The organism is Corynebacterium sp. LaCa_282 (genome assembly GCF_057198125.1).
Map to the genome: position 1 here is coordinate 1,378,723 of NZ_CP191095.1, position 56,387 is coordinate 1,435,109.

General features: G+C 59.9%; 56 protein-coding genes (2 of these 56 only partly in view). 18 read left to right on the forward strand and 38 right to left on the reverse strand.

Annotated features, from left to right (window positions below; translation table 11 throughout):
* Together ACP8KU_RS06440 and gatB are read right to left on the reverse strand one after the other, a co-directional pair.
* Positions 1 to 572 carry the 5' portion of an NAD(P)-dependent alcohol dehydrogenase gene (locus ACP8KU_RS06440; RefSeq protein WP_484483477.1) on the reverse strand. The gene continues 481 nt to the left of window position 1, outside the view, so 572 of the gene's 1,053 nt are visible here — the first part of the coding sequence; the start codon lies at positions 570 to 572; its stop codon lies off the left edge, out of view.
* 127 nt (positions 573 to 699) lie between these two features.
* Positions 700 to 2,205, reverse strand: coding sequence for an Asp-tRNA(Asn)/Glu-tRNA(Gln) amidotransferase subunit GatB (gatB, locus tag ACP8KU_RS06445; RefSeq protein WP_484483478.1), 1,506 nt, complete (start codon positions 2,203 to 2,205; stop codon positions 700 to 702).
* Between the two features lie 57 nt (positions 2,206 to 2,262).
* On the opposite strand from gatB, the gene ACP8KU_RS06450 reads away from it, so the two are divergent.
* Positions 2,263 to 3,048 carry a DUF4261 domain-containing protein gene (locus ACP8KU_RS06450; protein WP_023028695.1) on the forward strand — a complete coding sequence of 262 codons (786 nt, stop codon included), beginning with the start codon at positions 2,263 to 2,265 and terminating at the stop codon, positions 3,046 to 3,048.
* Here the strand turns inward: ACP8KU_RS06450 and ACP8KU_RS06455 are convergent.
* From ACP8KU_RS06455 to ACP8KU_RS06465, 3 genes are all read right to left on the reverse strand, one after another.
* Positions 3,045 to 4,010, reverse strand: coding sequence for a bile acid:sodium symporter family protein (locus tag ACP8KU_RS06455; RefSeq protein ID WP_284631831.1), 966 nt, complete (start codon positions 4,008 to 4,010; stop codon positions 3,045 to 3,047). The two genes, ACP8KU_RS06450 and ACP8KU_RS06455, sit on opposite strands and share 4 nt — an antisense overlap.
* A 72-nt stretch (positions 4,011 to 4,082) precedes the next feature.
* Entirely contained in the window at positions 4,083 to 5,114 is a 1,032-nt protein-coding gene (locus ACP8KU_RS06460; RefSeq protein ID WP_005280236.1) for an ATP-dependent 6-phosphofructokinase, read from the reverse strand.
* 24 nt (positions 5,115 to 5,138) lie between these two features.
* Positions 5,139 to 6,515: a DHA2 family efflux MFS transporter permease subunit gene (locus ACP8KU_RS06465; RefSeq protein ID WP_484483479.1), complete on the reverse strand. Its 1,377-nt coding sequence runs from the start codon at positions 6,513 to 6,515 to the stop codon at positions 5,139 to 5,141.
* Positions 6,516 to 6,562: 47 nt separating this feature from the next.
* Between ACP8KU_RS06465 and ACP8KU_RS06470 the strand changes: the two genes are divergently transcribed.
* Positions 6,563 to 6,886 carry a membrane protein gene (locus ACP8KU_RS06470; protein ID WP_005282483.1) on the forward strand — a complete coding sequence of 108 codons (324 nt, stop codon included), beginning with the start codon at positions 6,563 to 6,565 and terminating at the stop codon, positions 6,884 to 6,886.
* 77 nt (positions 6,887 to 6,963) lie between these two features.
* Here ACP8KU_RS06470 and ACP8KU_RS06475 read toward each other — a convergent pair whose 3' ends face one another.
* The 3 genes from ACP8KU_RS06475 to gatC all read right to left on the reverse strand — a co-directional run bounded on the left by ACP8KU_RS06475 (position 6,964) and on the right by gatC (position 9,386).
* Entirely contained in the window at positions 6,964 to 7,497 is a 534-nt protein-coding gene (locus tag ACP8KU_RS06475; protein WP_284610384.1) for an META domain-containing protein, read from the reverse strand.
* Positions 7,498 to 7,601: 104 nt separating this feature from the next.
* Entirely contained in the window at positions 7,602 to 9,089 is a 1,488-nt protein-coding gene (gene gatA, locus ACP8KU_RS06480) for an Asp-tRNA(Asn)/Glu-tRNA(Gln) amidotransferase subunit GatA (RefSeq protein ID WP_005280232.1), read from the reverse strand.
* A complete protein-coding gene (gatC, locus tag ACP8KU_RS06485) occupies positions 9,090 to 9,386 on the reverse strand; it encodes an Asp-tRNA(Asn)/Glu-tRNA(Gln) amidotransferase subunit GatC (RefSeq protein ID WP_005280231.1) in 297 nt (98 codons plus the stop codon).
* 199 nt (positions 9,387 to 9,585) lie between these two features.
* On the opposite strand from gatC, the gene ACP8KU_RS06490 reads away from it, so the two are divergent.
* On the forward strand, positions 9,586 to 10,248 hold the full coding sequence (locus ACP8KU_RS06490; protein WP_005280230.1) for an ACT domain-containing protein: 663 nt from the start codon (positions 9,586 to 9,588) through the stop codon (positions 10,246 to 10,248).
* Between the two features lie 16 nt (positions 10,249 to 10,264).
* Here the strand turns inward: ACP8KU_RS06490 and ligA are convergent, their stop codons facing one another.
* Positions 10,265 to 12,334 (reverse strand): NAD-dependent DNA ligase LigA, encoded by a 2,070-nt coding sequence (ligA, locus tag ACP8KU_RS06495; protein ID WP_431604380.1) that lies wholly within the window; start codon positions 12,332 to 12,334, stop codon positions 10,265 to 10,267.
* A 45-nt stretch (positions 12,335 to 12,379) separates the two neighbouring features.
* Between ligA and ACP8KU_RS06500 the strand changes: the two genes are divergently transcribed.
* From ACP8KU_RS06500 to ACP8KU_RS06520, 5 genes are all read left to right on the forward strand, one after another.
* The gene (locus ACP8KU_RS06500) at positions 12,380 to 13,051 is read left to right on the forward strand and encodes a 3'-5' exonuclease (RefSeq protein WP_284610386.1); all 672 of its coding nucleotides are present in this window, start codon (positions 12,380 to 12,382) and stop codon (positions 13,049 to 13,051) included.
* A gap of 40 nt (positions 13,052 to 13,091) precedes the next feature.
* Complete coding sequence (locus ACP8KU_RS06505) at positions 13,092 to 13,589, forward strand: ArsR/SmtB family transcription factor (protein ID WP_005280226.1); 498 nt, start codon at positions 13,092 to 13,094, stop codon at positions 13,587 to 13,589.
* On the forward strand, positions 13,589 to 14,578 hold the full coding sequence (locus ACP8KU_RS06510; protein WP_484483480.1) for a serine hydrolase domain-containing protein: 990 nt from the start codon (positions 13,589 to 13,591) through the stop codon (positions 14,576 to 14,578). The genes ACP8KU_RS06505 and ACP8KU_RS06510 overlap by 1 nt, the downstream gene beginning before the upstream one ends.
* 9 nt (positions 14,579 to 14,587) lie before the next feature.
* A complete protein-coding gene (locus ACP8KU_RS06515; RefSeq protein ID WP_484483481.1) occupies positions 14,588 to 14,848 on the forward strand; it encodes a hypothetical protein in 261 nt (86 codons plus the stop codon).
* A 104-nt stretch (positions 14,849 to 14,952) separates the two neighbouring features.
* Complete coding sequence (locus ACP8KU_RS06520; protein ID WP_348650155.1) at positions 14,953 to 16,083, forward strand: AAA family ATPase; 1,131 nt, start codon at positions 14,953 to 14,955, stop codon at positions 16,081 to 16,083.
* On the opposite strand, the gene ACP8KU_RS06525 is transcribed toward ACP8KU_RS06520, so the two are convergent.
* Both ACP8KU_RS06525 and mnmA read right to left on the reverse strand, forming a co-directional pair.
* Positions 16,080 to 17,000, reverse strand: a complete 921-nt coding sequence (locus ACP8KU_RS06525; protein ID WP_284623101.1) for a uroporphyrinogen decarboxylase/cobalamine-independent methonine synthase family protein — start codon at positions 16,998 to 17,000, stop codon at positions 16,080 to 16,082. The two genes, ACP8KU_RS06520 and ACP8KU_RS06525, sit on opposite strands and share 4 nt — an antisense overlap.
* The gene (gene mnmA, locus ACP8KU_RS06530) at positions 17,001 to 18,086 is read right to left on the reverse strand and encodes a tRNA 2-thiouridine(34) synthase MnmA (RefSeq protein ID WP_484483482.1); all 1,086 of its coding nucleotides are present in this window, start codon (positions 18,084 to 18,086) and stop codon (positions 17,001 to 17,003) included. It abuts the gene before it with no gap.
* A gap of 96 nt (positions 18,087 to 18,182) precedes the next feature.
* On the opposite strand from mnmA, the gene ACP8KU_RS06535 reads away from it, so the two are divergent.
* Positions 18,183 to 19,019, forward strand: coding sequence for a spermidine synthase (locus ACP8KU_RS06535; protein ID WP_484483483.1), 837 nt, complete (start codon positions 18,183 to 18,185; stop codon positions 19,017 to 19,019).
* Here the strand turns inward: ACP8KU_RS06535 and ACP8KU_RS06540 are convergent.
* The gene (locus tag ACP8KU_RS06540; RefSeq protein ID WP_237791998.1) at positions 19,000 to 20,163 is read right to left on the reverse strand and encodes a glycoside hydrolase family 25 protein; all 1,164 of its coding nucleotides are present in this window, start codon (positions 20,161 to 20,163) and stop codon (positions 19,000 to 19,002) included. The two genes, ACP8KU_RS06535 and ACP8KU_RS06540, sit on opposite strands and share 20 nt — an antisense overlap.
* A 206-nt stretch (positions 20,164 to 20,369) precedes the next feature.
* Between ACP8KU_RS06540 and ACP8KU_RS06545 the strand changes: the two genes are divergently transcribed.
* Positions 20,370 to 21,548: an HNH endonuclease signature motif containing protein gene (locus tag ACP8KU_RS06545; RefSeq protein ID WP_484483484.1), complete on the forward strand. Its 1,179-nt coding sequence runs from the start codon at positions 20,370 to 20,372 to the stop codon at positions 21,546 to 21,548.
* On the opposite strand, the gene ACP8KU_RS06550 is transcribed toward ACP8KU_RS06545, so the two are convergent.
* From ACP8KU_RS06550 to rho, 25 genes are all read right to left on the reverse strand, one after another.
* Positions 21,545 to 22,660 carry a cysteine desulfurase family protein gene (locus ACP8KU_RS06550; RefSeq protein ID WP_126318834.1) on the reverse strand — a complete coding sequence of 372 codons (1,116 nt, stop codon included), beginning with the start codon at positions 22,658 to 22,660 and terminating at the stop codon, positions 21,545 to 21,547. The two genes, ACP8KU_RS06545 and ACP8KU_RS06550, sit on opposite strands and share 4 nt — an antisense overlap.
* Positions 22,660 to 23,601, reverse strand: a complete 942-nt coding sequence (locus ACP8KU_RS06555; RefSeq protein WP_126318832.1) for an electron transfer flavoprotein subunit alpha/FixB family protein — start codon at positions 23,599 to 23,601, stop codon at positions 22,660 to 22,662. Before ACP8KU_RS06555 ends, ACP8KU_RS06550 begins: the two co-directional genes overlap by 1 nt.
* Positions 23,602 to 23,609: 8 nt before the next feature.
* A complete protein-coding gene (locus ACP8KU_RS06560) occupies positions 23,610 to 24,392 on the reverse strand; it encodes an electron transfer flavoprotein subunit beta/FixA family protein (protein ID WP_126318830.1) in 783 nt (260 codons plus the stop codon).
* Between the two features lie 26 nt (positions 24,393 to 24,418).
* Positions 24,419 to 25,552 carry a THUMP-like domain-containing protein gene (locus ACP8KU_RS06565; RefSeq protein WP_474901654.1) on the reverse strand — a complete coding sequence of 378 codons (1,134 nt, stop codon included), beginning with the start codon at positions 25,550 to 25,552 and terminating at the stop codon, positions 24,419 to 24,421.
* Entirely contained in the window at positions 25,549 to 26,376 is an 828-nt protein-coding gene (locus tag ACP8KU_RS06570; protein WP_005280210.1) for an NUDIX hydrolase, read from the reverse strand. Before ACP8KU_RS06570 ends, ACP8KU_RS06565 begins: the two co-directional genes overlap by 4 nt.
* Complete coding sequence (locus ACP8KU_RS06575; RefSeq protein WP_284638293.1) at positions 26,376 to 27,194, reverse strand: ABC transporter ATP-binding protein; 819 nt, start codon at positions 27,192 to 27,194, stop codon at positions 26,376 to 26,378. The genes ACP8KU_RS06570 and ACP8KU_RS06575 overlap by 1 nt, the downstream gene beginning before the upstream one ends.
* Before the next feature lie 50 nt (positions 27,195 to 27,244).
* A complete protein-coding gene (locus tag ACP8KU_RS06580) occupies positions 27,245 to 28,162 on the reverse strand; it encodes a tetratricopeptide repeat protein (RefSeq protein WP_126318826.1) in 918 nt (305 codons plus the stop codon).
* Positions 28,162 to 28,470: a thiamine-binding protein gene (locus ACP8KU_RS06585; RefSeq protein WP_034653892.1), complete on the reverse strand. Its 309-nt coding sequence runs from the start codon at positions 28,468 to 28,470 to the stop codon at positions 28,162 to 28,164. The genes ACP8KU_RS06580 and ACP8KU_RS06585 overlap by 1 nt, the downstream gene beginning before the upstream one ends.
* Positions 28,471 to 28,480: 10 nt before the next feature.
* The gene (locus tag ACP8KU_RS06590; RefSeq protein WP_081445490.1) at positions 28,481 to 28,765 is read right to left on the reverse strand and encodes a hypothetical protein; all 285 of its coding nucleotides are present in this window, start codon (positions 28,763 to 28,765) and stop codon (positions 28,481 to 28,483) included.
* Positions 28,765 to 29,457: an endonuclease NucS gene (gene nucS / locus ACP8KU_RS06595; protein WP_005280206.1), complete on the reverse strand. Its 693-nt coding sequence runs from the start codon at positions 29,455 to 29,457 to the stop codon at positions 28,765 to 28,767. Before nucS ends, ACP8KU_RS06590 begins: the two co-directional genes overlap by 1 nt.
* Before the next feature lie 21 nt (positions 29,458 to 29,478).
* On the reverse strand, positions 29,479 to 29,958 hold the full coding sequence (locus tag ACP8KU_RS06600; RefSeq protein WP_005280203.1) for a DUF2550 domain-containing protein: 480 nt from the start codon (positions 29,956 to 29,958) through the stop codon (positions 29,479 to 29,481).
* Between the two features lie 183 nt (positions 29,959 to 30,141).
* Positions 30,142 to 30,516 carry a F0F1 ATP synthase subunit epsilon gene (locus tag ACP8KU_RS06605; protein ID WP_005280202.1) on the reverse strand — a complete coding sequence of 125 codons (375 nt, stop codon included), beginning with the start codon at positions 30,514 to 30,516 and terminating at the stop codon, positions 30,142 to 30,144.
* Between the two features lie 10 nt (positions 30,517 to 30,526).
* Positions 30,527 to 31,972, reverse strand: a complete 1,446-nt coding sequence (atpD, locus tag ACP8KU_RS06610; protein WP_005280201.1) for a F0F1 ATP synthase subunit beta — start codon at positions 31,970 to 31,972, stop codon at positions 30,527 to 30,529.
* 3 nt (positions 31,973 to 31,975) lie between these two features.
* Complete coding sequence (locus ACP8KU_RS06615) at positions 31,976 to 32,965, reverse strand: F0F1 ATP synthase subunit gamma (RefSeq protein ID WP_005280200.1); 990 nt, start codon at positions 32,963 to 32,965, stop codon at positions 31,976 to 31,978.
* A 50-nt stretch (positions 32,966 to 33,015) separates the two neighbouring features.
* Positions 33,016 to 34,656 (reverse strand): F0F1 ATP synthase subunit alpha, encoded by a 1,641-nt coding sequence (gene atpA / locus ACP8KU_RS06620; protein ID WP_484484159.1) that lies wholly within the window; start codon positions 34,654 to 34,656, stop codon positions 33,016 to 33,018.
* A 60-nt stretch (positions 34,657 to 34,716) separates the two neighbouring features.
* A complete protein-coding gene (locus ACP8KU_RS06625; RefSeq protein ID WP_484483485.1) occupies positions 34,717 to 35,532 on the reverse strand; it encodes a F0F1 ATP synthase subunit delta in 816 nt (271 codons plus the stop codon).
* 6 nt (positions 35,533 to 35,538) lie between these two features.
* Complete coding sequence (locus ACP8KU_RS06630) at positions 35,539 to 36,108, reverse strand: F0F1 ATP synthase subunit B (protein ID WP_005280197.1); 570 nt, start codon at positions 36,106 to 36,108, stop codon at positions 35,539 to 35,541.
* A gap of 43 nt (positions 36,109 to 36,151) precedes the next feature.
* Complete coding sequence (locus ACP8KU_RS06635) at positions 36,152 to 36,391, reverse strand: ATP synthase F0 subunit C (RefSeq protein WP_005280196.1); 240 nt, start codon at positions 36,389 to 36,391, stop codon at positions 36,152 to 36,154.
* Between the two features lie 104 nt (positions 36,392 to 36,495).
* Positions 36,496 to 37,296, reverse strand: coding sequence for a F0F1 ATP synthase subunit A (gene atpB / locus ACP8KU_RS06640; RefSeq protein WP_005280195.1), 801 nt, complete (start codon positions 37,294 to 37,296; stop codon positions 36,496 to 36,498).
* Positions 37,297 to 37,741: 445 nt separating this feature from the next.
* Entirely contained in the window at positions 37,742 to 38,173 is a 432-nt protein-coding gene (locus ACP8KU_RS06645; protein WP_005280194.1) for a Cg1360 family ATP-synthase-associated protein, read from the reverse strand.
* A gap of 10 nt (positions 38,174 to 38,183) precedes the next feature.
* Positions 38,184 to 39,359: an MraY family glycosyltransferase gene (locus tag ACP8KU_RS06650; RefSeq protein WP_005280193.1), complete on the reverse strand. Its 1,176-nt coding sequence runs from the start codon at positions 39,357 to 39,359 to the stop codon at positions 38,184 to 38,186.
* 14 nt (positions 39,360 to 39,373) lie between these two features.
* Complete coding sequence (locus ACP8KU_RS06655) at positions 39,374 to 40,042, reverse strand: L-threonylcarbamoyladenylate synthase (protein WP_005282416.1); 669 nt, start codon at positions 40,040 to 40,042, stop codon at positions 39,374 to 39,376.
* A gap of 32 nt (positions 40,043 to 40,074) precedes the next feature.
* Positions 40,075 to 40,908 (reverse strand): peptide chain release factor N(5)-glutamine methyltransferase, encoded by an 834-nt coding sequence (gene prmC, locus ACP8KU_RS06660; protein WP_237801052.1) that lies wholly within the window; start codon positions 40,906 to 40,908, stop codon positions 40,075 to 40,077.
* A gap of 9 nt (positions 40,909 to 40,917) precedes the next feature.
* Positions 40,918 to 41,994: a peptide chain release factor 1 gene (prfA, locus tag ACP8KU_RS06665; RefSeq protein WP_005282411.1), complete on the reverse strand. Its 1,077-nt coding sequence runs from the start codon at positions 41,992 to 41,994 to the stop codon at positions 40,918 to 40,920.
* Entirely contained in the window at positions 41,987 to 43,870 is a 1,884-nt protein-coding gene (gene rho, locus ACP8KU_RS06670) for a transcription termination factor Rho (RefSeq protein ID WP_284632019.1), read from the reverse strand. The genes prfA and rho overlap by 8 nt, the downstream gene beginning before the upstream one ends.
* A gap of 374 nt (positions 43,871 to 44,244) precedes the next feature.
* On the opposite strand from rho, the gene ACP8KU_RS06675 reads away from it, so the two are divergent.
* From ACP8KU_RS06675 to mobA, 5 genes are all read left to right on the forward strand, one after another.
* A complete protein-coding gene (locus tag ACP8KU_RS06675; RefSeq protein WP_005282405.1) occupies positions 44,245 to 46,032 on the forward strand; it encodes a long-chain fatty-acid--CoA ligase in 1,788 nt (595 codons plus the stop codon).
* A 61-nt stretch (positions 46,033 to 46,093) separates the two neighbouring features.
* On the forward strand, positions 46,094 to 47,209 hold the full coding sequence (gene moaA / locus ACP8KU_RS06680; RefSeq protein ID WP_284809391.1) for a GTP 3',8-cyclase MoaA: 1,116 nt from the start codon (positions 46,094 to 46,096) through the stop codon (positions 47,207 to 47,209).
* A gap of 11 nt (positions 47,210 to 47,220) precedes the next feature.
* A complete protein-coding gene (locus ACP8KU_RS06685) occupies positions 47,221 to 48,420 on the forward strand; it encodes a molybdopterin molybdotransferase MoeA (protein ID WP_484483486.1) in 1,200 nt (399 codons plus the stop codon).
* Between the two features lie 15 nt (positions 48,421 to 48,435).
* Entirely contained in the window at positions 48,436 to 48,915 is a 480-nt protein-coding gene (gene moaC / locus ACP8KU_RS06690) for a cyclic pyranopterin monophosphate synthase MoaC (protein WP_005280185.1), read from the forward strand.
* Positions 48,915 to 49,490 carry a molybdenum cofactor guanylyltransferase gene (gene mobA, locus ACP8KU_RS06695; protein ID WP_284899742.1) on the forward strand — a complete coding sequence of 192 codons (576 nt, stop codon included), beginning with the start codon at positions 48,915 to 48,917 and terminating at the stop codon, positions 49,488 to 49,490. The genes moaC and mobA overlap by 1 nt, the downstream gene beginning before the upstream one ends.
* Before the next feature lie 66 nt (positions 49,491 to 49,556).
* Here the strand turns inward: mobA and ACP8KU_RS06700 are convergent, their stop codons facing one another.
* Positions 49,557 to 50,036: a molybdopterin-binding protein gene (locus ACP8KU_RS06700; protein ID WP_237801044.1), complete on the reverse strand. Its 480-nt coding sequence runs from the start codon at positions 50,034 to 50,036 to the stop codon at positions 49,557 to 49,559.
* Positions 50,037 to 50,264: 228 nt separating this feature from the next.
* Between ACP8KU_RS06700 and ACP8KU_RS06705 the strand changes: the two genes are divergently transcribed.
* The 3 genes in view from ACP8KU_RS06705 to narH are tightly spaced (at most 19 nt apart) and all read left to right on the forward strand, a layout consistent with a single transcriptional unit that may run on beyond the window.
* Positions 50,265 to 51,590 (forward strand): nitrate/nitrite transporter, encoded by a 1,326-nt coding sequence (locus ACP8KU_RS06705; protein WP_023017778.1) that lies wholly within the window; start codon positions 50,265 to 50,267, stop codon positions 51,588 to 51,590.
* Positions 51,591 to 51,609: 19 nt separating this feature from the next.
* Positions 51,610 to 55,347, forward strand: a complete 3,738-nt coding sequence (locus ACP8KU_RS06710) for a nitrate reductase subunit alpha (RefSeq protein WP_484483487.1) — start codon at positions 51,610 to 51,612, stop codon at positions 55,345 to 55,347.
* Positions 55,347 to 56,387, forward strand: the 5' portion of a protein-coding gene (gene narH / locus ACP8KU_RS06715; protein ID WP_126318814.1) for a nitrate reductase subunit beta. 552 nt of this gene lie beyond the right edge of the window; the window shows 1,041 of its 1,593 coding nt (coding positions 1-1,041); it begins with the start codon at positions 55,347 to 55,349; the stop codon falls past the right edge of the window. The genes ACP8KU_RS06710 and narH overlap by 1 nt, the downstream gene beginning before the upstream one ends.

The window sequence follows — 56,387 nt, forward strand, 5'->3', positions numbered from 1 at the left end:
CCCATGTGGCCCAATCCGCCAAGGCCAACGATGGCTACCTTATCGCCCTCCTTGACCTGCCACCGGGCCAAGGGCGAGTAGGTGGTAATACCAGCGCACAAGAGCGGGGCGGCGACATCAAAGTCGAGGCCTTCTGGAATCGTCAACACGAAATTCTCATTGACCACGACCTTTTGCGCATAGCCACCCTGGGTAATGGTTCCATCAACGTCTTCAGAGTTATAGGTTCCCACCGAGCCGTTCAGGCAGTTTTGCTCTTGCCCATTGCGGCACTGCTCGCAGACCCCGCAGGAATTGACCAAGCAGCCCACACCCACGCGGTCGCCCGCCTTAAACTTGGTGACCTTGTCCCCCACTGCTTCCACCACGCCGGCGATCTCGTGACCCACCGTCAGCGGGAAGTGGGCCTCGCCCCACTCATTGCGAATGGTGTGAATATCCGAGTGGCAAATTCCGGCCGCCTTGATATCGATGACGACGTCATCCTCGCGCGGATCGCGCCGTTCGATTTCTACGGTGCGAAAGGGTGCATCTGGGCTCGTTTTTTGCAGAACTTTAGATTTAATTGGCATGTCACATAGTCTACGCTTTACCGCCCTGACCTGCCCAAATGAAAACTATGGTCAATTTAAAACCACGAAAGCCAGCCTCCGACCCCCTGTGGAAGCAGGGACGAAGACTGGCTCGGTCAGTGGCGTATTAGCTCAGCTTCTCCGCGATCAGCTTATTAACCTGGCCCGGATCCGCCTTGCCCTGCGTCGCCTTCATCACGGCACCGACAATCGCGCCGGTCACCTTCTTATTGCCGGCGCGGTACTTCTCCACGATGTCTGGGTTAGCGTCAAGGGCATCATCTACTGCCTTTTCAATGGCACCGTCATCGCGCACGACCTCGAGGCCGCGCTTGGCGACGACCTCGTCAACGTCGCCCTCGCCCGCCAGCACGCCATCGACGGCTTGGCGCGCCAACTTGGTGGTCAGTTTGCCTTCCTTGACCAAGGCGATGACGCGGGCAATGTGGGCTGGGGTGATATCCAGTTCGGCCAGGGTCTTGTCCTGCTCATTGGCCTTACCTGCAAGATAAGACACCCACCAGGAACGAGCCTCGTCCGGCTTCGCGCCGGCTTCGACCGTCTCCACGATGAGGTCCAGTGCGCCCGCGTTGACTAGGTCGCGCATCTCCTCGTCCTTAATGCCCCACTCCTTTTGGATGCGGGCGCGGCGGACCCACGGCAGCTCCGGAAGGGTTGCGCGCAGCTCTTCTACCCACTCGCGCGGGGCGATGACCGGCGGCAAATCCGGGTCATTGAAGTAGCGGTAGTCTTCCGCAGTCTCCTTCGGGCGGCCTTTAGAGGTAGAGCCATCGGTTTCTTGGTAGTGACGGGTCTCTTGGTCGATGCTGCCGCCATCTTCTAGTACCTGGGCCTGGCGCTGCATCTCAAAGCGCACCGCCTGTTCCACCGAGCGCATGGAATTGATGTTCTTCGTCTCGGTGCGGGTACCGAATTCTTCTTGGCCGATAGGGCGCAAGGAAAGGTTGGAGTCCACGCGCATGGAACCTTGGTCCATGCGGGCATCGGACACGCCCAATGCCGCGACGAGCTCGCGCAGCGCCGATACATAGGCCTTCGCCACCTCGGGGGCGCGCTCGCCGGCACCGATGATGGGCTTGGTAACGATCTCAATGAGCGGGATGCCCGCGCGGTTGCAGTCCACCAGGGATGCGGTAGCGCCGTGGATGCGGCCATCGGCGCCGCCCAGGTGGGTCAGCTTACCGGTGTCTTCTTCCATGTGGGCGCGCTCGATTTCCACGCGCCATTCCGTGCCGTCTTCCAGCACGACGTCGAGGTAGCCGTCATAAGCAATCGGCTCATCGTACTGGGAGATCTGGTAGTTCTTTGGCTGGTCCGGGTAGAAGTAATTCTTGCGGGCAAAGCGCGAGGATTCCGCGATGGAGCAATTGAGCGCCAGGCCGATTTTGATTGCGCCCTCCACGCCCTTGGAATTAACCACGGGAAGAGCCCCGGGAAGGCCCAGCGATACCGGATCGGTATTGGAGTTAGGGGCTGCGCTGAAGTTCGTGGCAGAAGTGGAAAACATCTTGGTTTCCGTATCCAGCTCCACGTGGACTTCCATGCCCATTACCGGTTCATACTTGTCGAGGACCTCGTCGAAGTCCATCAGGTCATACATCGCAGCAGTCATGCGTGCCATCTTAATACGTCCGTGCACTCTCGTGCGCTAGCCCCTAGGGTGACTGTCATGACGACTCCACATACAGTAGACACTTCGCTTGTCGATGCCCCACTCATCAACATCGCCGTCTTTTCCACCGCCCCCTCTACCGAAGAGATCAAAGAGGCCATTACCGGCACGTTTTCGGGGCGTGCCGGCGAGATTACTCCCGGCAAGAACCCGGGCAGCCTCGTCGTTCCTATCGATGGCGCGTTTGTCCTGCACTACCAGACCATCGATTCCGCACCCACCCCAGATAGTTACGGCCTCCACCCCATCTTGAGCGCCGATGCCGGCGACCTCAACACCGCGGGAACCCAGGTGCTGGTCTCGGTCCTTCCGGATAATCAGGAACACGACCTCTCTCACCAATTCCGCGAGCCGCGCCGCGAGCACCTAGAGCTGCTGTCCCAGGCGACGACCGCGGTAGCCCAGCACCCCAACTGCCTTATCATCCACAACCCACGCGGCAACGTCTCCATCTCCCCCGCGATGTTTAATGATGCCGTGCGCAATAACCTCGCCCCCATGCACATCGCGCCGGTGTGGATTACGCAATCGGGTGGCGAGCTCCGCGGCTACTCCATGGGCCTAGTCCAAGCGGGTCACCCGGAAATTCAGGCGCGCACCAGCTCGATGGATCCCACGGACCTCTATTACAAGCTGGCAAATATCGCCGACCACATCCTGCAAGGCGCCACCGTCAAAGGCGGCGATACCTTAGCCTTCGAGGAAGGCCAAGCCCCACTCACCATCACGGAGGAGCCCTGGTTCGTAGACCAGAACTTCCCCGCTGTCACCATTCATTTTTAGCTGGCTTTGGCCTTGCGGGCATCGCTAAAGCGGCACAGGGCAGCCAAGATCGCGCCGGACAAGTTGTGCCACACAGAAAAGACGGCGCCGGGCAAGGCGGCCAGTGGGCTCATATAGGAAGAGGCAAGGCTGGTGGCTAACCCGGAATTCTGCATTCCTACCTCCACAGCCATGGTGCGGCGGACCGGAACCGGCTGGCGGGTAAAAAGGCCTGCGAGGTAGCCCAAGCCATAGCCGCACGCATTGTGAATGACCACAGCGGCAAAGACCAGCGCACCGGCGGTGGCTATATTGTCATGTGCGCCACCAACAACAATGCACACGATCAAGGCAATCGCGGTAACGGAGATCCACGGCAATGCCGCCTGAATCTTTGCCACGAGCCGTGGAAGCAGCATGCCGATGACGATGCCCGCGATGACCGGAACGAGCACCACCTTGACGATGGACCACGCCATCGACGCCGCGGAGACCGGCATGTATTCGCCCGCCAACCACAAGGTCAAAAGCGGGGTGAGGATGGGCGCCAAGAGCGTGGAGATGGAGGTCATGGTCACCGAAAGCGCGACATCGCCGCGCGCTAAGTAGGACACCACGTTAGAGCTCGTGCCGCCTGGGGCGCAGCCGACCAAAATCACTCCGGCCGCAACCGCCTCTGGCAGGTCCATGACTGCCACCACGGCGAGCGCGATCAGCGGCATAATGACGAACTGTGCCACCACGCCAAGCACCACCGGCAGCGGCCGTCGCACCACGAGCGCAAAATCGACAGGCTTGAGGGTAAGCCCCATGCCGAACATGACGATGCCCAGCAGCGGGGTTACCTGCGGGGCAAAGGATGCCGCAGTATTCGGGGCGATGTAGCCAATAATGCCACCGATGATAACGAGTATGGGAAACCCCAGCGCCGCGATGAGCGCCTGCCGTTCTTCCTGTTTTTCTGTAGCGCTATTGGTACTCATAGACAAAAGAATACCCTCCCACCATGTGAGAGGGCGATCTTAATATTCGAGACGGCGGAGGTTTAACGGGCCTTAACCGAAGAGGGCCTGCGCATTGCGATAGCGGGCATCGGGCACCGTCTTCAGCGTACCCACGGCCTCTTCCAATGGCACGAGGTCGATATCTTCGCCGTGCAGGGCAACGCACATTCCCGAGTCCCCATTGTGCGCCGCGCGGGCAGCGTGCACGCCGTAGCGGGTCGCCAGGACGCGGTCATACGCGGTGGGCGTTCCGCCGCGCTGGATGTGGCCCAACACGGTGGTACGCACGTCATAGCCGGTGCGTTTATTGATTTCATCGCCAATGACCTGGCCAATCCCATTGAAGGTTTGGTGGCCAAACTGGTCGACGCCACCGGCTTCAAACTCCATGGTGCCCTCCTTTGGCAGGGCACCTTCGGCCACGCAAATGATGCCGTACTTCTCGCCCATCTGGAAGCGGCGTTCCATCGCCTTGGTAATCTCCGCGATATCGAAGGGCTCTTCTGGAATCACGGTGTAGTGTGCGCCGCCGGCCATACCTGCGTGCAAAGCAATCCAGCCCACGTGGCGGCCCATGACCTCCACGATGAGGATGCGGTTGTGGGACTCCGCCGTCGTGTGCAGGCGGTCGATCGCATCCGTTGCCACCGATACCGCGGTATCGAAGCCGAAGGTATAGTCCGTGGCGTTGACGTCATTGTCAATGGTCTTCGGCACGCCTACAACGGGGATGCCATTATCGTTGAGCCACTTAGCACCCTTGAGCGTGCCTTCGCCGCCGATGGCAACGAGGGCATCGACCTCGGCCTCGCGCATATTCGTCTTGATCTGCTCCAGGCCGGCCTTAAATTTATCGGGGTGCAGCCGACCGGTGCCCAAAATGGTGCCGCCGCGCAAGAGAATCCGGTCGATACCGGCATCGTCGTAAAGATCGCGCCGGCGGTCTTCTAAGAGGCCAACCCACCCGTCTTCGTAACCCACGACGGTATCGCCGAATTCGTTGGATGCGGTTCGCACAACCGCACGGATTACAGCATTCAAGCCGGGGCAATCGCCACCGGAAGTCAGTACAGCAAGACGCATATCCCCCAATTTAGCGCAGGATTTTCATCCATGCAGCGTGTCCACGTAGCGCAGTGAGGAGATAAGTCCCACTACCAGTGCGATGACAATCACAAGGAGCGAATTGATGATCGCCGTGGTCGGATTACCCGTTTGCATCACGGCGGAAACTAGGGCCACGCCCACCACGGATCCCACCTGGCGGGAGGTGTTATACGCCCCCGACGCCGCGCCCATGTGATGAGGTGAAATATCGCGCAGCGTCGTTGCCGCATTAGAGCCCCAGATAAAGGACTGGCCAATTCCTAAGACGGCGATGGGCGGGGCCAGCCACCACGGGTTGGCATCGGCATGCATGACCCACCAGGCCAAACACAGCGAGGCGATCATCAGGCTAAAACCCACTAGCCCCATCAGGCGCGGATTCACCGCGTCCGTGAGGATGCCTGCGATGGGCGACATCAGCATTGAGACCAGCGCCATGGGAGCCACGATGATGCCGGCCTCACCGGCAGATAGCCCCTTGACCGATTGCAGCCACAACATCACCGGCAACATGACCGAAGCCGCCATAAAGCCCATGGTCAAAATGCCCACGGAGCCGGCCGCATAGTTGCGGTTGTGGAAGAGCTCCACCGGAAACAGCGGCGTGGAACCGCGATCCTGCGCGCTAGCCTGCAGGCGCACGAAGGCAATGCTTGCGGCAATGCCGATGGCAAGCACCACCAATACCCGCCAATCCCAGTCCAGCTCTGGGCCTTGTTGGATGCCGAAGACGATGGACCCTAACGCAATGAGCGAGACTATGGCCGAGGGCTTATCGATGTCCTGGGCTGTGGTCGGCAGCTTCGGTATCCACAGCAGAGCCAGCACGATGGCGGCAATGACAAATGGTACGTGCACCCAAAAGGCCGCCTGCCAGCCAAAATAAGCCACAAGGAATCCGCCGAGGAGCGGCCCGGCCAAGGATGCCACCGAACCGATAATCCCCCACACCCCCAGCGCACGCCCACGGCGCTCGCGGGCGAAGACCCGGTTAATAACGGACATCGTCTGTGGCATTTCCAGCGATGCTCCCAAGCCCTGCACGATGCGCGCGACGATGAGCACTTCTATCGACGGCGCCAGCGCGCACGCTACTGCGCCGATCCCAAACAGCCCCACGCCGATGCAAAATAGGGCGCGCTGGCCAAGGACATCGCCAAGCCGCCCCGTAAAGAGCAGCGGCACCACCACGGCAAGCAAATAGGCGGCCGAGACCCACAAGATTTCATTGACCGTGGCGCCCAAATCCGCCTGAATCTCCGGCAGGGCGATGGCCACCATCGACTGATCCAACAGGGATACAAAGAAACCGAGGGATAGCGCGAACATGGCGCGCCATGCTTGGCGCTCAGGTGGCAGATTAGTCTCCACAGTCATGGCAGGAATTCTAGCGGGGCACACAAATCAGGCCTAGACTGGCCACCATGTCCATGATTGATATCAAAAAACCACAAGACGTATCCACCGCCACCACCGTTACCCTCGGCCTCATCGGTGGTTGGGTCACCGCCCGCGAGACCGGCATTCGCCCACTCGGCGGCGTCATCCTCGGCGCTGCGGGCCTGTGGGCCGGCCGTTCCTGGGCAAAGAAGACCAACCCAGCCACGACCGCTGGCCTGTCCGCCCTGTACGTCGGCGCGTTCGGCGCTTCCCACCCATTGGCAAAGAAGATTGGTTCCTGGCCAGCAGTCCTCGCCGTGACGGCCGCCTCTGCCGGCGCCGCCTACGCGCTTTCCGATGCCAAGTAGTCCACCCCACCACATACACAACAGCACCATGGTCCCCCGCTAAGGAGGATCATGGTGCTGAATGGTTTTGTGAGTATTTACTCAACAACGTTGAAGACAACGGCGTTGTCCTCAGTGCCCAGTGCGGCCTGGCCGTCAGGCAGGGCATAGAAGGAAGGCTCGGACTCGAGGACGTCACGCAGGGAATCAGAAAGCGCCTGGGTGTGGTCATCGCACGCCGCCAAGGTGGAGGCGAAGTCACCTACGTGGATGGTGCCATCCTTATCCACATCGTAGGAGGTGGTGTAGGTATTGCAGCCATCGTTGAGGACCAAGGACTGATCCTTGTCGAACTGCACGGTGAACTTGCCGTCTTCCTTGACGGAGTGCAGCTCACCGGTGATGGTCTGGCCCTCGATATTCGGCACCAGCTTGTCAGCGTCTGCCGGCAGGGATTCCACCAAGTCGCTCTTGGCGGTGGAGTCTGCTACCTCGGTACCGGGCTCAACCGGTGCGGGGTTTTCTGCTGGTTTGGGAGTTGCTGCGGGCTGTTCAGCGTTTGCTACGCCCATAGCCATGAGCGCAGCTGCGGAGACGGACATCGTCGCGGTTGCAATCTTTTTCAAAGTCATACCCAGTAATTTACCCCTGCCGGATGGGCATCCGACAGGGGTGTAAACGAATCGTTATCTAATCCGCAGCTATTTCACAGTGACAACTATTTTAAATAGCGCGGCTAGTTTTGGCGCTTCGCTTCGTAGGCCGCACCCACCTTGTACAGGCGATCATCCTGGAAAGCCGGTGCCATGATCTGCAAACCGGTAGGCAGGTTGGTATCGGCTGCCATGCCGGAAGGCACGGACATGCCGCACAGGCCGGCGAGGTTGAGCGGCAAGGTGCACAGGTCGAAGTTGTACATCGCCATGGGGTCTTCGGCCTTCTCCCCCAGCTTGAAGGCGGTGGTCGGGGTGGTCGGCGAGACCAGCACGTCAACCTGCTCGAAGGCGCGGGCAAAGTCCTGGGCCACGAGGGTGCGCACGCGCTGCGCCTGCAGGTAGTAGGCATCGTAGTAGCCCACGGACAGCGCATACGTGCCCAGCATGATGCGGCGCTTGACCTCGGGGCCGAAGCCCTCTGCGCGCGACTGGGACATGACCTGCTCCGCGGAGTGGGATCCGTCATCGCCAGCGCGCAGACCGTAGCGCATGCCATCGAAGCGGGCCAGGTTGGACGAGACCTCACACGGCATGATCAGGTAGTAGGCAGCCAAGGCCTCGTCGAAGTGCGGGCAGTCCACCTCGACGATTTCCGCGCCCTGCTCGCGCAGCTGTTCCACGGCGGCGTGGTAGTTCTCCATCACGCCGTCCTGCCAACCATCGCGCTCGAATTGCTTGATAAGGCCAACCTTGACGCCGCTCAGATCGCCATTTGCGCCTTCGCGGGCGGCCTCCACCACGGGGGCAACCGGCTTGTCCACAGATGTGGCGTCGAAGGCATCGTGACCGGCAATAACCTCGTGCAAGAGCGCGGTATCCAGGACGGTGCGGCCACACGGGCCTGCCTGGTCCAGCGAGGACGCGGCCGCGATCAGGCCATAGCGAGACACCGTGCCGTAGGTGGGCTTTACGCCCACGGTATTGGTGAGCGCCGCCGGCTGGCGGATGGAACCGCCGGTATCGGTACCAATGCCCAGTGGAGCCTGCCCCGAAGCCAGCGCCGCTGCGGTACCGCCACCGGAACCGCCCGGGGTGCGCTCGGTGTCATACGGGTTGTGAACCGGGCCAAAGGCGGAGTTCTCATTGGACGAACCCATCGCAAACTCGTCCAGGTTCGTCTTGCCCAGGATCGGGATGCCGGCCTCGCGCAGACGCTTGGTCACCGTCGCGTCATACGGAGACATGTAGCCCTCGAGCATCTTGGATGCGGCGGTGGTGGGGGCATCGGTAGTAACCAGCAGGTCTTTTAGGGCCAGCGGCACGCCGGCCAATGCCGATGCGGGCTTTTCGCCGGCATCGAGGGCCTTATCCACGGCATCGGCAGCCGCCAATGCTTCCACCTGCCCCACGTGCAGGAAGGAGTTAAGTTCGGGATTGGTTTCCGCAATGCGGTCCAAAAAGGCCTGGGTAACCTCGCGGGAAGTCACCTCGCGCGCGTGAATCTTGTCCGCCAGCTCGGCGGCGGTCAAAGAGGTCAGTCCCTCCGCAGGTACAACAACGTTGGTCATTTACTCTCCTCCCAAAATCTGCGGCACGACGAATCGCTCATCTTCCACGGCCGGCGCTTGGTCCAAGGCCTGCTCGGCGGTAAGGGTGCGCACGATAACGTCTTCGCGCATCGGTGCATCCACGGAGTGCGGGTGGCTCATCGGTTCCACGCCTTCAGTGTCCACGTTCCGTACTGCGGAAACGGAATCAACAATTTCATCAATCTGGCTTGCGAATTGGGCTAGCTCTTCATCGCTTAATGCCAGGCGGGAAAGCTTGGCAAGGTGGGCTACCTCATCACGCGAAATCTCAGACACGCGAACTCCATCCTTTTTCCATAATCGACGCGCAGGTGAAAATTATTTTCCCGCGCGTACTATGTAAATTGCTAAGGCTCCATAATACTGCACCAACCCGCGCGGTTGCCGAGTCACCCCGAATTATTGCCCCTTGAACGCCGCACTGTGACCCAGGTATCGTAAATGGGACTACAAGCTACTGAAAGCGTGCGACTTAATGTCTTACCTAATCCGTGTCCTGCTTCCCGATACCCCTGGTAGTTTGGGCCAGCTTTCGGAGGCCTTCGGGCTGGTTGACGGAAATATCCAATCGGTTGACATCGTAGAATCCTTCCCGGATGGCACCGTCATGGATGACATTGTCATTGAGCTTCCCGCAGACGCTATGGCCGATGCCTTAATTACCGCCGCCGCCTCTGTTCATGGCGTGGAAGTAGATTCCATTCGGCCCTTCAGCGGCCGCGTGGACCGGCGCGGGCAGATCGAGTTATTAGCGCGCGTTGCCGCCAATGCCTCCAATGTCACGGCAGCGATGGAGGAAGTCGTCGCGGCCATCCCGAAGGCGGCGACCTCCACGTGGGCCATCGTCATTGACAATAATGAGCCCATTCACCGCGTGGCCTCCTCAAACGCGGCCCCTGCCGATGACGATACGATTCCGGTCGATCTCAACATCGACAGCGCGCGCACCTTGCACCCCGATAAGGACGAATGGGTGCCAGAAAGCTGGGCGCTGCTCGATTCCGCCCTGGCCGCCGCTCCCCTGGGAGATACCGGGATGGTCATCGCCATGGGCCGCACCGGCGGGCCGGAATACCTGGCCTCTGAGGTCGAGCACCTCGGCCACATCGGCACGATTTTGGGTGCCTTCCTCAAATAAGCCCGGCGCGGTGTGTCTACACCTCCCCAGTGTTTAAGAGCGTGTGGAATTGCTCCTCATTCAAGATAGGCACGCCAAGGTCGCGGGCCTTGTCCTCCTTGGAGCCGGCATTGGCCCCAGCGACGAGGTAGGAGGTTTTCTTCGATACGGACCCGGTTGCCTTTCCGCCGCGGCTAATGATGGCTTCCTTGGCGGAATCGCGCGTGAAGTCTTCGAGGCTGCCGGTGACAACGATGGTCAGGCCCTCTAGGGTCTGTTCTTTCCTGTCCTCGGCGGCTACCTCCATAGCGAGGCCAGCCTCCGCCCATTTCTCAACGATGGTGCGGTGCCAATCCACCTCGAACCAGGCGTGGAAGGATTCCGCAATGACCGCGCCCACGCCATCTACCTCTGCAAGCTCTTCGGTTTTCGCCGCGCGCAGCTTGTCCATGGAGCCGTAGCGCGCCGCGAGTGCCCGCGCCGCGATGGGACCCACGTGGCGAATGGATAGCGAGACCAGCACGCGCCAGAAGTCGCGGTCTTTGACCTCTTCTAAGTTCTGCAGCAGGTTCTTGCCCGCGGTATTGACCTTGACGTTGCCCTCTTTTTTGCTGCGCTTATCCTTCGTATCGCGTTTGGCTGTATAGACATCGGAAGCAAGCAGCTTTTCTTCCGTTAGCTCAAAAAGCTCGGATTCATCGGTGAGGATACCGTTTTCGATGAGATCCATGGCCCCCTTCTCCCCCAGTGCCTCGATATCGAGGCCCTTGCGGGAGGCGAGGTATTCCAGGCGCGCGGAAAGCTGGGCTGGGCAGGATTGGGTATTGGGGCATCGCCAGTCAGCATCGCCGTCCTTTTGCGGAGCGAGTGTCGTCCCGCAGGCTGGGCACTGCGTGGGGAAGGACCATTCGTATTCGCTGCCATCGCGCTGTTCGCGCACGGGGCCTAGTACCTCAGGAATGATTTCCCCGGCCTTGCGGATAATAATGGTATCCCCGATAAGCACGCCCTTGCGCTTGACCTCAGACTGGTTGTGCAGGGTGGCCATGGATACCGTGGAGCCGGAGACAAAGACCGGTTCCATGATGGCAAAGGGGGTAACGCGCCCCGTACGCCCCACGCCGACCTCGATGTTCTTCAGCTTTGTTGTTACCTCTTCCGGCGGGTACTTATAGGCAATGGCCCAGCGCGGTGCGCGGGAGGTCGCCCCGAGCTGGCGCTGTGAGCCCAAGTCGTCCACCTTGACCACGAGCCCATCCATTTCAAAAATCGCATCGTGGCGGTGTTTGGCCCAGTAAGATACTTCCTTTTGCACTTCCGCGGCGGAGTGAACCTGCGTGGTATAGGGCGAGACGGGCAAGCCCCATGCGGCGATGGCCTTATAGGCATCGTGCTGGGAGGAGGGGGAAAATCCCTCGCGCGCGCCTAGGCCGTGACACACCATACGCAGGCGGCGTTTTTTCACCTCGGCGGGATCCTTCATGCGCAGTCCGCCGGCCGCAGCGTTGCGGGGATTGGCAAACCGCGCCTTGCCGTCTGCCGCGCGCTCCTCATTGATTTCTTCGAAGTCCTCGGGGCGCATATAGACCTCGCCGCGGATTTCAATGAGTTCCGGGACTGGGTACTCATCGGTGCCTGTAAGTTCGTGCGGGATATCAGAAATAACCCGCGCATTGGCGGTAATTTCCTCGCCCACGGTGCCATCGCCACGGGTAGCAGCGGTATCTAAGCGCCCGTTGCGGTAGACCAAGTCGATGGAGAGGCCATCGATCTTCAGCTCCGTCAGGTAGGTTTTGGCGGGCGTCCTATCCAGCCAGTCCTGCATCTCACCGGCGCTAAAGACGTTATCGAGGCTCATCATGCGCTCGAGGTGCTCGATATCCTCGCCAGCGTTCGGCGTTGCACCTACCTGCTGGGTAGGCGAATCCGGAACCGCCAGCTCCGGGTGCTGCTTTTCTAAGTCCACCAGGCGCTGGAAAAGCGCATCAAAGTCGGCATCGGGAATTGCCGGTTCACCGTTGTAATACAGGTTGCGGTGGCGGCGTACTTCCTGTGCCAGGTCGTTCCATTCACGTTGCACATCAGCTGGATTAGTCACGGTATCCAAGTCTAGCGGTCCCCCATGTCCTGGCGAGCTACTAAGGTATGGACCATGAACTTCGACGCCTCCCGCATGCTCGCCTTCGACCTTGAAACCACCTCCGCTAATCCCAAAGACGCTCGCATCGTGACTTCGGCCCTCGTCCGCATCGACGGCCGCGATGTTCAGAAGGTAGAGCACCTTGCGGATCCTGGCATCGAGATCCCCCAAGCCGCCACCGACGTGCATGGGATTACAACGGAAAAGGCCCAGGCAGAAGGCCACCCGCACGAGGAGGTCCTCAAGAACACGGTTGATGCCATCAAGGAAGCGTGGGACGACGGCCTGACGCTCATCGTGTATAACGCGACTTTTGATCTTACCGTCCTGCGCAGCCTCACCGGCGATTTCACGGTCACCGGCCCGGTCTTTGACCCGTACGTCATTGACCGCGTGAGCGATAAGTGGCGCAAGGGAAAACGCACCCTCGGCGCGGTGTGCGAGCACTACGGTGTGGAATTGGGCAATGCGCACGAGGCCACTGCCGATGCCCTCGCTGCCGCCCGCGTGGCCTGGAAGCAGGTGCGCCAGCACTACCCCAACCTCGCACAGATGGACGAAAACGAGCTCATGGAATTCCAAGCGGTCAAGTGGTACGAGGACCGCGTCGCCTTCAAGAAGTACCTAGAAGGCAAGGGCCGCGATGCCTCCGATGTCTCGACGGCGTGGCCGCTCATTTCCTAATCCCCTTGCCATATTTCTAGAGTTTTGGAATTCTAGAAATATGAATATCGTTGAATCTCGCCTTAGCGATCTCGAGGCACGCGTCGCCAAACTCGAAGGCCAATCGAGCGCCCCACCGCAGCCTCCCTCGGAGGAGTCGACCTACTGGCTTGTCGATGCCCTTGCTCCCTCCACTCAACTACCCGATGGATCGGTAATTTTCGGCGGCAACATTGCGCTCGGCAAGCGTACCTACGCCTATCAGTGGCAGCGTCCCACTACTGCAATAACTGACGAGGAGTGGTCAGAAAATCTCGAACGCCTCGCCGCACTTGCCCATCCCGTACGTGGCGAGATTCTTCGACGCCTTCTCGCGGCACCTGCTACCGCCGCGGAGCTCGTGGACGAGGATATTATCTCTTCCACCGGCACGGCCTATCACCACCTCAGCGCTCTAACTAGTGCAGGTTGGACTACAAAGACAAGTGGCGAGTACTCAATTCGTCCCGCCCGCGTTATTCCTTTGCTCGCCATTATTACCGCTAGCGAGGACCACTAATGCGCAGACTCGCCCTCAGCATCGGCACCGCCATTTCTATCGCTTCCGTCCTCCTACTGGCTGGCCCTCGGCACCTCACACTCGCCCTAACAGATACAGGAGATGCAGCCCTTGCCTCCACACTGCGAGAACACGCGGAGCCGGGGTTTCATCACCTCACGGCTTTCACACTCCGCGACGGTAACGCCACCTTTGCGGGTATAGGCAGCAACGAGCACACAGAAGTAGAAATTGGTTCTGTCACCAAAATGTTCACCGGCGAACTCACCCACCAGCTTGTAGAAGAAGGCACACTGCGACTCGATAGCACCGTGGGCGAGTTTCTAGACGTAGACAACGCGCCCATAGCGGATGTAACGATTAAAGAACTACTTGATCACACCTCTGGCCTACCTCGCTCAGCAGACGGGGATTTCTTCGCTTCCCTATGGTCCGCAGTGGCCGGTACGAACCCATATGCAGGCGAAAGCACTCAAGATATCGTCGATGCTGCCGCCGCAGCAGAGCTCAGCAACCGCGGGGAGGAATCCTATTCCAACCTCGGATACGCCCTGCTCGGGCACGTAATAGAAACAGCGGCAGACACGCCTTATGAGGGGTTACTAAAACACCGAATATTCGAGCCAACCGGATTAACGGAGACCTACCTTATGACCCCCGGTGCCGTGCCTGCCGATGCCCCGCGCGGCCGCACCGCCACTGGGCGGCGGGCCCAGCCTTGGGAGATGGACGGTTCTGCGCCTGCAGGGGCGATCCGCTCGACCGCGAGCGATATGGCTAAGTTCGCGGAGTGGTTTATGGCCCACGGCGATCCCGCATACGGATGGCAGAAGAACGATGACGGCACCGGCTTCTGGCATAACGGCGGAACCTACGGCTATTCCACCATGCTCATCATCGACCCAAAGACAAAGCGAGCCGCATTTGCAAACAACGATTCGCTCGCCGGTACCGAAGAACTTGGCCACACACTCTTCGCTGAGCTTTAAGGAAACACTATGCCTACGTCCATTATCCTCGCCGTTTTCATCGCCTCCGAGCTCTGGGCCGCATGGAAGGCTTTAAAGAAACCCGGCTCGACGGCATTTCGCGTCTTTTCGGCGGTACTGACCGCCGTCGTCATTATCTTCTTAGGCCACGCCTTGCCCTGGTACACCTCCGTGCATTTTTACTGGTGGTATACACTGGTTGGCTCCTTCGCCCTCCATGTGGGAGCCATGACGTGGGGTGTCACCAGCCCTGCTGCAGAACGCACCTAACCTTGCAGGCAACAAACGAGGCGCCCACACAAGAGTCAAAAGTCTCCCAAATCTCCGGTTGTTAAAAAGTCTCCCAAATCTCCGGATGGACTACGATGGAGACCATGTCCTTTCACGAGAACCCCTTCCGCCCCACATTTGGCGTCCCACCGCTGTTTTGGGTCGGCCGCACCGCGGTCCTCGATACGTTTCGCGCAGCGCTCGATGCCCCACCTGGACACCCCGGTCGCTCACTCGTCATTAGCGGCGCCCATGGTATTGGCAAGACGGTCCTCCTCAACGAGTTGGAGGACATCGCCGCCGCCCGCGGATGGATTACGCTGCGCGCCTCCGGCCGCAGCGCCATGGTGGAAGAACTCGTCGAGACCACCATCCCCCGCATCATGGACACGCTTGCGCCGGCAGATAAGCACAAAGTCAACCGCATCGGAATCGGCGGCCTTGGTTCCATAGGAATCGAACACAACACGGATGAAGCCTATAAGCCCACCTTAAATACCCGGCTACGCGAATTACTAGCCCAGCTCAAGGGTGCAGGTGTGCTCCTTACCATCGATGAAGTCCAAGATGCCGATGCCCAAGAATTGGCCTCCTTGGCCGTTACTTACCAAGACTTAGTGCGCGATGAACTCGATGTTGCCATCGTCGTAGCCGGCCTGCCACAGGGCATTAACCGGCTGCTGGAGCTGCCCGGAGTAACCTTTCTGCGCCGCGCGCAAAAGTTTGTGCTGGGCCCGCTGTCACCCGCCAACGCTACCGTTGCATTTAAGGAAACCGCCGCACACTCGGGCCTCGACTTCAGTGCAGATGCAGTCTCCGCCGCCGTGGAGCTATCTCGAGGCTATCCCTACCTGGTTCAGCTCGTCGGATCACTAGCGTGGGCCCACGCACAGCGCTCTGGCGCGACCCGCATAGAAGAAAACACTGTCCTAGCCATCTCGGCCGAGGCGATATCCGTCCTAGGCACACAAGTGCACCAGCCCGCAACCCTCACGCTCCCACCCGCACAGCGCCGCTTCCTTGAAGCCATGAGTGCTGTCATGGACAGCGACACTGCAGAAATTCAAGCTATCGCCGCACACCACGACCGCACGGTGCGGTCCCTATCGGCCACGCGCCAGCGGCTTATCGATGCCGATCTCATCGAACCCACCGGCCACGGCCAGCTTAGATTCGTCATTCCCTACATGGAGGCCTATTTCACGGCCACCGATAGCTTGGGTCGAGTGGATTAAAGGTCACCGGCGTCCCGGACAAGGATGGACGAGGTCTCCGTCACCGAACACAGGGTTCGGGCAGAGGCCTGCACGGGATATACATCAAAGCGATCGACCAAAAGTTCGCGTGGCATGCCGATGCGGTCGAGATGCTTGGCCAGCGCGATGGCCTCGGCACGGGCATCCGATCCGGAAATCCCCACACCAATGCGATGGCCATCGCTCAGGTGCTCTCCCAAGCCATCGAAATGCTCAGGGGTATCGAGGCGATAACGAGGGCTATGGAAATCGACGAGCAAGGTCGTTGCGGCACCAGCAATGGACCACAACGGCGGGGCATGCAGGTAGTCCGCGTCAAAGCCGAGCAGAGTTTCTAGCGCTACCTCGTCAGCCACGGCGGGGATAGAATCAAAATCCGTGGTACCTGGGATGCGTCCAGCCACGATATCCGCAAGCAAAGGTTCATCAAGCTGCACCACAACTTCGCCGTGGAAGCGGCGTGCCACATCATCTGCATGCGCCCGCAGCCCATGAAGAAGGGCTTCAGAAAGCTCGGCGAAGGCACCGCGGTCACTAAGAACTCGGTGGCCATCGGCAAGCTCAATGCTGGCTGCCAGCGACCACGGCCCTAGCGCCTGGACTTTAACGCGGGGCACGCTTTCTCCCCACACCTGCTGTACCTCGTCGAGGTCACGCTCGAGGCGATCCCACGTGCGACGAGTCAATAGCTGCGGCCGCGCCGTCATGCGCCACGAACGAGGCCCGCGGTCGATGGTGATGGCCTCGAGCATACTGGCGGTGCGCCCTACCGAATCGGAGCCCAAGCCGCGTTCCGGCAGCTGCGGGATGGCGGGAAGCTCGGTCTCGCCCATGATGATGTCCGCTGCCTCCGACATGGACGTGCCGGGCATGGGCCCGAGTGCGAATCCGGTCATTTACACGGTCTCGCAAATGGTGCCGGAACCAATGACGATATCGCCGAGGTCATCTGGGGACGGCAGGTACAGCACCGCCGCCTGTCCACGGGCAACGCCAGACAGTGGCTCCTTGAGCTCTAGGCGCATCGAATCCGCGGCGCGGTCCACGTGGGCGATGCACGGCACGACGGAACCGTGCGCGCGGACCTGCACCTCGCACTCGAAGTCGCCATCCATGCCAGGGTGCAAGTACCTCAGGCGATCGGCGCGAATGGCGGTGACCGCCAGGTCCTCGCGCGCGCCGACGGTCACCGTGCCCGTTGCAGCATCGATATCGGTGACGTAGCGCGGGCGGCCATCAGCGGCCGGGGCCTTGATGTCCAAGCCCTTGCGCTGGCCGATGGTGTAGTTCCACGCGCCATCATGTTCCTTAAGCTCCGTGCCCTCTTGGTCCACAATCATGCCGGGCCGAAGCCCGATGCGCGATCCAAGGAACTGCTGGGTATTGCCGTCTGGAATGAAGCAGATGTCATAGGAATCCGGCTTCTTCGCCGTGGAAAAACCGTGCGCCGCAGCCTCTTCGCGGATTTGCGGCTTGGGGGTATCACCGATGGGGAAAAAGCAGTGGTCCAACTCCTCGGCGGAAATGACGCCGAGCACGTAAGACTGATCCTTATTCTCATCCTTGGAGCGGCGCATATAACCGTCATCATCAAGCGTGGCGTAGTGGCCGGTCGCAACGGCATCAAAGCCCAGGGCCATACCCTTTTGCAGCAATGCGCGGAATTTAATCTTCTCATTGCAGCGCAGGCAAGGATTCGGGGTTTCACCGCGGGCATAGGAATCCACGAAGTCCGTGATGACCTCTTCCTTGAATTCCTCCGAAAAGTCCCAGACATAAAACGGAATGCCCAACTTATCGCAAATGCGGCGGGCATCGGCGGAATCCTCCAGCGAACAGCAGCCGCGGGCCTTTTCGCGCGTTTGCTGCGCGTCCTTATGCAGCGCCAGGTGCACGCCGACGACATCGTGGCCAGCCTCCACCGCACGGGCGGCGGCGACAGATGAGTCCACGCCGCCAGACATTGCTACCAATACTCGCATTGCATTCCCCTTTAAATACCTCGACTACAGGCCCGAAAGTGTACTCCCTTGCCCCAACGCAGCTTAAATCGATTCCATTCCCTAAGCTTGAACCCCATGGGTAGAAAGCGAGCCGCGAACAGGTCAGGCATCACCGGCACCTACGAGATCTCCACCGGCACCGCCGAGGTTGTGCCGGATGAATTCCGCGACGGGGCCTATATCCTTAACGTCAACGGCGTTCCTAGCAGCCATATCGTGCTGGGCGAGCCGCAGGAACTCGACTTTGAGTACATGCGCTGGATCGCAGCGGCAGTGGAATACCTTAATACGGTCTCGCCCAATAAACTGCGCGTTACCCACCTCGGCGGAGCGGGCTGCTCACTCCCGCGCTACTTCGCCGACCTGTGGCCGGACAGCCGCCATACGGTGGTCGAGCTCGATGCCAAACTGGGAGAATTAGTCCGCGAGTTTTTCGATGTCCCCCGTTCCCCCACCGTCAAGATCCGCCCCGGCGATGCCCGAAAGGAAACCGAAGGTTTTCTGCCCGCCAGCCGCGATATCATCATCCGCGATGTCTTCGCTGGGGATACAACCCCGAAAAATCTAACGACGGTGGAGTTTTTCCAAGCGGCTAAATCATCCCTATCTGCCGGCGGCCTCTACGTGGCGAACTGCGGCGATCACTCGGATCTCCACTTGGCTAAGGAAGAGCTGGCCGGGCTTTCTGAGGTCTTCGATCACCTCGCCGTAATCGCTGACCCGCCCATGCTCAAAGGGCGCCGGTATGGAAATATCATCTTGCTGGCCTCAGACACGAAACTGCCAGCTGAGGGCTCGGTCCAAGCCGCTCAGCTGGCAAAGGCACTCTTAGGCGGGGCCGTCCCAGCTCACTTTAAGGATGAAAGCTGGACCCGAAGATTCTTTGCGGGAGCTACTTCAGCACACGATTGAGCAGCTCGGCCACTTGATTAGCGTCGAAGTCGGGGACATCGGCACCGGCCTTCTTCGCCGCATCCTTGGCTTCTTCTACCTGAGCTCCAGAGACCTCGCCTGCGTCGACGCCATTGACATGGCCAGCGTTTTCTAGCAACATCGCCAAGTCACCGACGGTGAAGTCACCGACTGCCATCTTGCCAAGCTGCTTGAGAGGCAGAGCGTCCTCGTCTTCCAAGGTCTTCACAAAAGCTGCCAAGCCCTCGGCAGCTTGGGCGTCGAGGCCGGCGTCTTTGGCGGCATCGGCAAGCTGGGGCATTGCAATAAGGCCAGCCGCAAGGGCAAAGATTGCACCAATTAGTGGCGTGCTATCGGCGCTCAGATCGACGCCATCATCAAGCACGAGGCTATCGAGCGCGCCGCCGATATCGACGTAATTTCCGCCGCTAAAGGAATCAAGCTGCTGCTTCGTACCATTGAAGAGGTTCAAATCCACATCGGTTGGAATACCAGCAACCTTGCCCGAACCGGAGCGCTGCCAGAAGGACAGGTTCTTCCACCCACCCACTGGATCCGGCGCTTCATCCTGGTATGCCGCCAACCACAGTGGCATATTGGAGAACTTCTGGGAGTTATTCATCTCACCGATCCAGAAGTACTTATAGGTATAAATCATTGGCGTGCGGTTGGTCAGGCGCTTGAGCTCGCTGGTAAATTCCTCGATCCAGCTCTCCAACTGGGAGGCGGACTTGCCCTCGGAAACCTCGATATCGAGCACCGGCGGCAACGTCTGATTCGGCGCCAATGCAATCTGCGTGGCAAAGTTTGCGGCCTGCGTCTTCGCATCGCCAGCTGGACGCGCATAGTGGTATGCGCCGGTCTTCAGGCCATGCAGATTGGCGGCTTGAATATCTTTGACGTAGTGCGGGTTAATCCAGTCCCCACCCTCAGTTGCCTTCACAAAGGCAAAGGACTGGCCATCAGACTTCACCTTATTCCAGTCAATAGGCATGCCACCTGGGTGCTGGTGGGCAGCAATATCAATACCTTTTGGTGCGCTGGTTCCCAATGCTGCCTGCGCGGCAGCGGTCCCGCTTACCGTGACTGCAACTGCAGCGATAACCGCGATGATGCTCTTGCGGAGTGCCCTCATAGTTGTCATGCGCGAGAGTTTAACAATCATTCACACTAACCACATTTGCAACACACGCAACTTAGAGAGGAATTTTTCACTCGCGTAGACAAACTCGTTGGAAATGTACCATTTAGAACATATTTTCGCTTTTCGGCTTGCGAGGGTTGAGTGGGCGGCTTATGGTGGGGCTATGTAAATTAGAAACTTAGTGCGAAATTCGGGGGATAATCGCCGTGGAACCCTACTACCTCATCACTGACCCACACGATGACATCGCGGTTAGTGCCACCTGCAATAGAAAGTCCGACTACCTGCTCTGGAAGGAAATTAAACCTAGCCTAGAAGACGATTTCGATATCTCGTGCCATACCTTGGCGGGTCGCACCGGCTTAAGCGAGAGGCGCACGAGGGATATCACCATGGCCCTGTACCGCTTAGAGGAATTGCCACGCACCCAACTGCTGCAGGAAACCTACTACTTCCTCGATTTCTCTCGGCTTATCACCATTGATGCGGTCTTGAGCAAGCTGGGAGAAGTAGACAACAGCGTCCTCCAGCGCATAGACGCCGAACTGGAAAAGTACCTCACTCCCACAAAGCCGGGCCAAAGTTTTCCATCGAACGCTGCCCTGCGTCGAAAGCTCAATGGGCTCATCACGATGGAATCCCCGGACACTACGGGAGACAAGGACGCCGAGGAAGAGGAATCTCAAAATGAATCCTATTTCATCTACCCGACCGCGGGTGGACGAGCAGGGTTAAACGTAGAATTCGACGAAGACGCGCTCATCCTCATTGACGAGGTTGTTCAGCGCACGGCGGAAGAGCACGGAATTAGCAAGGCCGATGCCCTGGCCCAGCTGATCCTCGGAACCGTCGAAGATAAATCTCAGGTGCACCTTTATATGTATCGCGCCAGCGATATAAAAGCGGCGCCCGGTTTCATCCAGGGCTATGGATGGGTTCACCCAGATACCGCAGACCGGCTAGCCCCGACTACGACACGGGATATGGACCAAGCGGCAACAAGGGTAAGTCCGGCCTACTCCACGCCGCCGCTCATCGGTGCCTATGTGGAGGGTCGCGATGGTGTGTGCCGCTGGCCAGGGTGTAACCGCCCGGCCTACAGGTGCCAGAAGGACCACCGGATCGATTTCTCAGAGGGAGGAAAGACGACGGCTGGAAATTTAGCCTCGCTGTGCCAGCACCACCACAACGTAAAGACGGATAAAAGCGCCTTTTACATCATGGATCCGCACAGCGGGGATATCATCTGGCTCTTCCAAGACGGACGGTGGGAATACGATGAACCGCAGGGTCCGCTAGCGACGAAGAATAGGAACTGGGCACTGACCGTTGCCCAGGCAATCGCCGCCCGGCGGAATGCTGCCAAAGAAAGGGCTGATACTTAAACCGTGCGGGCTCGGGCGACGACCTCTGGTAAATGCGCGAGCACGTAATCCACATCGTCTTCGGAAGTAAGGCGTCCCAGAGTGAACCGGAGGGACCCAATTCCTTCTTCCTCGCTGACACCCATTGCAGAAAGCACATGGGACATGCGGTTGACGCCTGCGCTGCAGGCACTGCCAGTCGATGCCTCAATCTGCAGCGAGTCCAGCAACATGATGAGGCTATCGCCATCGGTGCCGGGGAAAGAAACGTGTAGGTGCGACGGCAAGCATGGCTCGGTGGAATTCACTACAACGTTGTCGATGGATGAGAGGATCCCATCCCGCAGCTTATTCCGAAGTGCAGCGATGCGCTCGCCCTCGGCAGCGCTTTCTGCGATCGACTCCTCCAACGCAGCGGCGAGCGCGGAGGCGCTAGCTACGTCTACCGTGCCAGGGCGAAGTCCGCGTTCTTGCCCGCCTCCGTAGGAAATCGGCTGCGGCGCAGGGGTGCGCTTGGCCAAAAGCACGCCAATACCGCGCGGGCCACCAAATTTGTGGGCGCTGGCGGCAAGCGTTGTGATGCCCAATTCCGCAAAATTGATGGGCAGCTTGCCCGCTACCTGCACCGCATCCACGTGCATGGGAATACCGGATTGTTGCGCGAGGGAGGCAAGATCCTCGATGGGCTGAATCGCACCGGTTTCGTTATTGGCCCACATGCAGGTGGCAAGGTCGGCAGGTTCCGCGAAGGCGCCCCCATCGCTGATATGCCCGTTGCGGTCCACAGGGAGCAGATCCACGGTGGCGCCACCCTGGGCAAGCTTGCTCACGGTATCGCGCACCGCTGGGTGCTCAATATCCGTCGAGATGATGCGGTTGGTATTTCCCGCCGCAAAAAGCCCCTGGATAGCGATATTATCCGCCTCGGTCCCAGAAGAGGTAAAAATGACCTCGATGGGTTCGCACCCAAGGAGGGAGGCGACTTTCTCGCGGGCATCGTCAAGCACGGAGCGGGCCCTACGGCCAGAGGCGTACTGCGCGCTGGAGTTGAGCGATCCGGAGGCGGCAACCCATGCGTCGATGGCGGATTGGCGCATCGGCTGGGTTGCTGCGTAGTCGAAATAGTGCGGCATTACTGGCGCGCCTTCAATTCCTCGGTCAAAGCTGGGGCGATTTCGTGCAGGTCTCCGACGACGCCGAGATCGGCGATTTGGAAGAACGGTTCATCTTGGTCCTGGTTAATCACCACGATGGTGCCGGAGGTCTGCATGCCCGAGGTGTGCTGAATGGCACCGGAAATGCCCAAACCAATGTAGAGATCTGGCGACACGGTCACGCCTGTCTGGCCCACCTGGTGGGTAGCGTCGTAGAAGCCTTCATCGACGGCGTCGCGGGTGGCACCGACGGCGCCACCGAGGGCATCGGCAAGCGGCTCTACGATCTCGCCGAACTTATCGCCGACGCCGCGGCCGCCAGAAACCACAACCTTGGCTGCGGTGAGCTCGGGACGGGCGGACTTCTCGGCCGGAGTAAAGGAATTAACCTTGACATCCTTCTCGGTTGCCGCAGGCAGTGGCATTGGGGCCGCCTGAGTTTCCACCTGCTGGGGCTCCGCCGCAACGGAACCCGGCTGCAGGGTATAAATCGGGCAGCTGCCAGTGGCCTGCGAAGTGGTCTCGTAGGTGCCGCCGAAAATGGTCATCGTTGCAGACCCATCCGCCTCAATGGAATCCACATTGACGAGCGCACCGGAAGCAAGGCGGGCGGACAAGCGGCCCGCAATCTCGTTATTCGTCGGGCTGGCGGCCAGAACGATGGGCGCCGGATTGGCTGCGCCCAGGGCGTGCAAAGCATCAACCTCGGGGGTCACCAGGCGCTGGTCATAATCCTCCGCCGTTGCCTGCACCACCTGGGCGGCGCCGAGGGCGGCTAGCTCGGCATCGAAGGAATCTGCCTGCTTTCCGACGACCACCGCAGACACCGTCCCCAATTCGCGTGCGGCGGTAATGAGCTCACCGGTAACGGGGAGAATGCTGTCTGCATCGTGTTCAACAAGTACGTAAACGTGAGACATTTCTACTCCTAAATCAAGTTCTTTGCGGCAAGGAAGTCAGCAATCTTCTTCGCAGCATCCTGCGGCTGCGGCTCAGAGATAACCTCGCCGGCCGTGCGCGGCGGGCGCTTGGAAGATTCGGTAACGGTCGTGGTGGGCGCAATGGCTTCGATGCCTAGGTCCGCCACGTTCAAAGTGGTGATCTCTGCCTTCTTTGCAGCCATAAGTCCCTTGAAGTTGGGGAAACGCGGCTTATTCGCCTTATCGGTGACGGACACAATCGCAGGAAGGGCGGCCTCGAGCTCCCAGGTTCCGCGGGCGTCTTCGCGGCTGCCTTTTACCGCGCTGCCCGAAAGTTCTACCTGGTGCAGCTCGGTCAAGGCGGGCAGTTGGCGGTATTCAGCGAGCAATCCAGCCAGCGTTCCGGTCGAGGCATCGGAAGCCTCATTGCCCAAGGTGATCAGTTGGACATCCTCTAGCGTGTTAATCGCTGCGTTCAGGGTCCACGCGGTAGACAGTGCATCGGCGCCGGCCAGTGCGTCGTCAGATACGAGGACCGCGTCATCTGCACCCATCGCAAGCGCCTTGCGGAGGGCCTCATCTGCTTGTGCGGGGCCCATCGTTACAGCGACAACACGGTAGTTTTCATCCGGATTTTCATCGCGCAGGCGCAGCGCCTGTTCCACGGAGTATTCATTAATCTCATCAATGATGTTGTCCACGGAGGTGCGATCCAGGGTGTGGTCATCCTCCAGAGATTTGGTGGACCACGTATCCGGTACATGCTTGACCAGAGCCACAATCGTTGGCATTGGGGGCACTCACCTTTCCGATAGATTTATATTGCGTAATTCTCTTCGGACGATAATACTCGGGGTTGGCAGAGCAACGCGATACCCTGTGAGCCAATTCGCGTAATGATAACCGCGAAAGGCCGCGTTCCCTTCAACTTCATCTGTTTCCTTAGCTGGTCAGGGTCAACATCGACGCCGCGCACAAGGATTTCTAGGCTGCCTGCATCATAGGCCTTTAGTACAGATTTTAGGCGCTTTAGGGGGACCTTTTCTATGAATGGAAATCCCGACGTTCCCTGTGGAATGCGCTCGCCCGTCAGGTACGCAATTCGCGGATCAATCTGCCACAAGCCCTCGCGCGCCGCGTAGTGCTGCACGAGTCCAGCGCGCACCACTGCCCCATCTGGATCAATGAGGAAGGTGCCGATGTCGCCAGCCTCAGGCAGGTTCTGCTCTTCATCCGTGAGGACGTCAACTGTCTCGCCCTGAATCATCACCGCGTGCCTGCCCGTTCCGAGGCCTGGTGTGTAGAGGCACGATTCCTTAACTGCCCCATTGACGCTGCTGACGGTGACCAATCCGTCCCAGTCACTAAAATCAAGGCCGGGTGCGCACTTAATGGCCAGGTGTGCGTCCCGGTGCGCGGCGATCAGGTCCGGTAGCGGTGGCAGCAAATCCTCCGGACGGGAGATGCGACGCCCCGCCTTTCTGCGGGCGGGATCGGCGATAATGACGTCCGCTGTGGTGGTTGTGGTGAGTGCATCTGCTTGAAACAAGGCGTTAGAAGCCAAATTATGCCGGGCCATGGCAAGGCGCGAAGCATCGATATCGGAGCCGAAGTAGTCAAGGCTCGTTCCATAGCCTTCGGTACCGATGGAGCACGTGACATCGTGCACGGTGCGCATTCCCCGCTGCCGCAGGAACTCGGACCGATAGCGCGCAACCGACAGCGGGGTGGCTTGCTGGGCGGAATCGGCATCCATAAGCCAGGTCTCGGGCAGTTTTCCGCCCCGCCGGGCAGTAAGTAGCTCCATGGCGCAGCGCGCATAGTCGCCGTAGGCTGCTTTCAGCTTTTCCAAATCCTTCAACTGCGAAGCCTTGCTCAGATCCAAGTCCAAGCTAGCCAGTTCGGCGTTATGTTCACTTAAGAAACGGACTTCATCGAGGTTAAAACTCATATGCGCTCTGTAGGGGTGGTGGCGAAATATTCCGCGTACTGCGGGTCATCGCGGGGATCGCCGATGACGGGGCGAAGGTCGGACGAGGAGGCATCATCAAGCACCTCCTGGACGGTGGAGTACTTGCATAACCGTTGCATTTGCGCCCATGTAGGAACTACGAGGCGGACGAGGCCTGCCCGCCAGCCCTCTAGGATGAGCTGCGGCGAAAACCACCCGGCATCATCTGCTTCGTGAGTGTCCCCGTCCGGCTCCTGCCCGCTCGGAAGCAGGCCAACGAAGAAAAAAGTATCAAACCAATGGTTTTTGCTTTGCCCCACCCACCGAGCCCAGGGAAGGAGCATATCGGCATCGACGCGCATCCCGTTATTGCTAAGGAACTCGGTGAAGGAGATGGTGTGGCTTTCTAGGAGCCTGCGCTCGCGGTGATACCGGCGCGCATTAGAAATCGTGCCGTCATCCCGGATCGCAAACAAGGTACCGGATTCCTCGAAGAGCTCGCGGGCCGCGGCGAAGACGAGGGCGTGGGCCTTGTACTTGGTGACTCCCATCCGCCGAGCCATAGCCACAACGGACTTTCCGGCCCACAAATCACCGGAATCCCACGAACGCGGTGGGAAATCGCGCGGGTCTACCCCACCGCCGGGGAATACGGCATGGCCCGGGTAGTTACGCATGGTGCTCACGCGTTCTTGGACCCAGACCTCGAGCCCGTCGGGGCCATCGCGAAGCAAGAGCACGGTCGCCGCCATGCGCCCACCATTGAACCCGGTGGTATCGCTGGCGTCGATCGCATCGAGCCGGTCATGAATCTGGTTGTTCATTAAGATATCCGGCGGGCAAAGTACCGCTGCCCAATGCGATCTACTTGGATGGGCTGGTGGAAGGCCTGAGACAAGTTCTCCGAGGTCAGCACGGAGTTAATGAGCCCCTTCGCTACTACTTCTCCGTCATCCAGAAGCATCGCGTGGGTAAAGCCGTACGGGATTTCTTCCACGTGGTGGGTAATCATGACGATGGCCGGGGCATCCGGATCCATCGCGAGATCGCCCAAGTATCCCACGAGGTCTTCGCGCCCGCCGAGGTCCATGCCAGCAGAAGGCTCATCCAGGATGAGCAACTCCGGATTGGACATCAAAGCGCGGGCGAGGATGACGCGCTTCTTCTCGCCTTCCGAAAGCGTCGTCCACGTACGGTCCTTTAAGTGGCTAGCGCCAACCTGGGCCAAGATGTCATCGGCGCGGGAAAAGTCCATGTCTTGGTATTCTTCGCGCCACCGGCCCAAGACCGCGTAACCGGCAGAAATGACGAGGTCATAGACCCGCTCATCCGCGGGAATGCGCGATTGCACGGCGGCGGAGGAAAGACCAATCAGCGCGCGCAGATCACGCATATCGGTCTTGCCAATTTGCTCGCCCATCAAAAAGGCCGTGCCCTTGGAAGGAAATTCCTCCGCGGCCGCCATACGTACCAGGGAGGTCTTTCCGGCACCGTTCGGCCCGATGATGACCCAGCGTTCATCGAGTTCGACCTGCCAGTCCACGGGCCCTACCAAGTTATTGCCACCGCGGCGAAGCTCCACGCCACGGAAGTCGATGAGCCAGTCTTGATCAGTTGGGGTTACGTCGTTCACGCCTTCCATTGTGACTGATCTATTCACCGCCCGCAGTAATTGACACAGCTCCGCCGACTTTAATACAGCGCGCTTGCCAGCTTCGTGCGCGCTTCAAGAACGCGCGGATCATTGCCGGCAAAGAGGCCGAAGAGCTCGAGCAGGCGTTCCCTGAGCTGCGCCTTCTCATCGCCGGCGGTGACTTTCATGGCCTCGATGAGGCGGTCAAAGGCCTTTTCAGGGGCACCTGCCACCACTTCGGCATCGGCGGCACGCATTTGCTTGCCGATGTCCCCCTTATCCCCATCCGCAGCAGCAATCGGGTCCTCGGTTTGATTGGCCGGGTCCAGCCGCTTGAGAAGCTTCGTTGTGTCCCGCGCCTGCTTAATCTGCGTATTATCCGGTTCCGCTTCCAAGATGGATTCGTAGACCTTGATCGCGCCATCGAAATCGCCGGAGTTCAGGAAGGATTCTGCCTCCTGCAGGCGAGGGTCATCCTCTTCTTCCTCCTCTGCTGCGGACGGTGCGGACTCAAGCCCCTTGAGCTGCGGTCCGACGTTTTCTACCAAGCTATCCAGCCACTGCTTGAGGGCCTCCTTCGGTTGGGCTCCCTCGAAATTGGTCAGCGGTTGGCCGGCGCCAATGGCCACCACGGTCGGCAGGTTCTTCACGCCGAAGGCCTGCGCGACCTGTGGAGTGGCGTCCGCATCCACGTAGCCTACGAGGAAGCTTAAGTTTCCCGCCGCGGCTAATTCCTGCAGGTCCTGCTTCAGCTGGTCGGATTGGGTAGAGCGCGAGGTGCCAATGAGGACGACGACCGGCACCTCAGTGGAGCGGCGCACCACCTCGGTCTCGAAATTCGCCTCGGTGACGGTAAAAAATGGCTGGACTCCGTTAGACTGCGGCTGCTCTTGTGCCTGCTGGCGGGCTTCCGCACGGGCCTTGACCTGGCTGAGATCGAGGGCGCCGCCTACATAAGCATTATTCGCAGAAGTCATTAATCCTCCTTAGCTAAACGACGATTCACGGCGTCTACTTTATCTGTCAACTGATTCGTCACGCCTTCGCGGATATCGGCCTTAATAACCAACGAGGTGCGCGGCGATACCGCACGTACCGCTTCGGTGGCCTTCTTAATCGTGCCGAAAACCTCGTCCCACTCGCCTTCTACAAGGGTAAACATGGCGTTGGTTTCATTAGGCAGGCCGGATTCCCGCACCACGCGGACCGCCTCCGCCACGGCATCGGCCATCTCGCCGGAGTCATTATCCACCACTGCGGGTGCTACTGAAAATGCAACAATCATGCCCGTAAGTCTACCTTCGCTCCCAGCAATGCCGGTGCCAATGACGGCGGTCATCGCCCTGCCTGCCGGTATCGCGCGGCCAGGCGACGATGTGGGCAACCCCAGGCGGAATATTTTGGTTACACCCCGGGCAAATATAGAATTTTTGCGCCCGCGCTGAACCGATGTGCCGCATGATATACGGCTCCCCGTGCGTCCAGCTGGGGCCCTCGACCGTCTGCGAACCAAGGAAGGTAGAGCCGTCCTTGGGCAGCGGCCGGAATTCCTGTGGTTTCCGCCTATTTCGCCGTGGCATTAAAACAACCGCAATTCTTTCGACTCGAGCCCGCGCAGCTCTTGGTAATCCAAGACCACGCAGCGGATGCCGCGGTCTTCGGCAAGCGTTCGGGCCTGTGGCTTAATCTCTTGCGCAGCAAAAATGCCAGATACCGGAGCGATTAGTTCATCGCGGTTCAATAGCTCAAGGTAGCGGGTTAATTGCTCTACGCCGTCGATGCCACCGCGCCGCTTGACCTCCACGGCAACATTCCGGTTATCAGCATCTTTAGCCATGATGTCCACTGGGCCAATAGCCGTGGGGTACTCGCGGCGCACAAGGGTGAAATTAGAACCCAGCGTGTCGATCTTTTCGGCCAAAAGCTCCTGTAGGTGCGCCTCCACGCCGTCCTTTACCAGGCCGGGGTCTTCGCCCATCTCGTAGGAGATATCCTCGTGGATTTCCGCGATAGTGATGCGCAATTGCTCACCTTTTGGGTTTTCCACTAGCCACAAGACCTCGCCGGTGTCATTGCCATCCACGTCCTCGATGACGGATTCACTCACCGTACACGGCGGCGTCATCCAATTGAGGGGCTTATACGCGCGGTCATCGGCATGCACCGATACCGAGCCGTCTGCTTTGACGATGAGCAGGCGGTCCGCCAAGGGCAGGTGGGCGTCGAGCCGTCCCACGTAATCAACTGAACAACGGGCGATTACTAAGCGCATGGCTACTACCCTAGCCTGTTGCTATTGACGCTTGGACTGCCGGGTGGCTCGCTCCCGCAATTGCTTGTAATCAAAGCGCTGTTGCCGCTTGGACGGCGCAGCCTCGACCCAGGCTTCGAAGGCCATGATCCCGCGGGCATCGGAAGCCAGCTCGTATTCCGCATCCCCGGTACTAAAGTGCACTACCTCGGTGGCATCAGACATGAAAGAAGCCTCGTCATCATCCAAAGAACGGGAGTTCAAAATGGTGATGTCGAGGCGATTAAACCACAGGTTATAGCGCGGAAATACAGAGCGCAGTTTGAAATATTCAACAACTTCTCCGGTATAGCGCAGCACGCCATGGCGCCAAGAAAAGCTATCCTTCGCCGGCATTGAGCGCAACAACACCGCGGTTCCGCGCGAGCGCAGAGTAAAAAATCGCAGGGCCGCCAGCAGAACTACTAGCAATACCACCAACGCTAAGGCCCACAGGACCACCGAGATAACCGTTGAATTCATGGGCTCCACACGCCATCCTTGGTTAGTGAAAGAACAATTATTTGGATTGTAGCGCCTGATTCCGCCTCCGCGCCAATAAGAAAAGGCAAAGAAAACGTGAAAAAGCGCACCGGATACATTCCAGTGCGCTTTTCTGAGAGCAGGAAGGGCGGCTATTGCTGCCCTCTCCTACCAATCCAAGGTTTATTCAGCCTTTGCTGCGCGGCGAAGTGCACGCAATGCAGCCTCACCGCGGGACTTGGTGAGCTCATGAGCCGAAGAGGAGTCCTCTTCCGCCTGGGCCTCATCCACCTCATCGGACCAGATGGCCCAATCAGCGAGGACGGTAATCTTGTCCTGGGTAACGGAGAGGAAGCCACCCTGGACGGCGGCAACGCGCCGCGCGCCATCAACTGGGTGGATGGTCACTACGCCATTGTCGATCAACTGACCGATCACAGGCTCGTGACCGGGAAGCACGCCGATCTCACCCTCGGTGGTCTCAGCCGTCACTATGGAGGCCTGACCAGACCACAATGAGCGCTCGACGGAAACCAATTCGGCGGTGATGTCAGCCATGTGCCTCTCCCTACTTCTCGTTCAACTTCTTGTATGCAGCTTCGACGTCGTCCAAGCCACCCAAGCCGTTGAAGGCCTGCTCTGGGTAGTGGTCAAACTCACCGTTGCAGATGCGCTCGAAGGCATCGATGGTGTCCTGCAGCGGCACGTAGGACCCCTCCAGACCAGTGAACTTCTGCGCGACGAAGAAGTTCTGGCCCAGGAAGCGCTCGATACGGCGGGCACGCTGCACGGTCACCTTGTCTTCTTCAGACAGCTCGTCCATACCAAGGATGGCGATGATGTCCTGCAGTTCCTTGTTCTTCTGCAGAATACCGATGACGCGCTGTGCTACCTCGTAGTGCTTCTCGCCCACAATGCCTGGCTCGAGGATACGAGAGGTAGAGGTCAGCGGGTTCACTGCCGGGTAAATACCCTTAGAAGCAATGGCACGGTCCAGCTCGGTCGTCGCATCCAAGTGGGCGAAGGTCGTGGCTGGGGCCGGGTCAGTGTAGTCATCGGCAGGCACGTAAACGGCCTGCAGAGAGGTAATGGAACGACCCTTGGTGGAGGTAATGCGCTCCTGCAACACACCCATCTCATCAGCCAAGGTTGGCTGGTAACCCACGGCGGAAGGCATGCGACCCAGCAGGGTGGATACCTCGGAGCCGGCCTGGGTGAAACGGAAGATGTTGTCGATGAACAGCAGCACGTCCTGGTTCTGCACATCGCGGAAGTACTCCGCCATGGTCAGGCCGGACAGGGCCACGCGCATACGAACTCCTGGTGGCTCGTCCATCTGGCCGAAGACAAGTGCGGTATCCTGCAGAACGCCCATCTCTTCCATTTCCAGGAAGAGGTCGGTGCCCTCACGGGTGCGCTCGCCGACGCCGGCGAAGACCGACGTACCGGAGAACTCGCGGGCAATACGGGTAATCATTTCCTGAATCAGGACCGTCTTACCCACACCTGCACCACCGAAGAGGCCAATCTTGCCGCCCTTAACGTAAGGGGTCAGCAGGTCAATGACCTTAATACCGGTCTCGAGAATCTCGGTCTTGCCTTCGAGCTGGTCGAACGCTGGTGGCTCGCGGTGGATGCCCCACTGCTCGCCATCGCGGCCGAGGCCTGGCTCATCGAGGCAGTCACCGAGGGCGTTAAAGACGTGGCCTTTGACGACGTCGCCGACGGGAACGGAGATAGGCTCTCCGGAGTCGACTACCTCGGCGCCACGAACGAGGCCATCGGTAGGTGCCATGGACACGGTACGAACGAGGTTGTCACCGAGGTGCTGAGCGACCTCGAGGGTGACGGTCTTTGCCACAGCTTCGAGCTTAATCTCGACGTGGAGTGCGTTGTACAGGGCCGGAAGTGCCTCGCGTGGGAATTCCACGTCCACCACCGGACCGATGACGCGCACGACACGACCGGCGACTGCCGAAGACTGTGCATTCTGCTCTTGCAGAGCTGTAGTCATAATCTAGTCACTTTCTGCGCTGTCAGATAGCGCGCCAGCGCCACCGACGATCTCTGAAATTTCCTGGGTAATCTGCGCCTGACGGGCCTGGTTGGCCACGCGAGACAGGTCATTGACCATCTCGGTTGCGTTGTCAGTAGCAGATTTCATAGCTGTACGGCGTGCAGCGGACTCGGAAGCCGAAGCCTCCAAGAACATAGCAAACAGGATACGCGAGACGTACTGCGGAAGCAGCGCTTCCATCAGGGTATCCGCGTCCGGTTCGAACTCGAAGTCCGCGGAAATGTTTTCCGTCGGCTCCGGATCTTCCAGTGCGGAGTCACCCATCTCGTACTCCTCGCCCTGCACTACCGGCTCAACAGGCAAAAGCTGCTGCGCACGCGCGGTTTGAGTCAGCATGGATTCAAACTCGGTGTAGACCACGTGCACCTGGTCGAAACCGGTAACACCTGCGCCTTCACCTTCCGCATGCAGGCCCTCGCGGCCCTTGGTAGTGCCCTTCGAACCAGCAACGAAGCCATCGATCATGTGGCGACGCACATCGTGGGTGCCCTCCCAGGTTGGATCCTGAGAGAAACCATCCCAGCTGCCTGCTACCTCTTCCTCGCGGAAGTTGTAGTGGCCGATGCCCTTGCTGCCGGTGACGTAGCGAACTACCTCGTAGCCCTTGCTTTCGAGGAGGGCCTTGAGCTGGGCTGCCTTCTTGAAGACGTTGTTGTTGTAGCCACCGCACATGCCTCGGTCAGAGGTGATTACGAGAATCGCGGCGACGTTGCCGTCTTCACGCTCGCGCAGCATAGGGTGCTCTAGCGTCGACGCTGCAGCCAACCTGTTCATGACATTGGTCAGCTCAGTCGCGTACGGCTGAGAGGCTTCCACCCGAGCCTGCGCTTTGGTAATGCGCGAGGTAGCAATGAGCTCCTGGGCTTTAGTGATCTTCTTAGTCGAGTTCACGGACCGAATGCGGTCGCGCAATTCGCGAAGATTAGCCATCGTTTCTCCTCCCTTCTTTCATATAGACGGTTAATTACGAGAGCTGAACTCTACTTAGCCGTCTTCCGGGAGACGTTGAGCTCGGTGCTTTTCACGTCATTTTCGTCCAAAGGATCTACAGGCTCTTCGGTACCCAAGTTGTGGCCCTCGGAGGTGCGGAACGTAGGAGCGAACTCCTTGGCTGCGGCCTCGAGTGCTTCCTTGGACTCATCGCTGAGCGCCTTGCCGCCGGCGATCTGCTCAAAGACCTCTGGAGTATTGGCGTTGAGGTACTCGTGCACCTCGGCCTCGAAGCGGCGAACGTCTTCGACGGGAACGACGTCGAAGACGCCTGCCTCGGCGAGGTAGATGGATACCATCTGGTATTCCACCGGCTGCGGCGAGGATTCGGACTGCTTCAGCAGCTCGACCAAGCGAGAGCCGCGCTCCAGCTGTGCCTTGGAGGCAGCGTCCAGGTCGGATGCGAAGGCAGCGAATGCCTGCAGGTCACGGTATGCAGCCAGGTCAAGACGGAGGTTACCGGCAACCTTCTTCATACCCTTGGTCTGTGCCGCACCACCAACACGGGAGACGGACACACCGACGTTAATAGCCGGGCGAACACCCTGGTTGAAGAGGTCGGACTCCAAGAAGACCTGACCGTCAGTAATGGAAATGACGTTGGTCGGAATGAAGGCACTGACGTCATTAGCCTTGGTCTCGATGATGGGCAGTGCGGTCATGGAGCCGGCACCCATGTCATCGGAAAGCTTGGCAGCGCGCTCCAGCAAGCGGGAGTGCAGGTAGAAGACGTCGCCTGGGTAAGCCTCACGTCCCGGCGGGCGGCGCAGCAACAGCGAAATTGCGCGGTATGCCTCAGCCTGCTTGGTCAGGTCATCGTAGATGACCAGGACGTGGTTGCCCTGGTACATCCACTGCTGGCCCAATGCAGCACCGGAGAACGGTGCCAGCCACTTGTAGCCGGCGGAATCAGAAGCTGGGGCCGCCACGATGGTGGTGTAATCCAGCGCGCCGTGCTCCTCAAGGGTGCGGCGCACGCTGGCGATGGTCGAGCCCTTCTGGCCGATGGCGACGTAAATACAACGGACCTGCTTGTCCTTGTCGCCGGACTCCCAGTTAGCCTTCTGGTTCAAAATGGTATCGATAGTAACCGCGGTCTTACCGGTCTTACGGTCACCAATGATCAGCTGACGCTGACCACGGCCGATCGGGGTCATCGCATCGATAGCCTTGATGCCGGTCTGCATTGGCTCTTCAACCGGCTGGCGCTGCAGCACCGAAGGTGCCTGCAACTCGAGGACGCGCTCCTCTTCGCTTTCGATTGGGCCCAAGCCGTCGATGGGCTGGCCCAGTGGGTTAATAACGCGGCCGAGGAAGTCCTCGCCCACGGGGATGGAAAGGACCTCTCCGGTCCTCTTAACCTCGTCGCCCTCCTTGAGGGACTCGTAGTTACCCAGGACCACGACACCAATGGAATTGGTATCAAGGTTCTGTGCGACGCCAATTACGCCGCCGGGGAACTCGAGCAGCTCATTCGCCATAACGGATGGCAGGCCAGAAACCTGCGCAATACCGTCAGCTGCCGAAATGACCACGCCGACCTCCTCACGGGAGGCCTCCGCGGAGTAGCTCGAGGTGTAGTTCGCAATCGCACTACGGATCTCGTCGGAGGAGATCGTCAGCTCCGCCATGTTCTTCCTGCTCTCGGTAGTATCTTCCAGCACTTACTTAAATCGTTTCTGTCGTTTCGGCTACACCATCTGGGCACGGAAGCGGGCAATCTTGCCTGCCGTCGAGCCGTCAATGATTTCATCGCCGACGCGGATGCGCATGCCACCGAGGAGGCTGGTGTCAACCTCAGAGTGAATGGACATCGCACGACCATAAATTTTGCCCAGCTTCTCAGCGAGTACTGCCTGCTGGCCTTCATTCAATTCACCCGCAGCGACAACGCACGCGATGGTGCGATCCTGCAGGGCTGCTGCAGTATCGGCCAATCCGGCTACGTCATCAATCGGGTTTTGCTCTGGGCGGCTGATGGCCTGCAGCGCGAGCGCCTCAGTAAACATCGTTACCTTGCCGTAGAGCACGTTTGCCAGCAATCCGCGCTTGCGTGCGGATTCAGCAGTTCGATCGGAAAGCAGCTGGGTAAGCTCGCCCTCGCGGTCCAGAATCTGCGCCAAACGGAAAAGCTCGTCTTCGACCTGGCCCAATTGGCCCTGCGCCTCGGCGGCGCGCAGCAATGCGCGGCGGCCCAAGGATACAAGCCCGTTGACGAAGTCCTTCGGCGAAGACCATTGGTTCGCCGCAGCTTCCTGCAGGATGCTCAGTGCACCGGCAGAAATCTTGGAGCCAAAGAGATTCTCGGCCAAGGACTTGCGTGCTTCAGCCGGGGCTGCAACGTCGATGAAGGATACGCGCAATTCGCGGTCCCCATCCAAAACGTCGACGACCTCGAAGATATCCAGGCCCGCTTGGACTGCACTAGCGACATTCTTATCGCCAGCGAGGATTTCATCCACACGGGATTGTGAGTTCGCGAGTGCTTCGCGGCTAGCTGCCTTCATAGTTGCCTACTTTCCGGCCGGTGCCACAGAGTCGAGCTCGGACAAAAAGCCATCGATGGTAGAGGACTTCTTGGAAGCGTCAGAAAGCTCGCCGCCCAGAATCTTTTCTGCCAGGTTGATGGAGTTCTGTCCCATTTCGGAACGCAGCTCAGTAACAACCTGCGCACGAGAAGCTTCCAACTGCTTTTCGCCATTGGCGACGATGCGGCGGGATTCCTCTTCCGCTTGGCTCTTCGCGTCAGCCTCGATCTGCTTGCCGCGCTCGCGCGCCTGCTCGCGGATCTCGGCTGCCTCTGCGCGGGCATCAGCCAGCTGAGCATTGTACTTTTCTAGAGCAGCCTTGGCCTCGGCCTGCTGGGCCTCAGCGCGCTTCATGCCGCCCTCAATCCGGTCTTCACGCTCTTCGAGCAACTTGGTGTAACGAGGAAGCACGAACTTCCAGAACAACCAGAGAATTACGATAAAGCACAGCAAAGACCAGAAAATGTCATAGTTCTTGGGCAGAAGAACGGAGAAGCTACCCGAACCTGGGTTCTCCTCGCCCTCTGCTGCAAGCATATAAACGACGTTATTCATAGGTCTCCCGTCTTAAAAGTTTCGGTTTGGAAAACTCGTACTTTTAGAACAGGAAGCCGGCAACCAGGCCGATAAGGGCCAGGGCCTCGGTGAAGGCGATACCAAGGAACATGGTGGTACGCAGCTGGCCGGCCATCTCCGGCTGGCGAGCCATAGCCTCAACGGTCTTGCCGGCGACGATGCCGATACCGATACCTGGGCCGATAGCAGCCAGGCCGTAGCCGATGGTGCCGAAGCCTTCGAACGTCGTAGCAGCATCCTGTGCCAGAATGATTTCGTTCATGGTGAAAGTCGTTCCCTTTCGTAAAAATCTTCAGTCCGAACCGGACCGAATGTCAGTGTTGTGTAATTAGGTGGATTACTCGGTCGCGCTCGTCGACCTCGTCCTTAGTGCGAATCAGCGTGCAAGGACAACTCGATGTACACCGCCGTCAACAAAGCGAAGATGTACGCCTGCAAGAAGATAACCAGAATCTCGAACAGGCTCATAGCCAAGCCCAAGACCACGGTCAGCCCAGACAGGACGGTCCAACCATTTAGCTGCCAGAAGAAGAAGTTCGTAGCAGAGAAGAGAAGAACCAGGATGATGTGTCCAGCAAGGAAGTTCGCCATGAGACGAATTGCAAGGGTAACCGGTCGCAGAATGAACGTAGAGAAGAACTCAATCGGTACCACCAAAAGGTGCAATGCCGGTGGCAAGTTCGGAATCACTACGGAGGAGCGAATGAACTTACCAAAGCCGTAGCGCTTGGCGCCGGCGTAAATCATGACGATGTACGAAACGGCTGCCAACACAATTGGCATACCAATACGACCGTTGGGCGAGACGTTAAGTCCCGGGATAACGGTCGCGACGTTCATAAACAGAACCGCGAAGAAGATGCTAGCGATAATTGGCAGGAATCGCTTTCCCTCCTTCTTACCCAAAATGTCCTCGGCGATGTGGACGCGGACGAAGTCGACCGCGTTCTCGCCCACATTCTGAATGCCAGAAGGAACCAACTTAGGGTTCTTAAAGGCAGCCCAGAAAAGGATCACCACAATTAGCGTCATCAAAATGCGAATCAGCATCAGGCGATCAAGCGCGAACCATCCGTCGGCGAAGTCACCGAAAAACAGATGGTCGGCATCAATTTGCCCCGGGAAGAATTCTTCACCTAGATCGGGCGTATGGAAGTGCCCTTTCATAGCCAATGTTGTAACGCTCAGCGTTCTCTCCCGTGTTCGGGCCACACAGCCATTAGCTGGCTTCTGTGGTGCGATGGACGTCTCAAACTCTCTGCCTTGAACACGGACTCCGTCGCACATCAGCGTGAACAAGACAGGGATTTACCGTGCAGGATAAAAGCGCAACACTTAACCCCGCGGTAACCCGAAGCAAATCGTATCAGCTGGATCAACAGTTTTCGCACGTGGGGGCCCCATAAGCCACACCCGATACCGCCATATCCGCCTTTTGGCAGACAAAACCGCGCTATTCCTGCCTAATTCACAAACGTGCATTTGATCACACCCCTAAGCCAACACACCTCCTCGGGGGTGGCGGCCTGCCATTAATGCCAGCATGCAGGCACAAAAAGGCCGTCGCGCACCACCCCAGTGCGCGACGGCTAAGCCCTAATGTGGGCACGAATTAGGACACGTAGGTGACCCGAGAGGTGACCACGGCCCAGACTTCGGAGCCTAAGGTAACGATGAGCGCGACGACGACGGTAAGAAATAGCGCCCACGTGTCATAGAAATCCATGTCCCGGATAATGGCCAGCACGCCGATAAGCACGATCAGCTTGATAAGCCAGCCGCCCAATACCACCGCGATAGTGGTAGAGGGGGTCGAGTTCGCGGTAAAGAGGACCGACAGCGCGGTAAACAAGACAAAGCCGCCGCCGAGAGCAGCGCCGACGATAACGCCCCAGAGCCCGGCGACACCTTGTGCCCCTCCCCAGACGGCGAGGGAAATGATGGTAAAGATGCCGAGAGCGGTAGCCCCTTTCTTTACGGCGCGCTGCAGCGGCACGCGCGGGTCATCGAAATTAGCATTTTCCGTTGTGTCACTCACGGACATTCACCCTACATCACGCGCTCGCAGAGTCATGCAATACGCAATCATCCGATGACCGGAGGCCAATCTTGCCCTGCCGCAGTGGAATCAGCGTCGCGCCAAAGGCAACCAATAATGCCGTGATGGACAAGCCGACCGCTACCGGGGCCGGCACGATGGAAAAGGACACCGCACCGAAGGCCACCGCGGATACCCAGAGGTACAGCACGAGCACAGTGCGCCGGTGCGTATGCCCCAACGACAACAGGCGGTGGTGGATATGCGCCTTATCCGCAGAAAATGGCGAACGGCCTTGGGACAGGCGGCGAATGACCGCCCAGACAAGGTCTAAGACTGGAATAAACACTGCTGCGATCACCACGAGGATGGGCGACATTAGCGCCACCATGTCCACGGTGCCGTACAGGGACATATTGATCTTGCCGGAGGCCGAAGTAGACGCTGCGGCGAGCAAGAGCCCGATAAGCATGGAGCCGGAATCGCCCATAAAGATTCGCGAAGGTTCAAAGTTATGGGGCAAAAAGCCCGCACACATCCCCACCAACGCGGCGCTGATGATAGCAGGTGGATACGCCGATACCGCCCCGCCCTGGTCATGCAGAACGGTGAGCGAAAAGACCAAGATGGCGCCACCGGCGATGAGGCCAAGGCCAGCTGCGAGGCCATCGAGGCCGTCGACGAAGTTGATAGCATTGATAAGCAGAACGGTGAAAAACGCGGTAAGCAGGGTGCTTTGAATCTGGTCGAGCACTACCGTGGTGCCGCCACCGAAGGGGATGAAAAGCAGCGTCCACGTCAGGCCCAGGCCACTCATGAGCGCGGCGGCAAAGAGCTGCCCGAAAAGCTTGATGAGGGCGCCGAGCTCTAGGTAGTCATCGGCAACGCCGACAAGCACGATGGCCAGCGCCGCCCACATCACCGCACTCATCTCCGGGGTGACGGGCATAAACCCGCGAGTCAAGGCTGGAAGCTGGGCTGCGAGGAATATCGCCGCGCCAAAACCGGTAAACATGGCGAGCCCGCCCATGCGGGGCGTGGGCTGGGAGTGGGAATCACGCAGGCGAATTTCTGCCACCCGGCCCGTGCGGACCAAAAAGGACCGCACCACTCCGGTGGTCAGGTAGGTAAATGTCGCTGCTACGAGGATGACCAAGGCCAACTCGCGCAGCGGTACGCCAGTGCCGCTCACGCGAAATGCTCCTTCTATCCTTGGGGCCGGGTCCGCAGGGAATCAGCGGAGACGCCGAGGACCTCACCGATTTCCTCCGCGGATAATGCACCCTCGCGCAGTAGGTATGGATGATCACCGGAGAGATCGATAATGGTCGAGGGCTTGCCGATGTCCGTTTCTCCCCCATCCAAGTACACGGTGACGGCCTTGCCCAATTGGTCCTTGGCCATTTGCGCCGTAGTTGGTGGTTGGTGTCCGGAGATATTGGCAGATGAAACCGCCATCGGTCCTACCTCGCGCAAGAGCTCGATGGCAATCGGGTGAAGGGGCATCCGCAGCATGACGGTGCCGCGGGTATCTCCCAAGTTCCACGGCAAGGATGGCGCCTGTGGCACCACGATGGATAGCCCGCCTGGCCAAAAGGCCTCGACGAGGTCGCGGGTGGAATCGGGGTACGAGGCGACGAGTCCGCGCACGGTATTCCACGAGCCAACGAGCACGGGAACCGGCATATCCGGCCCGCGCTGCTTGGTGGCGAGCAGGTTGGCTACCGCGTCATTATCGAAGGCATCGCAGCCCAAACCGTACAGCGTATCGGTGGGCATGACCACGAGCCGCCCAGACTTTGCGGCCTTGGTGGCGATGCTCACGCCTTCCTCACGCTCGGTGTCATCGGCGCAATTATAAATTTTTCCTTGCATCAATTATCCCCTTCTTGCCCGACGGTGATGCCTTAGTCTACCGCGCGCTGAGCGGTAATAAAGCGCGGCGTGCCTGTTAAGTCCCTAAGCGGCGCGATATGGGCAAAGCCACCGTGGTCACGCACCGCATCGCGCACGGCATCGCCAGTCGTATCGTCGTGTTCAATCGCCATGAGCCCACCGGGCCGCAAAAGCCTGGCGATGGTGGGAATCAACCCGCGGATTACTCCCATGCCGTCATCGCCACCGAAGACGGCCACGTGCGGATCGTGATACACCTCCAGTTGCAGGTTCGGATCTTCCGGTACATAAGGCGGGTTGGTCACTACGAGATCGACCGTGCCATTCCAGTCCGCCAGAGTCTGACTGTCGGTCGCGTCCGCCTGCACCACCTCTACCCCGGTGCCGAGAGTATTGGCGCGGGTGAACTCGAGGGCGGCATCGGAAAGCTCTACTGCCTTAACCTCCGCCTGCGGTACGTAATGCTGCAGGTAGAGCGCCAGCGCGCCCGAACCCGAGCACAAATCCACCATGCGCGGGCCTGGTGCGTGGTGGACCGCCCAGTCCGCCATCACCTCCGTTTCCGGGCGCGGAATGAACACGCCTGGGCCCACCTTTAGGTCTAGGGGCCCAAACCACGCCGTACCCAGCACGTATTGCAGCGGCTCGCGCTGTTCCCGCCTGCGCAAAAGCGCCTCAAAAGCCACCTCGAAGCCGGGCATGGGTGGCTCGTGCAGCGGGATATCCAAATGCCCGCAGTGAATGAGGTGGGAGATGAGGATCCGCGTATCCCACTCGGGACTTCCTACTCCAGCAACGCGAAGGCGCTGCACCCCATGGCGCAGCGCCTCACCGTACGATTCCATCGACCGCGATTACCCCTCGGCCTCAAGGCGCTCGGCGCGCTCCTGGTCCTGCAGGGCCTTGATGAGATCCTGCATATCGCCGTTTAGCACGGAATCCAGGTTATTGGCCTTGTAGCCAATGCGGTGATCCGTGATGCGGTTTTCGGGCCAGTTATAAGTGCGCACGCGCTCGGAGCGATCCATGGTGCGCACCTGGGAGGCGCGCTGCTCGCCAGCCTCGGCCTCGCGGGCCTCGCGCTCCATCTGGTCCAGGCGAGCCTGCAGCACCTGCAGGGCGCGGGCCTTGTTCTGGATCTGCGAACGTTCCTTCTGGCAGGTAACAATCAACCCCGTGGGCAGGTGGGTAATGCGCACCGCGGAGTCGGTGGTGTTCACGCCCTGACCACCCTTACCGGAGGAGCGGTACACATCGACGCGGATATCCTTGTCATCGATATTGACCGATTCCACCTCTTCGGGCTCCGGGTACACCAGCACGCCAGCAGCGGAGGTCTGGATGCGGCCCTGCGATTCCGTGACCGGCACGCGCTGCACGCGGTGCACGCCGCCCTCGAATTTGAAGACGGACCACGCGCCATCGCGCGTCGGAGACTTAGCGCGGAAGGAAATGGTCATGTCCTTTACGCCGCCCAAATCGGACTCGTTAAGGCCCAAGACCTCCCACTTAAAGTCGATCTTATCGGCAAAACGCTCGTACATGCGGGCCAAGTCGCCGGCAAAGAGCGCGGCCTCTTCGCCGCCGGCGCCGGCCTTGATCTCCATGATGATATCTTCCGAGTCCTGCTCATCGCGCGGGGCGAGCAGGTCAGCCAGCTTTTCTTCCAGCTCTTCCACCGACGCTGCTAGGCGGTCCGCTTCTTCCTGGAAGTCGTGGTCTTCATAAGCCATCTCCTTGGCGTCCGCGAGATCCTCGCGCGCCTGGGTCAGCTCCTCGTTGACCTTGATGATGGGGCGCAGCTCCGCGTACCGCTTGGATAGCTTGCGAAAAGCCTGCTGATCGCCGGCGATTTCTGGGTCGCCCATCTGCATTTCAATGCCCTGGTATTCCGACACAATGTCATCAACCATGGAAACTTGATTAGACATAGTCTTCCTCGTCCTTATCCGCAGCCATCGGTGCAGAAGAAGCCACCTGCATGAGGAACTCGCCATTCGAGCGGGTCTTCTTAAGCTGCTTGATCAACAGGTCAATTGCCTGGTGGGAATCCAGGGCCGACAGGATGCGGCGCAGTTTGGTCATGATGCGCGCCTCTTCAGGCACCAGCAGGAGCTCGTCCTTGCGGGTTCCGGAGGGGTTGACATCCACAGCTGGGAATACGCGGCGTTCCGAGATCCCGCGGTCCAGCTTCAATTCCGCGTTGCCCGTCCCCTTGAATTCCTCGAAGATGACGGTATCGCCGGTCGAACCGGTCTCCACCATCGCGGTGGCGATGATGGTCAGCGAACCGCCCTCTTCGATATTGCGGGCAGCGCCCAAGAAGCGCTTTGGCGGGTAGAGCGCATTGGAATCCACACCACCGGACAGGATGCGGCCCGATGCCGGGGAGGAGTTGTTGTAGGCGCGGCCCAGGCGGGTAATGGAATCCAGCAGCACCACGACGTCCTTGCCCTGCTCCACCAAGCGCTTCGCGCGCTCGATGGCCAGCTCGGAAACGGAGGTGTGCTCTGAGGGCGGGCGGTCAAAGGTGGAAGAAATGACCTCACCCTTCACGGAGCGCTGCATGTCCGTGACCTCTTCGGGGCGCTCATCCACCAGCACCACCATGAGGTAGCACTCAGGGTTATTGGTGGCAATCGCATTCGCGATATTTTGCAAAATCGTGGTCTTACCGGCCTTTGGCGGCGAGACGATGAGCGCGCGCTGGCCCTTACCAATCGGCATGATCAGGTCGATGACGCGGGTGGTGAGGATCTTTGGATCCGTTTCCAAGCGCAGGCGCTGGTTGGGATACAGCGGCGTGAGCTTATTAAAGTGCGGGCGCTGCTTGGCCTCTTCTGGATCGATCCCATTGACGGTATCGACCTGCACCAACTGGTTGTACTTGCGGCGGTTGCGGCCATTGCCGTGGGTGTGGGTAGGTCCAGCCACCTTCACCTGACCAGTAATGGCATCGCCAGAGCGCAGGCCCAGCCGGCGCACGATGTTTTTATTAACAAAGACGTCCGCATCGCCCGCGCGGTACCCGGTGGTGCGCAGGAAGGAGACGTTATTGTCTACAACATCCAAGATGCCGCCGACTGCCTGCAGCTCATCGCCCTCGCGCACCTGCAGGTCATTGCCGCCGCCGTGGTTATCATTATTACCCCGGCCACCCCGGCGATTCCGGCGGTTGCGACGGCCACGGCGGTTACCGCGGTCAAAATTATTATCGTCATTGCGATTATTGCGGTGATTATTATCGCCGTTCTTCTCGCCCTGCTTGTCTCCCTGATTATCGGAGCCATCCTGGGAGTCATCGCGGCGATCCTGGTGGCGATTCTGGTTCTGGTTGTGCGCGTCGCCCCGGTTGTTGTCACTCCGGTTATTCTCGCCCCGGTTATTATCGTCCTGCTCTAGACGCTCCTGGCGGCGGGCGCGGTTGCGGCGGGCACGGCGGGCCTGCGACCGCGATTCATAGCGCTGGTCGTCGCTGTTGTCCTTGCGGTCTTTGCCGCGGTTGTCCTGCTGTTCGCTGGACTTGCCGTTATCGCTCTCGCCGCGATCGTCCTTCTTAGACGGCTTATCTTTCTGCTTGGCAGGCGCCGCATCCTTAGCGGATTTCTCGGCCTTCTCGGCCTTTTCTACCTGCTCTATTTTTGCCTTCGCCTTTGGGGGAACCTGACCGGTCTTAATGGCGGTGATGAGATCCCCTTTGCGCAGGGCAGAGACGCCGCGAAGGCCGCGCTCGGCAGCCATTTTGCGCAATTCCGGCAGCTTCAGGGATGCGAGATCCTGTGCCGCGGTGTTGTCCGTATCGCTCACGGATATCCTTTCGTTGCTTGACCAGGTCCATAGTTGGGATCCGCCCTCCCCCCACTTCAGGGAAGCTTGGGCGGGTGCACTGGAAGCCGATGTGTATTTTTCTTATCTTTTCGCCCTCGTGCCAAGGCGCTAGCGCACCCTGCCGGGCAATAAGCATGAGGCCTCTTCCGGTTACCGTATGGGAATTCCCCCTTGTAGCTCGTACGCGGGGGCGGAAGAATTCAAGAAACGACTGTGGGCAATGTTTAACGATGGGACCTGTCACTGGGCCCGATTGCATAGGATTGGGAAGATTTCCCGCTTTCCTATCAGTCGATGGCAAGTATAGCGCATTCGCTACACCGTGAGTACTTGGACACCGCTACAGTGGAAGCATGCTTTCCACGATGATGGATATTCCCCTGTCTTTAACCCGTATTTTGGAATACGGCGCGTCGGTGCATGGCAATACCACTGTTACCACTTGGCACGGTGAGGGCACCGGATCCGAGTTTGGCCCCGCAGAAAAGGTCACCTTCCGCGATATCGCCGCCCGCGCGGCGGCCTTTGCCCATGTTTTACACGATGACCTTGGCATTACCGGTGATCAGCGCGTGGGCAGCTTCATGTGGAATTGCGCCGAGCACCTCGAGGTCATGTTTGGCTCCGCCTGCAAGGGCGCGGTTTTTACCCCGCTGAATAAGCAGTTGATGAATGACCAGATCCGGCACATCATTAGCCACGCTGAGGTCTCCGTCATCGTGTGTGATCCCCGCCTCGCCCCGCAGTTGGGCACGGTTTTACACGGCGCGCCATCCGTGCATTCGGTGATTTTCACCGGCTCCCAATCGCCGCAGCGCTTTGCCCACCATTTCCCGCGCGGCATCGAGTTTTATTCCTACGAGGCGCTGCTGGATGGCCGCTCTACCATCTACGATTGGCCCGAGCTCGATGAGCGCACCGCCGCCGCTTTGTGCTATTCCACCGGCACCACCGGCGCCCCGAAGGGCGTTTTATATTCCCACCGCTCGCTGTACCTCGAGGCCATGCAGCTGCGTTCCTCGGATTCGCTGTGCATTACCCACGGTGAGACCTTCCTGTGCTGCATTCCCATCTATCACGTGCTGAGCTGGGGCGTTCCCTTTACGTGTTTCATGACGGGTACCCCGCTCGTGCTTCCCGATGCCGATGTCTCCGCCCCCACCCTTGCCAAGGTCATTGCGGCCACGTCGCCGCGCGTGGCCCACGGCGTGCCCACCATCTGGATCCAGCTCTTCGTGCACTACATGCACAATCCGCCAGAGCGCATGACGCTGACGGAAATTTTCGCCGGCGGCTCCCCTGTGCCGCCGCAGCTTATCAAGATGTGGGAGGAGCATTACGGCGTCGACGTCGTGCACGTGTGGGGCATGGTCGAAACCTCGACGGTCGGCAGCGTTGCCCGCCCGCCACAGGGCGCGTCCGGCGATACCCGGTGGGCCTATCGCATCTCCCAGGGAAAGATCGCCGCCTCGCTGCAGTACCGCGTGGTCAATGATGGCCAAGTGGTATCCAAGACCGACCGCAATGCCGGTGAGCTCCAGGTGCGCGGCAACCTCGTGACCGGTTCTTATTATCATTCGCCCACCGCCGAGCCGGGCGAGGTGGCCTCCGAGTTCCGCGGCAAGCCGGTCGAGGCCGCGGAATCCAAGTTCACCGCGGATGGCTGGTTGCGCACAGGCGATGTCGGCTCCGTAACGAAGGACGGCTTCCTCACTGTTGAGGACCGCGCCCGAGATGTCATCCGCTCCGGCGGCGAGTGGATCTATTCGGTACAGCTGGAAAACCTCATCATGGCCAATTCCGATGTGGTGGAGGCCGCGGTGATTGGCTACCCCGATAAGCAATGGGTGGAGCGCCCACTTGCCGTCACCGTCTTGGGCGAGCAGGCCTCGCCCACCATCGAGACCGCCGAAAAGTTGCGCCAGAGCCTGCGCAAGGAATTGCCCAGCTGGATGCTGCCGGAGTACTGGACCTTCGTAAAATCCATCGATAAGACGTCAGTGGGCAAGTTCGATAAGAAGGATTTGCGCGCCCACTTGGCCGAAGGCGATTACAACATCATCCGCCTCAAGGGCCCGGGTGAAGCCCAGCGCCTTGACGATATCGACGAAAGCGATTTTAACCGGGAAAACGAGGAATAATCCCCGGCCAGGTGGCGTTGTAGCTTGGTGTACCTTGTTCCCCACTCTTAGACTGGCAGCAATGACTTCACCAACGCCTTCTTCTTCAGCGGTCTCCCTGCCCCTGCCCACCGTGGGCCGGTCGCAGCCGCCGGAGGACTTACCTGCCGCAGCAAGCGACGGCACCCGCGCCTTGGTTGATCGCTACGGCCGCAGGGCCCGCGACCTGCGCGTGTCGCTTACGGATCGCTGCAACCTGCGCTGCACGTACTGCATGCCGGCCGAAGGCTTAGAGTGGATGCCCACGCAGCAAACGCTATCCGATGAAGAAACCATCCGGCTTATCCGCCTCGGCGTGGAAAAGCTCGGCATCCGCCAGGTGCGCTTTACCGGCGGCGAACCGCTGTTGCGCAAATCCTTGGCAGATATCATCGCCGCCACCAAGGAACTCACCACGGATGAAGGCATCGCACCGTCCACGGCGCTGACTACCAATGGGTTGGGCTTGGAAAAGCGCGCGGCACAACTCGCTACCGCGGGGCTCGACCGCATCAATATCTCGCTGGATACCATCGATCCTCAGCGCTATGCCGCACTCACCCGCCGCGACCGCCTATCCCACGTACTCGAGGCCATCGCCGCTGCGGCCGATGCCGGATTGAATCCCGTCAAGATCAATGCCGTGGTCATGCCCGGCGTCAACGAGGAAGATATCGTCCCGCTGGCGGACTATGCCCTGCACCAGGGCGCCCAGCTGCGCTTTATCGAGCAGATGCCTCTCGGCCCGCGCGAAAAGTGGCGCCGCGAAGACATGGTCACCGCCGATGATATTTTGCTCAGGCTCCAGGACCACTTTTCCATGCGCCCGGCGCGGGAGCCGCGCGGATCGGCCCCGGCCGCGTTGTGGGATGCTATCGCCCCCGATGGCACCGCCGGCAAGCTGGGCATTATCGCCTCGGTAACCCATCCCTTCTGTGGCGACTGCGACCGCACCCGGCTTACCACCGATGGCGCCGTGCGCAACTGCCTTTTTGGCAATTCCGAAACCCAATTGCGGGATCTCATGCGCTCTGGCGCGAGCGACGAGGAGTTGATGGAGGCATGGGCCGGGGAAATGTGGACGAAGAAACCCGGCCACGGCATTGATGATGAAGGCTTTTTGCAGCCGGATCGTCCCATGTCAGCCATTGGCGGCTAATCTAATTATTTATGTCCGCATCGCGTTCCATTTCTGAGCACCTTTCCGCGGTTCTGGCGCTGGCGCCGGCCCCGCGCGCAGAGTCCGTTCCCGTGGGCCCAGCGCTGCGCGGCCGAGTATTAGCGGAGGATGCCACCGCGCGCTTTCCCGTCCCGCCGTTTGCTAATTCCGCGATGGATGGATTCCTCGTCCGCGCCACTGATATTTCTGGTGCGGGCCCGTGGACGCTGCCGGTCGCAGGCGATGTCCCCGCCGGTGCAACCGCCCAGGAAGTTCCCGCCGGCCAGGCCGTTCGCATCATGACCGGTGCGCCGGTGGGTGATACCGCTGGCCTGCTCGTCGTCCCAGTAGAAAACACCACCGTCCCGCCCGGGCCTACGGAGCTGCCGCGCAGGGTCACCATCACCGAAGCGCCCGCAAAAACGCATATCCGCCCCGCCGGCGAAGATATACGGCCAGGCACCGTCGTTGCTACGGCCGGGACCACCGCGAATGCCGCGGTTATTGCAGCGCTTATATCCACCGGCATCTATTCGGTGCAGGCTTACCAGCGCCCGCGCATCGCGGTGATTTCTTCCGGCAATGAGCTTTCTTCGTATCCAGACGAGCTTTCCCCAGGGCGCCTGCCAGATTCCAATGGGCCGATGCTCGCCTCCCTCGCCCACACGGAGTCCTACTTCCACGTCGGCGACGACCCCGCGGAGTTATCCAGATTGCTCGATGAGCTCAGCGCATCCCACGATCTCATCATTACCTCCGGCGGGGTATCGGCCGGCGCCTTCGATGTGGTGCACGGGGTGCTGGGCGCGGGCGATAATTCGTGGTTCGGGCACGTTCATCAGCGGCCCGGCGCGCCGCAGGGCATCGGCACGTGGCGGGGTGTTCCAATGCTTGCGCTGCCGGGCAATCCGGTGGCGGCTTTCGTTGGTTTCCAGCTTTATGCCCGCCCGCTTATCGTAGCCTTATCGGGCCAGCCACATCCGCGCGAGACCGTGCAGGTGCGTGCGGAGGTGGCGGTGCCACTGCCGCCCGCAAACACGCGCCCCTTCATCGTTCCTGTAACCATAAGTTTTGCGGGAAAGCCCAGGATTACTGGCGCGTTAAGCCGCGGCAGCCACCGCGTGGTCTCGCTGGCAGGTACGAATGGGTATTGCATCATCGATGGACCTGCCCCCGCCGCGGGCGAAGAAACCACCGTCTATCTGTATTAACGAGGAGAATTTTCTATGGAGTTTACCCACCTCAATTCCGCCGGCACCGCCTACATGGTCGATGTGACCGAGAAGCAGCCGACCGTGCGCACCGCCACCGCTGAGGGCGAGGTCGCCTGTTCCCCGGAGGTCATGACCGCGCTGCGCGAGGGCACCGTGCCCAAGGGCGACGTCCTGGCGGTCGCGCGCATCGCCGGCATTTCCGCGGCGAAGAAGGTCCCAGAGCTCCTGCCGCTCGCGCACACCATTGGAGTACACGGCTGCGCGGTGGATCTCGAGCTTGCCGATGCCCACGTGAAGATCACCGCCACCGTGCGCACCGCCGACCGCACCGGCGTGGAAATGGAGGCACTGACCGCGGTCAACGTTGCCGCCTTAGCGCTCATTGACATGGTCAAGGGCGTCGATCGCTCCGCGTATATTCGCCGGTGCGGCATCGTGGCGAAGTCGGGCGGGCGCTCCGGCGATTGGTCTAGGACCCTCCCGGAGGCTTAATGGACGGCGCGATCATTTTGGCCGGCGGGCAATCGCGCCGCATGGGCGGGGCCGATAAGGCACAGGTACGCGCCTTTGGCCTGCGCCTGGTGGACCGCCTGCTGCGCCAGCTTCCCTATGGCATGCCGTCTATCGTTATTTCCCCACATTACCTCGGCCTGCCGCAGGTATGCGAGTCGCCGCTTTTTGGTGGCCCCGTCGCCGGCATCGAGGCAGGTGCGCGCGCTTTGTCGCATTGTGACCGCCTGGCACTCTTCGCGGTGGATGCTCCCGATTCCCCGCAACTGCTCCCACACCTGAACGGAGCATTGCATGCCGCGCCCACCGCCGGTGCCGCGATTACCCGCGCCGCGGACGAGTATTTACAACCCCTGTGTTCGCTGTGGCATACCGATGCGCTCTTTGAGCGCTTGGGCGCGCTGGAATCGACCCGCAATGTCTCCGTGCGAAGGCTGGTTCGGGGCGCCAATTTCGTCGAGGTGGCCGGCACCGGTGCCGAACGCGATTACGATACCCCGGCCGAATTGCAGGACATTCCGCCGCACCCCTCCCTTCGCGCTCACCGGCACGGCTAATCTAGCCACACTCCCCTCTCCCCGTGAGCGCGAAGGGAGGGTTACGGGGAGGGGTGAGGAGGAGAATTATTCGCCGCGGGAGCGGAAGACATCGGCAAGCAGCGGCGCAATAACCCCAAGGGCATCTGCCACGGCGCCGGTGGATGAGGCGCAATTGATGATGAGGCTGCCGCCGCCGTGCTCGGTCATGCCGATGATCCCGCGAGACAGGCCAGCCTTGGGCGAGGACTCGAGCCCGCGCAGGAGCACCTGGGTCTCTAGGCCATAGAGGCGGGCCTTGATATAGCGCTCGGTGACCTCTGGGGTCAGGTTCGTCGCCCCGATGCCGGTACCACCGATGACCACGACGATATCGGTGCCCGTGCCTACGGCGGTGCGCAGCGCGTCGTCGACGGGCGTAAAGCCCTCCGGCACGATGCTGGGTGGTGCCACATCGATGTCATGCGCGCGCAGGATTTCTGCCGCTTTCTCCCCGGCGCGGTTCGATTTTTCACCGGCCAGGATGCGGTCCGAGCTGACGATTATCTGCGCCTTTCTTTGGGACATGAGTCTCATTCCTTCCCCACTATAGAGTGTGGTTAATATCACATTATTCTGTTTTCGATACCAACACACCTGGGGCACGGGGCTAACCAGCAATATCGGAATCGATCAAGAATTACGCAACATTTGTGTGTCGTAATTAGATACGGATTTTATCGGTTTTATTTACCTTTTTGAGCATAGTCGCCGGTAGATTAAAGAGTTGAACAACCTACTATCTGTGAGGAAATCATGACTGCTCTTGATACCTCAGGCAAAGTCATCCAAGGTTGGGATCCAGAAGATTCTGACCACTGGGACTCTAAAATTGCCTGGCGCACGCTGTGGATCTCCACATTCGTCCTTATCATTGGCTTTGCCACCTGGTACCTCGTATCGGCAATTGCCCCACAGTTGAACCAGATCGGTTTCGACTTATCCCGCAGCCAGCTCTACTGGCTGACCGCCATCCCCGGATTGGCGTGCGGTATCTTCCGCCTCATCTTCATGTTCCTGCCGCCCATCCTCGGCACCCGCAAGCTCGTCTTCAGCTCCTCGCTGCTGTTTATCATCCCCATGCTGGGCTGGTTCTTCGCGGTGCAGGACTCCTCCACCCCGTACTGGTGGCTGATGACCCTCGCCTTCCTCTCCGGCATCGGCGGCGGCGTGTTCTCCGGCTTCATGCCCTCGACCGGCTACTTCTTCCCCAAGCGCCTGTCAGGTACCGCGCTGGGTATCCAGGCCGGCATCGGTAACTTCGGCATCTCCTTTATCCAGCTGGTTGCCCCATGGCTCATGGGCTTTACCCTGCTGGGCGTGGGCTTTGTCGCCCCGCAGCGCACCGATGACGGCGAAATCTTTGTCCACAACCCCGCCATCTTCTTGGTCCCGTGGGCCATCGTCGGCGCATTCCTCGCATGGACCCTGCTCAAGGACGTTCCCGTGAAGGCGAATTTCCGCCAGCAGATGGACATCTTTGGCAATAAGAACACCTGGATTCTTACTGTCGTCTACTTCATGACCTTCGGCGCATTTTCCGGCTTCGCGGCACAAACCGCGCTGCTTATTAACCAAATCTTCGGCGAAGGCTCCGAATTTGCCGGCACCTACGACAACCTTCCTGCCGGCGCGAGCTACGCCTTCCTCGGACCACTCATCGGCGCGCTCGTCCGCGCGCTGTGGGGTCCACTGTGCGATAAGTTCGGCGGCGCCATCTGGACCTTCATTGGCTGCCTGGGCATGACCATCTTTACCGTCGTGGCCACCTTCTTCCTCACCCCGGACGAGCCGGATGAGGTCTGGTGGTTCCTGGGCACCATGCTCATTTTCTTCTTCTTCACTGGCCTGGGCAATGCCGGCACGTTTAAGCAAATGCCCATGATTTTGCCCAAGCGCCAAGCAGGCGGCGTTATCGGTTGGACCGGTGCCATCGGCGCCTTCGGCCCGTTTGTCGCAGGTGTCTTGCTCTCCATGATGTCTGCACCGACGTTCTTCTGGGGCTGCGCCGTGTACTTCGCCATCACCACCGTGCTGGTGTGGATCTACTACGCCCGCCCCAACGCCCCATTCCCCGGATAATTAGGAGCTTTCATTCCCCATGACTGCATACTTCGCGCCCGAACAAGGCAACTCAAATCCACTCTTTAAGCTTGGCGCCTACCTGCGCAAAGGCGAAGCTACCGACTCTGGCCAGCAACTTTTCTTAAAGGGCGGCCGCCAGGCAGACGTCTTTTACCGCAATCGCTGGGCCTTCGACAAGATGGTGCGCTCCACCCACGGCGTGAACTGCACCGGTTCGTGTTCGTGGAAGGTCTACGTCAAAGACGGCGTCATCACCTGGGAATCCCAGGCGGTGGATTACCCCACCACCGGCAATGACATGCCAGAGTACGAGCCCCGTGGCTGCCCGCGCGGTGCCTCCTTTTCCTGGTACACCTACTCTCCTACCCGCGTGCGTTACCCGTATGCCCGCGGCGTGTTAGTGGATATGTTCCGCGAGGAAAAGGCAAAGCACGGCGATTCCGTCCTGGCATGGCGCGCCATCCAGGAGGACCCAGAAAAGCGCAAGGCGTATATTTCCCAGCGCGGCAAGGGCGGGCTTATCCGCATTTCTTATGAAGAGGCCATCGATATCGCCTCGGCCGCGCACGTCTACACCATCCGCAAGTACGGGCCGGACCGCATCAACGGCTTTACCGTGATCCCGGCCATGTCCCAGATCTCCTATGGTGCCGGCATGCGCTTCCTGCAGACCATCGGCGGCGTCGCGCTCTCCTTCTACGACTGGTACGCCGACCTGCCCCCGGCATCGCCGCAGACCTTCGGCGACCAGACCGATGTCCCCGAATCCGGTGACTGGTACAACTCTTCCTACCTCATGATGTGGGGCTCGAATATCCCGGTCACCCGCACCCCGGACGCCCACTTCATGGTGGAATCGCGCTACAAGGGCACCAAGGTCGTCGTGGTCTCGCCCGACTTTGCGGATAACACCAAGTTCGCCGATGAGTGGGCCCGCATCGAGCCAGGCACGGATGCCGCGCTCGCCTTTGCCATGGGTCACGTCATCTTGAAGACCTTCCACGTGGACCGCCAGGAACCGTACTTCCTGAACTACATGCGCAAATACACCGACTCGCCCTTCCTGGTGTCCCTGGAAGACCGCGGCGACGGTACCTACACACCGGGCAAGTTCCTCACCGCCTCGCAGCTTGCCGATGCCACCTTGAATTCCTCCCCCAACGCCACCCACCGTGGCCTGGTAATGGAGGAAGACGGGCGCATCGTTGACCCAGGCGGCACCGTGGCAGACCGCTGGGATAACGAAAGCGCCAAGTGGAACCTGGCGCTGGACAACGCCGATCCGGTCATGTCCATCGCAGAAACCGATAGCTTTGACACCGCCGAGGTGCTCTTCCCCCGCTTTGACCTCGATACCAACCCTGAGGACGTGGGAACCGATAAGCCGATTGGCGCGGGCATCGTCCACCGCGGCGTCCCCGTCCGCGAGGTCGACGGCAAGCTGGTTACCACCGTCTTCGACATCATGCTCGCCCACTACGGCGTCAACCGCGAGGACCTCCACCTGCCGGGTAGCTGGCCGAAGGACTTCCACGACTCCAGCGAAGTCGGCACCCCCGCTTGGCAGGAAGAGCTCACGGGCGTGGCCGCCGATACCGCCATCCGCATCGGCCTCGAATTCGCGCAAAACGCCGCGGATTCTAAGGGCCGCTCACAGATCATCATGGGCGCTGGCGTCAACCACTACTTCCACGCCGATAATATCTACCGCACCTTCTTGGCGCTGACCTCCATGTGCGGCACCCAGGGCGTTAACGGCGGCGGTTGGGCGCACTACGTGGGCCAGGAAAAACTGCGCCCGATCAACGGCTGGACCCAGTGGGCCATGGCCGCCGACTGGCAGCGCCCGCCGCGCCACATGATTTCCACCGGCTTCTACTACTTCGCCACCGAGCAGTACCGCTACGATAATTCGCGCGCCTCTCACTTGGGTTCGCCGCTTGCTAGCCACGGCTCCATTGGGGACAAGATGGTCTCCGATACCATGGCGGAATCCATGCGCCGCGGCTGGATGCCGGCCTACCCGCAGTTCAACCGCAACTCCCTCTTCCTCGCCGATGAAGCCGATGAGGCCGGCATGGACATCAACGACTACGTGGTCCAAGAGCTAGAAAATGGCCGCCTGGAATTCTCCTATGACAACCCGTCCGCCGAGGAAAACTGGCCGCGCATCCTGCTCAACTGGCGCACCAACCTGCTCGGCTCGTCCGCCAAAGGCACCGAGTTCTTCCTGCGCCACCTCTTGGGCATCGACTCGGATGCCACCGCGGAAGAACTAGCCCCCGAAGACCGCCCGCGCAGCATCAAGTGGGTGGATAAGGCACCGGAGGGCAAGTTGGATCTGATGATGACCACGGACTTCCGCAATACCTCCACCACGCTGGTCTCGGACCTCATCTTCCCGGCCGCTACCTGGTACGAAAAGCACGATATGTCCTCTACCGACATGCACCCGTACCTGCACTCGTTTAACGCGGCGATTAACCCGCCGTGGGAGGCGCGCTCGGACTACGAGGTCTTCCGGGACTTGGCCGCAGCGCTCTCCGATAAAGCCACCAAGTGGCTCGGCGTGCAACGCGATGTCATTACCCAGCCGAGCCACCACGACAGCCCGGACGAGCTCGGCATGCCCAACGGCATCGTCCCCGACCCCGAAGAGCAGGGCCTTATCCCTGGGGTCACGATGCCGAAGCTTCATGTGGTCGAGCGCGATTACACCAAGGTCTACGAAAAGTGGGCGCACTTGGGCCCGCTTCCCGCCAAGGCCGGCACTGGCGTGCACGGCACCAAGTTCAACGTGGAAAAGCAGGTCAAGGAGCTCGAGCTCATCTGCGGCACCACGGAGACCTCCATGGGCGAGCTGGTGGACCTGTCCAAGGACACCAAGGTCATCGACGCCATTTTGCACCTTTCCGGTGTCTCCAACGGCGAGCTAGCCAAGCAAGGCTTTGAGTTCCTGTCCTCGCGCACCGGCAAGGATCTCACCCCGCTGGGCGCTCCCGATGAAGACGTACGCATCACGTGGGACGACATCAAGGAACGCCCGAAGGAGGTCATCACCTCCCCGGAGTGGACCGCCGATAAGCGCAATAAGCGCCGCTACACCGCCTTTTCCATCAACGTCGAGTTTGATAAGCCGTGGCACACGCTGACCGGCCGCATGCAGTACTACATCGACCACGACTGGTTCATGGACTACGGCGAATCGCTGCCGATTTTCCGCCCGCCGCTGGATCACGTCCACATGCACGGCGAATTCGCGCCAGGCACGGAATTGACCAATGACCACGGCGAGGCTGAAGTCACGCTGCGTTACTTGACCACGCACAATAAGTGGTCCATCCACTCGCAGTACTTCGACAACCTGCACGTGCTCTCCATCTCGCGCGGCGGCCAGGTGGTCTGGATGTCCAATAAGGACGCCGAGAAAATCGGTGTGACGGACAATGACTGGGTTGAGGTATATAACCGCAACGGCGTCGTCTCCGCCCGCGCCATCGTCTCCCACCGCATTCCGGAGGGAACCATGCTGTGCAACCACGCGCAGGAGCGCACCGTGGGCACGCCGATCAACGAGCACACCGGCCGCCGCGGCGGCACGCACAACTCGCTGACCCGCATTTCCATCAAACCGGTGCACATCGCTGGCGGCTATGGCCAGCTGACCTACCACTTCAACTACATCGGCCCTACCGGCAATAACCGCGATGAAGTCACCCGCGTACGCCGCCGTTCCCAGGAGGTATCCTACTAATGAAAGTCATGGCCCAAATCTCCATGATCATGAACCTGGACAAGTGCATTGGTTGCCACACGTGTTCAGTTACCTGTAAGCAGGCATGGACCAACCGCGAAGGCACCGAGTACATCTGGTTCAATAACGTCGAAACCCGCCCCGGCCTCGGCTACCCGCGCACCTGGGAGGACCAAGAAAAGTGGAAGGGCGGCTGGGAGCGCACGGCATCCGGCAAGATCAAGCCCAAGGCCGGCGGGCGCCTCAAGAAGCTTGCCACTCTCTTCCACAACCCCAACCTGCCCACCATCCAGGATTACTACGAGCCCTGGACCTACCAGTACGAGGACCTGATGGGCGCCGAGGCGGGTCAGAAGACCCAGCCCACCGCCAAGCCGGTCTCCCAGATCGATGGCCGGGACATCGGCAAGATCGAATGGTCTTCCAACTGGGACGATAACCTGGGTGGCTCTACTGCCACGCTTGACGATGACCCCGTGCTCCACAACATGAACCTCGAGGTCAAGAAGGAAATCGAGGACTCGTTCATGTTCTACCTGCCGCGCATTTGCGAGCACTGCATGAACCCGACCTGCGTATCCTCCTGCCCCTCTGGCGCGATGTACAAGCGCACCGAAGACGGCATCGTCCTGGTGGACCAAGACCGCTGCCGCGGCTGGCGCATGTGCGTATCCGGCTGCCCGTATAAGAAGGTCTACTTCAACCACAAGACCGGCAAGGCCGAAAAGTGCACGTTGTGCTACCCGCGTCTCGAGGTGGGACAGCCCACCGTGTGCTCCGAGACCTGCGTGGGCCGCCTGCGCTACTTGGGCGTCATCCTCTACGATGCCGACCGCGTCGCCGAGGCCGCCTCCACCGAGAATGAGCAGGACCTTTTCGAGGCCCAAAAGTCGATCATGCTCGATCCCCACGACCCGGAGGTTGTCCGCGCGGCCCAGGCCGAGGGAATCCCGCACTCCTGGATCGATGCCGCGCAGCAGTCGCCGATCTACGACCTCATCTTCAAGTACGGCGTCGCTCTGCCGCTGCACCCGGAGTAC

Coding starts and splice junctions, on each gene's coding strand:
- gatB (WP_484483478.1), bottom strand. CDS start 2,205: ATGACTGCTGCGATGTATGACCTGATGGACTTCGACGAGGTCCTCGAC.
- ACP8KU_RS06450 (WP_023028695.1), top strand. CDS start 2,263: ATGACGACTCCACATACAGTAGACACTTCGCTTGTCGATGCCCCACTC.
- ACP8KU_RS06455 (WP_284631831.1), bottom strand. CDS start 4,010: ATGAGTACCAATAGCGCTACAGAAAAACAGGAAGAACGGCAGGCGCTC.
- ACP8KU_RS06460 (WP_005280236.1), bottom strand. CDS start 5,114: ATGCGTCTTGCTGTACTGACTTCCGGTGGCGATTGCCCCGGCTTGAAT.
- ACP8KU_RS06465 (WP_484483479.1), bottom strand. CDS start 6,515: ATGACTGTGGAGACTAATCTGCCACCTGAGCGCCAAGCATGGCGCGCC.
- ACP8KU_RS06470 (WP_005282483.1), top strand. CDS start 6,563: ATGTCCATGATTGATATCAAAAAACCACAAGACGTATCCACCGCCACC.
- ACP8KU_RS06475 (WP_284610384.1), bottom strand. CDS start 7,497: ATGACTTTGAAAAAGATTGCAACCGCGACGATGTCCGTCTCCGCAGCT.
- gatA (WP_005280232.1), bottom strand. CDS start 9,089: ATGACCAACGTTGTTGTACCTGCGGAGGGACTGACCTCTTTGACCGCC.
- ACP8KU_RS06490 (WP_005280230.1), top strand. CDS start 9,586: ATGTCTTACCTAATCCGTGTCCTGCTTCCCGATACCCCTGGTAGTTTG.
- ACP8KU_RS06500 (WP_284610386.1), top strand. CDS start 12,380: ATGAACTTCGACGCCTCCCGCATGCTCGCCTTCGACCTTGAAACCACC.
- ACP8KU_RS06505 (WP_005280226.1), top strand. CDS start 13,092: ATGAATATCGTTGAATCTCGCCTTAGCGATCTCGAGGCACGCGTCGCC.
- ACP8KU_RS06510 (WP_484483480.1), top strand. CDS start 13,589: ATGCGCAGACTCGCCCTCAGCATCGGCACCGCCATTTCTATCGCTTCC.
- ACP8KU_RS06515 (WP_484483481.1), top strand. CDS start 14,588: ATGCCTACGTCCATTATCCTCGCCGTTTTCATCGCCTCCGAGCTCTGG.
- ACP8KU_RS06520 (WP_348650155.1), top strand. CDS start 14,953: ATGTCCTTTCACGAGAACCCCTTCCGCCCCACATTTGGCGTCCCACCG.
- ACP8KU_RS06525 (WP_284623101.1), bottom strand. CDS start 17,000: ATGACCGGATTCGCACTCGGGCCCATGCCCGGCACGTCCATGTCGGAG.
- mnmA (WP_484483482.1), bottom strand. CDS start 18,086: ATGCGAGTATTGGTAGCAATGTCTGGCGGCGTGGACTCATCTGTCGCC.
- ACP8KU_RS06535 (WP_484483483.1), top strand. CDS start 18,183: ATGGGTAGAAAGCGAGCCGCGAACAGGTCAGGCATCACCGGCACCTAC.
- ACP8KU_RS06540 (WP_237791998.1), bottom strand. CDS start 20,163: ATGACAACTATGAGGGCACTCCGCAAGAGCATCATCGCGGTTATCGCT.
- ACP8KU_RS06550 (WP_126318834.1), bottom strand. CDS start 22,660: ATGCCGCACTATTTCGACTACGCAGCAACCCAGCCGATGCGCCAATCC.
- ACP8KU_RS06555 (WP_126318832.1), bottom strand. CDS start 23,601: ATGTCTCACGTTTACGTACTTGTTGAACACGATGCAGACAGCATTCTC.
- ACP8KU_RS06560 (WP_126318830.1), bottom strand. CDS start 24,392: ATGCCAACGATTGTGGCTCTGGTCAAGCATGTACCGGATACGTGGTCC.
- ACP8KU_RS06565 (WP_474901654.1), bottom strand. CDS start 25,552: ATGAGTTTTAACCTCGATGAAGTCCGTTTCTTAAGTGAACATAACGCC.
- ACP8KU_RS06570 (WP_005280210.1), bottom strand. CDS start 26,376: ATGAACAACCAGATTCATGACCGGCTCGATGCGATCGACGCCAGCGAT.
- ACP8KU_RS06575 (WP_284638293.1), bottom strand. CDS start 27,194: ATGGAAGGCGTGAACGACGTAACCCCAACTGATCAAGACTGGCTCATC.
- ACP8KU_RS06580 (WP_126318826.1), bottom strand. CDS start 28,162: ATGACTTCTGCGAATAATGCTTATGTAGGCGGCGCCCTCGATCTCAGC.
- ACP8KU_RS06585 (WP_034653892.1), bottom strand. CDS start 28,470: ATGATTGTTGCATTTTCAGTAGCACCCGCAGTGGTGGATAATGACTCC.
- ACP8KU_RS06590 (WP_081445490.1), bottom strand. CDS start 28,765: ATGCCACGGCGAAATAGGCGGAAACCACAGGAATTCCGGCCGCTGCCC.
- nucS (WP_005280206.1), bottom strand. CDS start 29,457: ATGCGCTTAGTAATCGCCCGTTGTTCAGTTGATTACGTGGGACGGCTC.
- ACP8KU_RS06600 (WP_005280203.1), bottom strand. CDS start 29,958: ATGAATTCAACGGTTATCTCGGTGGTCCTGTGGGCCTTAGCGTTGGTG.
- ACP8KU_RS06605 (WP_005280202.1), bottom strand. CDS start 30,516: ATGGCTGACATCACCGCCGAATTGGTTTCCGTCGAGCGCTCATTGTGG.
- atpD (WP_005280201.1), bottom strand. CDS start 31,972: ATGACTACAGCTCTGCAAGAGCAGAATGCACAGTCTTCGGCAGTCGCC.
- ACP8KU_RS06615 (WP_005280200.1), bottom strand. CDS start 32,965: ATGGCTAATCTTCGCGAATTGCGCGACCGCATTCGGTCCGTGAACTCG.
- atpA (WP_484484159.1), bottom strand. CDS start 34,656: ATGGCGGAGCTGACGATCTCCTCCGACGAGATCCGTAGTGCGATTGCG.
- ACP8KU_RS06625 (WP_484483485.1), bottom strand. CDS start 35,532: ATGAAGGCAGCTAGCCGCGAAGCACTCGCGAACTCACAATCCCGTGTG.
- ACP8KU_RS06630 (WP_005280197.1), bottom strand. CDS start 36,108: ATGAATAACGTCGTTTATATGCTTGCAGCAGAGGGCGAGGAGAACCCA.
- ACP8KU_RS06635 (WP_005280196.1), bottom strand. CDS start 36,391: ATGAACGAAATCATTCTGGCACAGGATGCTGCTACGACGTTCGAAGGC.
- atpB (WP_005280195.1), bottom strand. CDS start 37,296: ATGAAAGGGCACTTCCATACGCCCGATCTAGGTGAAGAATTCTTCCCG.
- ACP8KU_RS06645 (WP_005280194.1), bottom strand. CDS start 38,173: ATGTCCGTGAGTGACACAACGGAAAATGCTAATTTCGATGACCCGCGC.
- ACP8KU_RS06655 (WP_005282416.1), bottom strand. CDS start 40,042: ATGCAAGGAAAAATTTATAATTGCGCCGATGACACCGAGCGTGAGGAA.
- prmC (WP_237801052.1), bottom strand. CDS start 40,908: ATGGAATCGTACGGTGAGGCGCTGCGCCATGGGGTGCAGCGCCTTCGC.
- prfA (WP_005282411.1), bottom strand. CDS start 41,994: ATGTCTAATCAAGTTTCCATGGTTGATGACATTGTGTCGGAATACCAG.
- ACP8KU_RS06675 (WP_005282405.1), top strand. CDS start 44,245: ATGCTTTCCACGATGATGGATATTCCCCTGTCTTTAACCCGTATTTTG.
- moaA (WP_284809391.1), top strand. CDS start 46,094: ATGACTTCACCAACGCCTTCTTCTTCAGCGGTCTCCCTGCCCCTGCCC.
- ACP8KU_RS06685 (WP_484483486.1), top strand. CDS start 47,221: ATGTCCGCATCGCGTTCCATTTCTGAGCACCTTTCCGCGGTTCTGGCG.
- moaC (WP_005280185.1), top strand. CDS start 48,436: ATGGAGTTTACCCACCTCAATTCCGCCGGCACCGCCTACATGGTCGAT.
- mobA (WP_284899742.1), top strand. CDS start 48,915: ATGGACGGCGCGATCATTTTGGCCGGCGGGCAATCGCGCCGCATGGGC.
- ACP8KU_RS06700 (WP_237801044.1), bottom strand. CDS start 50,036: ATGTCCCAAAGAAAGGCGCAGATAATCGTCAGCTCGGACCGCATCCTG.
- ACP8KU_RS06705 (WP_023017778.1), top strand. CDS start 50,265: ATGACTGCTCTTGATACCTCAGGCAAAGTCATCCAAGGTTGGGATCCA.
- ACP8KU_RS06710 (WP_484483487.1), top strand. CDS start 51,610: ATGACTGCATACTTCGCGCCCGAACAAGGCAACTCAAATCCACTCTTT.